The 56563-nt window shown below is 63.8% G+C and carries 53 protein-coding genes and 2 tRNA genes (2 of these 55 running past the window's edge); 34 read left to right on the forward strand and 21 right to left on the reverse strand.

Going from position 1 to position 56563, the window contains the following annotated elements; all coding sequences use genetic code 11:
- Positions 1-59, reverse strand: the 5' portion of a protein-coding gene (locus AVTE2539_RS16705; protein ID WP_284412247.1) for a Bax inhibitor-1/YccA family protein. 634 nt of this gene lie to the left of the window's left edge; 59 of the gene's 693 nt are visible here — the first part of the coding sequence; it begins with the start codon at positions 57-59; the stop codon falls past the left edge of the window.
- A 217-nt stretch (positions 60-276) separates the two neighbouring features.
- Between AVTE2539_RS16705 and AVTE2539_RS16710 the strand changes: the two genes are divergently transcribed.
- Complete coding sequence (locus AVTE2539_RS16710; protein ID WP_272552295.1) at positions 277-684, forward strand: GlcG/HbpS family heme-binding protein; 408 nt, start codon at positions 277-279, stop codon at positions 682-684.
- Positions 685-894: 210 nt separating this feature from the next.
- On the opposite strand, the gene hemP is transcribed toward AVTE2539_RS16710, so the two are convergent.
- The 8 genes from hemP to yedA all read right to left on the reverse strand — a co-directional run bounded on the left by hemP (position 895) and on the right by yedA (position 5130).
- Complete coding sequence (gene hemP / locus AVTE2539_RS16715; RefSeq protein WP_092745014.1) at positions 895-1113, reverse strand: hemin uptake protein HemP; 219 nt, start codon at positions 1111-1113, stop codon at positions 895-897.
- A gap of 90 nt (positions 1114-1203) precedes the next feature.
- A complete protein-coding gene (locus AVTE2539_RS16720; protein WP_272563844.1) occupies positions 1204-1611 on the reverse strand; it encodes an ExbD/TolR family protein in 408 nt (135 codons plus the stop codon).
- A gap of 5 nt (positions 1612-1616) precedes the next feature.
- Positions 1617-2333 (reverse strand): MotA/TolQ/ExbB proton channel family protein, encoded by a 717-nt coding sequence (locus AVTE2539_RS16725; RefSeq protein ID WP_092745016.1) that lies wholly within the window; start codon positions 2331-2333, stop codon positions 1617-1619.
- 15 nt (positions 2334-2348) lie between these two features.
- The gene (locus AVTE2539_RS16730; RefSeq protein ID WP_272563843.1) at positions 2349-3050 is read right to left on the reverse strand and encodes an energy transducer TonB; all 702 of its coding nucleotides are present in this window, start codon (positions 3048-3050) and stop codon (positions 2349-2351) included.
- A 97-nt stretch (positions 3051-3147) separates the two neighbouring features.
- Positions 3148-3420 carry a (2Fe-2S)-binding protein gene (locus AVTE2539_RS16735; protein WP_272552300.1) on the reverse strand — a complete coding sequence of 91 codons (273 nt, stop codon included), beginning with the start codon at positions 3418-3420 and terminating at the stop codon, positions 3148-3150.
- Between the two features lie 38 nt (positions 3421-3458).
- Positions 3459-3599, reverse strand: a complete 141-nt coding sequence (locus tag AVTE2539_RS16740; RefSeq protein WP_284412249.1) for a hypothetical protein — start codon at positions 3597-3599, stop codon at positions 3459-3461.
- 34 nt (positions 3600-3633) lie between these two features.
- Positions 3634-3942: an SWIB/MDM2 domain-containing protein gene (locus tag AVTE2539_RS16745; protein ID WP_272552302.1), complete on the reverse strand. Its 309-nt coding sequence runs from the start codon at positions 3940-3942 to the stop codon at positions 3634-3636.
- Positions 3943-4164: 222 nt separating this feature from the next.
- Entirely contained in the window at positions 4165-5130 is a 966-nt protein-coding gene (yedA, locus tag AVTE2539_RS16750) for a drug/metabolite exporter YedA (protein WP_502868933.1), read from the reverse strand.
- A 51-nt stretch (positions 5131-5181) separates the two neighbouring features.
- Between yedA and AVTE2539_RS16755 the strand changes: the two genes are divergently transcribed.
- Positions 5182-5673 carry an Lrp/AsnC family transcriptional regulator gene (locus AVTE2539_RS16755; RefSeq protein ID WP_272563841.1) on the forward strand — a complete coding sequence of 164 codons (492 nt, stop codon included), beginning with the start codon at positions 5182-5184 and terminating at the stop codon, positions 5671-5673.
- A gap of 21 nt (positions 5674-5694) precedes the next feature.
- Here AVTE2539_RS16755 and AVTE2539_RS16760 read toward each other — a convergent pair whose 3' ends face one another.
- The gene (locus tag AVTE2539_RS16760) at positions 5695-6675 is read right to left on the reverse strand and encodes a DMT family transporter (RefSeq protein ID WP_284412252.1); all 981 of its coding nucleotides are present in this window, start codon (positions 6673-6675) and stop codon (positions 5695-5697) included.
- A 49-nt stretch (positions 6676-6724) separates the two neighbouring features.
- Here AVTE2539_RS16760 and AVTE2539_RS16765 point away from each other — a divergent pair, with 49 nt between their 5' ends.
- From AVTE2539_RS16765 to AVTE2539_RS16835, 15 genes are all read left to right on the forward strand, one after another.
- Positions 6725-7153, forward strand: a complete 429-nt coding sequence (locus AVTE2539_RS16765) for a gamma-glutamylcyclotransferase family protein (protein ID WP_284412254.1) — start codon at positions 6725-6727, stop codon at positions 7151-7153.
- Between the two features lie 248 nt (positions 7154-7401).
- On the forward strand, positions 7402-8721 hold the full coding sequence (gene aceA, locus AVTE2539_RS16770; protein WP_272563838.1) for an isocitrate lyase: 1320 nt from the start codon (positions 7402-7404) through the stop codon (positions 8719-8721).
- 270 nt (positions 8722-8991) lie between these two features.
- Positions 8992-10911: a threonine--tRNA ligase gene (gene thrS, locus AVTE2539_RS16775; RefSeq protein WP_272563837.1), complete on the forward strand. Its 1920-nt coding sequence runs from the start codon at positions 8992-8994 to the stop codon at positions 10909-10911.
- 80 nt (positions 10912-10991) lie between these two features.
- The gene (gene infC / locus AVTE2539_RS16780; protein WP_284400508.1) at positions 10992-11588 is read left to right on the forward strand and encodes a translation initiation factor IF-3; all 597 of its coding nucleotides are present in this window, start codon (positions 10992-10994) and stop codon (positions 11586-11588) included.
- Positions 11589-11776: 188 nt separating this feature from the next.
- Positions 11777-11980 (forward strand): 50S ribosomal protein L35, encoded by a 204-nt coding sequence (gene rpmI / locus AVTE2539_RS16785; protein WP_092745026.1) that lies wholly within the window; start codon positions 11777-11779, stop codon positions 11978-11980.
- Positions 11981-12004: 24 nt separating this feature from the next.
- Positions 12005-12367, forward strand: coding sequence for a 50S ribosomal protein L20 (rplT, locus tag AVTE2539_RS16790; RefSeq protein WP_092745027.1), 363 nt, complete (start codon positions 12005-12007; stop codon positions 12365-12367).
- Positions 12368-12478: 111 nt separating this feature from the next.
- Positions 12479-13531: a phenylalanine--tRNA ligase subunit alpha gene (gene pheS / locus AVTE2539_RS16795; RefSeq protein WP_284412256.1), complete on the forward strand. Its 1053-nt coding sequence runs from the start codon at positions 12479-12481 to the stop codon at positions 13529-13531.
- 74 nt (positions 13532-13605) lie between these two features.
- Positions 13606-16047 (forward strand): phenylalanine--tRNA ligase subunit beta, encoded by a 2442-nt coding sequence (gene pheT / locus AVTE2539_RS16800; RefSeq protein WP_284412258.1) that lies wholly within the window; start codon positions 13606-13608, stop codon positions 16045-16047.
- The gene (locus AVTE2539_RS16805) at positions 16047-16403 is read left to right on the forward strand and encodes an integration host factor subunit alpha (protein WP_284400474.1); all 357 of its coding nucleotides are present in this window, start codon (positions 16047-16049) and stop codon (positions 16401-16403) included. Before pheT ends, AVTE2539_RS16805 begins: the two co-directional genes overlap by 1 nt.
- 98 nt (positions 16404-16501) lie before the next feature.
- Positions 16502-16921, forward strand: a complete 420-nt coding sequence (locus AVTE2539_RS16810; protein WP_284412260.1) for a MerR family transcriptional regulator — start codon at positions 16502-16504, stop codon at positions 16919-16921.
- 29 nt (positions 16922-16950) lie between these two features.
- Positions 16951-17027 (forward strand) — tRNA-Pro (locus AVTE2539_RS16815).
- A 343-nt stretch (positions 17028-17370) separates the two neighbouring features.
- Positions 17371-18543 (forward strand): sedoheptulose 7-phosphate cyclase, encoded by a 1173-nt coding sequence (locus tag AVTE2539_RS16820; protein ID WP_284412262.1) that lies wholly within the window; start codon positions 17371-17373, stop codon positions 18541-18543.
- Positions 18530-18964 carry a GlcG/HbpS family heme-binding protein gene (locus tag AVTE2539_RS16825; protein WP_284412264.1) on the forward strand — a complete coding sequence of 145 codons (435 nt, stop codon included), beginning with the start codon at positions 18530-18532 and terminating at the stop codon, positions 18962-18964. Before AVTE2539_RS16820 ends, AVTE2539_RS16825 begins: the two co-directional genes overlap by 14 nt.
- Positions 18961-19716, forward strand: coding sequence for an SDR family NAD(P)-dependent oxidoreductase (locus AVTE2539_RS16830; protein WP_284412267.1), 756 nt, complete (start codon positions 18961-18963; stop codon positions 19714-19716). The genes AVTE2539_RS16825 and AVTE2539_RS16830 overlap by 4 nt, the downstream gene beginning before the upstream one ends.
- Before the next feature lie 9 nt (positions 19717-19725).
- On the forward strand, positions 19726-20625 hold the full coding sequence (locus AVTE2539_RS16835) for a DMT family transporter (RefSeq protein ID WP_284412269.1): 900 nt from the start codon (positions 19726-19728) through the stop codon (positions 20623-20625).
- Here the strand turns inward: AVTE2539_RS16835 and AVTE2539_RS16840 are convergent.
- Positions 20622-21443 (reverse strand): LysR substrate-binding domain-containing protein, encoded by an 822-nt coding sequence (locus AVTE2539_RS16840; protein WP_284412271.1) that lies wholly within the window; start codon positions 21441-21443, stop codon positions 20622-20624. The two genes, AVTE2539_RS16835 and AVTE2539_RS16840, sit on opposite strands and share 4 nt — an antisense overlap.
- On the opposite strand from AVTE2539_RS16840, the gene AVTE2539_RS16845 reads away from it, so the two are divergent.
- Positions 21427-22410: an ROK family protein gene (locus tag AVTE2539_RS16845; protein WP_284412273.1), complete on the forward strand. Its 984-nt coding sequence runs from the start codon at positions 21427-21429 to the stop codon at positions 22408-22410. The two genes, AVTE2539_RS16840 and AVTE2539_RS16845, sit on opposite strands and share 17 nt — an antisense overlap.
- 1 nt (position 22411) lies before the next feature.
- Positions 22412-23329, forward strand: coding sequence for a carbohydrate kinase family protein (locus AVTE2539_RS16850; protein WP_284412275.1), 918 nt, complete (start codon positions 22412-22414; stop codon positions 23327-23329).
- 94 nt (positions 23330-23423) lie between these two features.
- Here AVTE2539_RS16850 and AVTE2539_RS16855 read toward each other — a convergent pair.
- The 3 genes from AVTE2539_RS16855 to AVTE2539_RS16865 all read right to left on the reverse strand — a co-directional run bounded on the left by AVTE2539_RS16855 (position 23424) and on the right by AVTE2539_RS16865 (position 25001).
- Positions 23424-23513 (reverse strand) — tRNA-Ser (locus AVTE2539_RS16855).
- A 60-nt stretch (positions 23514-23573) separates the two neighbouring features.
- Positions 23574-24494, reverse strand: a complete 921-nt coding sequence (locus tag AVTE2539_RS16860) for an SPFH domain-containing protein (protein ID WP_272563823.1) — start codon at positions 24492-24494, stop codon at positions 23574-23576.
- Positions 24495-24575: 81 nt separating this feature from the next.
- Complete coding sequence (locus AVTE2539_RS16865) at positions 24576-25001, reverse strand: NfeD family protein (protein ID WP_284400507.1); 426 nt, start codon at positions 24999-25001, stop codon at positions 24576-24578.
- A 134-nt stretch (positions 25002-25135) separates the two neighbouring features.
- Here AVTE2539_RS16865 and AVTE2539_RS16870 point away from each other — a divergent pair, with 134 nt between their 5' ends.
- Positions 25136-27517 (forward strand): arginine/lysine/ornithine decarboxylase, encoded by a 2382-nt coding sequence (locus AVTE2539_RS16870; protein ID WP_272563822.1) that lies wholly within the window; start codon positions 25136-25138, stop codon positions 27515-27517.
- Positions 27518-27693: 176 nt separating this feature from the next.
- The gene (locus AVTE2539_RS16875; RefSeq protein ID WP_284412277.1) at positions 27694-28254 is read left to right on the forward strand and encodes a fasciclin domain-containing protein; all 561 of its coding nucleotides are present in this window, start codon (positions 27694-27696) and stop codon (positions 28252-28254) included.
- Between the two features lie 139 nt (positions 28255-28393).
- On the opposite strand, the gene AVTE2539_RS16880 is transcribed toward AVTE2539_RS16875, so the two are convergent.
- Both AVTE2539_RS16880 and fabI read right to left on the reverse strand, forming a co-directional pair.
- Positions 28394-29269, reverse strand: a complete 876-nt coding sequence (locus AVTE2539_RS16880; RefSeq protein ID WP_284412279.1) for a DNA ligase — start codon at positions 29267-29269, stop codon at positions 28394-28396.
- Between the two features lie 76 nt (positions 29270-29345).
- Positions 29346-30143, reverse strand: a complete 798-nt coding sequence (gene fabI, locus AVTE2539_RS16885) for an enoyl-ACP reductase FabI (protein WP_272563819.1) — start codon at positions 30141-30143, stop codon at positions 29346-29348.
- Between the two features lie 125 nt (positions 30144-30268).
- Here fabI and AVTE2539_RS16890 point away from each other — a divergent pair, with 125 nt between their 5' ends.
- From AVTE2539_RS16890 to AVTE2539_RS16905, 4 genes are all read left to right on the forward strand, one after another.
- Positions 30269-32101: an extracellular solute-binding protein gene (locus AVTE2539_RS16890; protein ID WP_284412281.1), complete on the forward strand. Its 1833-nt coding sequence runs from the start codon at positions 30269-30271 to the stop codon at positions 32099-32101.
- Positions 32102-32162: 61 nt separating this feature from the next.
- Complete coding sequence (locus tag AVTE2539_RS16895) at positions 32163-33200, forward strand: microcin C ABC transporter permease YejB (protein WP_284412283.1); 1038 nt, start codon at positions 32163-32165, stop codon at positions 33198-33200.
- Between the two features lie 10 nt (positions 33201-33210).
- Positions 33211-34281 carry an ABC transporter permease gene (locus AVTE2539_RS16900; RefSeq protein WP_284412512.1) on the forward strand — a complete coding sequence of 357 codons (1071 nt, stop codon included), beginning with the start codon at positions 33211-33213 and terminating at the stop codon, positions 34279-34281.
- Positions 34278-35981, forward strand: coding sequence for an ABC transporter ATP-binding protein (locus AVTE2539_RS16905; RefSeq protein ID WP_502868934.1), 1704 nt, complete (start codon positions 34278-34280; stop codon positions 35979-35981). Before AVTE2539_RS16900 ends, AVTE2539_RS16905 begins: the two co-directional genes overlap by 4 nt.
- Positions 35982-36118: 137 nt before the next feature.
- Here the strand turns inward: AVTE2539_RS16905 and AVTE2539_RS16910 are convergent, their stop codons facing one another.
- The 3 genes from AVTE2539_RS16910 to AVTE2539_RS16920 are packed head-to-tail and all read right to left on the reverse strand — an operon-like array spanning position 36119 to position 39918.
- Entirely contained in the window at positions 36119-36502 is a 384-nt protein-coding gene (locus AVTE2539_RS16910; RefSeq protein WP_272563815.1) for a FlxA-like family protein, read from the reverse strand.
- Positions 36503-36558: 56 nt separating this feature from the next.
- The gene (locus AVTE2539_RS16915; protein ID WP_284412285.1) at positions 36559-38817 is read right to left on the reverse strand and encodes a diguanylate cyclase domain-containing protein; all 2259 of its coding nucleotides are present in this window, start codon (positions 38815-38817) and stop codon (positions 36559-36561) included.
- Between the two features lie 42 nt (positions 38818-38859).
- Positions 38860-39918, reverse strand: coding sequence for an AI-2E family transporter (locus tag AVTE2539_RS16920; protein WP_284400427.1), 1059 nt, complete (start codon positions 39916-39918; stop codon positions 38860-38862).
- A gap of 232 nt (positions 39919-40150) precedes the next feature.
- Here AVTE2539_RS16920 and AVTE2539_RS16925 point away from each other — a divergent pair, with 232 nt between their 5' ends.
- The 5 genes from AVTE2539_RS16925 (at position 40151) to AVTE2539_RS16945 (ending at position 47795) form a co-directional block, all read left to right on the forward strand.
- Positions 40151-43030: a 2-oxoglutarate dehydrogenase E1 component gene (locus AVTE2539_RS16925; RefSeq protein WP_284400425.1), complete on the forward strand. Its 2880-nt coding sequence runs from the start codon at positions 40151-40153 to the stop codon at positions 43028-43030.
- A gap of 52 nt (positions 43031-43082) precedes the next feature.
- On the forward strand, positions 43083-44369 hold the full coding sequence (odhB, locus tag AVTE2539_RS16930; RefSeq protein WP_284412287.1) for a 2-oxoglutarate dehydrogenase complex dihydrolipoyllysine-residue succinyltransferase: 1287 nt from the start codon (positions 43083-43085) through the stop codon (positions 44367-44369).
- Positions 44370-44455: 86 nt separating this feature from the next.
- Positions 44456-45883, forward strand: coding sequence for a dihydrolipoyl dehydrogenase (lpdA, locus tag AVTE2539_RS16935; protein ID WP_284412288.1), 1428 nt, complete (start codon positions 44456-44458; stop codon positions 45881-45883).
- Between the two features lie 86 nt (positions 45884-45969).
- Positions 45970-47067: a cell division protein ZapE gene (gene zapE / locus AVTE2539_RS16940; protein ID WP_284412290.1), complete on the forward strand. Its 1098-nt coding sequence runs from the start codon at positions 45970-45972 to the stop codon at positions 47065-47067.
- 14 nt (positions 47068-47081) lie between these two features.
- Entirely contained in the window at positions 47082-47795 is a 714-nt protein-coding gene (locus AVTE2539_RS16945) for a hypothetical protein (protein WP_284412292.1), read from the forward strand.
- Between the two features lie 88 nt (positions 47796-47883).
- Here AVTE2539_RS16945 and AVTE2539_RS16950 read toward each other — a convergent pair whose 3' ends face one another.
- The gene (locus AVTE2539_RS16950) at positions 47884-48672 is read right to left on the reverse strand and encodes a PP2C family protein-serine/threonine phosphatase (protein ID WP_272563807.1); all 789 of its coding nucleotides are present in this window, start codon (positions 48670-48672) and stop codon (positions 47884-47886) included.
- A 196-nt stretch (positions 48673-48868) separates the two neighbouring features.
- On the opposite strand from AVTE2539_RS16950, the gene yoaA reads away from it, so the two are divergent.
- On the forward strand, positions 48869-50959 hold the full coding sequence (yoaA, locus tag AVTE2539_RS16955) for a DNA repair helicase YoaA (RefSeq protein WP_284412294.1): 2091 nt from the start codon (positions 48869-48871) through the stop codon (positions 50957-50959).
- Here the strand turns inward: yoaA and AVTE2539_RS16960 are convergent.
- Positions 50922-51719, reverse strand: a complete 798-nt coding sequence (locus AVTE2539_RS16960) for an outer membrane protein assembly factor BamD (protein WP_272563805.1) — start codon at positions 51717-51719, stop codon at positions 50922-50924. The genes yoaA and AVTE2539_RS16960 overlap by 38 nt on opposite strands.
- Positions 51720-51907: 188 nt before the next feature.
- On the opposite strand from AVTE2539_RS16960, the gene dnaE reads away from it, so the two are divergent.
- The 3 genes from dnaE to clpA all read left to right on the forward strand — a co-directional run.
- The gene (gene dnaE, locus AVTE2539_RS16965; RefSeq protein ID WP_284412296.1) at positions 51908-55456 is read left to right on the forward strand and encodes a DNA polymerase III subunit alpha; all 3549 of its coding nucleotides are present in this window, start codon (positions 51908-51910) and stop codon (positions 55454-55456) included.
- A gap of 82 nt (positions 55457-55538) precedes the next feature.
- Positions 55539-55907: an ATP-dependent Clp protease adapter ClpS gene (clpS, locus tag AVTE2539_RS16970; RefSeq protein WP_272563803.1), complete on the forward strand. Its 369-nt coding sequence runs from the start codon at positions 55539-55541 to the stop codon at positions 55905-55907.
- 57 nt (positions 55908-55964) lie between these two features.
- Positions 55965-56563, forward strand: the start of a protein-coding gene (clpA, locus tag AVTE2539_RS16975; protein WP_272563802.1) for an ATP-dependent Clp protease ATP-binding subunit ClpA. The gene runs 1753 nt beyond the window's last position; the window shows 599 of its 2352 coding nt (coding positions 1-599); it begins with the start codon at positions 55965-55967; its stop codon lies beyond the right edge, outside the window.

Genomic DNA, 56563 nt, shown 5'->3' on the forward strand with positions numbered 1-56563 from the left:
CGCTGCTCCTGCGAGATCCCATATCCCGCTGAGCCCAGGGTGGTGACTTGGTCGTTCATCTTCTATCTCTCCTTTGAGGCCTGCACAGCGCAGACGTACAAATTCTAGGTGGTGCCGATCCCGGTGCTTTCAAATACCCTCTCTCGATCCCGTACTTTAAGGATGCAGTCTTTTGCCTTGGGCCCGCAGAGCGCCGCCATGGGGAGCCGGTATGCTCGTGGACTTCGTTGGGCCATCGGCCCTGCCTTCCCTGATTTGAACTGGACTGCTACCGCCATGAAAACCAAACCCGAACTCGAAGCCGCCGACGTCAAGAAGATCGCTGCGGCGGCCGAGGCCGAAGCCCTCAAGAACCAATGGGCGGTCACGATTGCCATCGTGGACGATGGTGGGCATCTGCTGTCCCTTCAGCGCCTGGATGGGGCCGCTCCGGTGTCATCCCACATCGCTCCCGGGAAGGCCCGCACGGCCGCGCTGGGGCGCCGTGAAAGCAAGGTCTACGAAGACATCGTCAACGGGGGCCGTACCGCGTTCCTGAGCGCTCCATTCATCGACGGCCTGCTGGAAGGCGGCGTGCCCATCATGAAGGACGGTCAGTGCCTGGGCGCAGTGGGAGTGAGCGGCGTGAAATCGACGGAAGACGCGCAGATCGCCAAGGCGGGAATCGCCGCATTGGGCCTTTGAATCGCCGGTGGTCGGGATGCCGAGCCAATGCCGTGTCGGGCATTACGCGCGGCAGACGCTGGATCCGCATGGCACATGAAAAAACCGGCCTGCAGGGCCGGTTTTGTTTTGGGTGGGGTGAAAAAAAGCCTGGCTACGCGGGCAACCCGTTGGCTGGCAAATACGACCCTTCAGGCACTGAGGTGCCCTGGAGTCGCCCCACGATGAAACCTATTTGGTCAGAATCAGTTTGCCCAGTTTGGTGGCCTGCAGGCGGTAGACCGAACCGTTGTGGCAGATGGCCACGGTCTTCTGGCCTTTGAGCAGTTCCCGGCTATCGACAGCGGGTGCGGAGCTTGCCAGGTGCGCGGCGCCGGACGGCTCGCGCTCCTGAAAGACGGCGGAGCCAAAAAAAGACGAAGAAGGCAGGGCGTTGAGACTGGCGTGCATGAGAAATCCTCTGTGCTTTGCGATTGAGTTAATGATAACCATTCTCAATTGTTCGTCAAGTGAAGCGCCTACCTATCTTGTAAATATTTATCACTGAGGCTCGGTCACGAACCCGATCTTGCGCACGCCGGCCCGTTGGGCGGCAGACATGGCCTGGGCCACGCGCTCATAGCGGACTTCCTTGTCGCCACGGATGTGCAGATCGGGTTGCGGATCCTTCACTGCTTCGGCCTTGAGACGCGGTTCGAGCTCGTCGTCGCCGATCGTCAGTTCATTCCAGTGGTATTTGCCATCGGCGGTGACACTGAGGCGGATGGTTTCGGGCTTGACGTCTTCGCGCTGATTGGAGGCACGTGGCAAGTCCACCGGCACGGCGTGCTTCATCACCGGCACCGTGATGATGAAGATGATGAGCAGCACCAGCATGACGTCCACCAGCGGCGTCATGTTGATTTCGTTCATCACCTCGTCGGAGTCGTCCTGGGTTCCGAAAGACATGGTTTTCAGCCCTTCTTGATCGGCAGCACCTTGGCTTGTTCGCCAGGGGCGCTGACGCGTGCGCCCGTCACGAAGTAGGCGTGCAGGTCATGCGCGAAGCTGTTCAGGTTGTTCAGGATGGACTTGTTGCCCCGCACCAGCGCGTTGTAGCCCAGCACGGCAGGAATCGCCACGGCCAAGCCGAGGGCCGTCATGATCAGTGCCTCGCCGATCGGGCCGGCCACCTTGTCGATGGTCGATTGGCCCGAAGTGCCGATCGCCACCAGCGCGTGGTAGATGCCCCAGACGGTGCCGAACAGGCCGATGAACGGGGCGGTCGAGCCGACCGAGGCCAGCACGGCCAGGCCCGATTGCACGCGGGCCGTGAACTCGTCGATGCAGTTGCGCAAGCTGCGCGTGACCCAGTCGCTCACATCCAGGCTGTCATGCAGATGCGCCTTGGTATTGCGGTGGTGTGCCGTGGCTTCGCGCCCTTCCAGGGCCAGATGGCGGAAGGGGTTGGCAGGGTCGTCGCCGAGCTTGCTCAGGCCGGCGGCGAAGTCTTCGCTGTGCCAGAAATCACGTGCGCCACGCGCATGTTTCTTGAAGCGGAAGATGTCCATTGCCTTGATCAGGATGACGATCCAGGAGGCCAGAGACATGCCGAGCAGCAGCACGGCAACAGCGCGGGTGACAAAGTCACCCTGGATCCAAACGTTGGCAATGCCGAAATGCGATTCCATGAAAACTCCTGAAAATTATTCGAGAACAAAATTGACGGGGACCAGGTTCCACATGGTCTCGGGCTCGCCGTTGCGTTTGCCCGGCACGAAGCGCCAGCGCATCACGGCGTCCTGGGCCTGGCGGTCCAGCCGGTCGAAGCCGCTGGACTTGTTGATTTCCACCTTCTGCGGAAGCCCGTCCGTGCCGATGAGCACGCGCAGAACGACCTTGCCTTGCTCGCCCAGCCGCTTGCTGATGGCCGGGTAGGTCGGCCTGGGATTGTTCAGGTAAGCCGCATCGCTGGAAGGCAATTCGATCTTGGGAGGCGCCGGCGGCGCTGGAGGAGCGGGCGGCGGCGCAGGGGGCGCCATCGGTGCTGCGATGGGCGGTGCAGGCGGTTGGGGTTCTGTGATCCCGGTGGGCGCATTGGGCGCGGGCGTGCGGTCGGGAATGGCCACCGGCATGGGCGCCGGACGGGGGGCGGGCGCTTTGGGGGCCGGTTTCGGCGGAGGCGGTGGCGCTGGCTTGGGGGGCGGTGGAACGGGCGGGGCAGGGGGCGCTGGCGGCGTGATGAACTCGCTCAGCACTTCGGCAGGCACGATGACCTCTGCGGCCTTGCGCAGCAGGCCCGACTGCAGTGCCCACAATCCGGCCACATGCAACAGCACGACGGAACCTGCGATCACGGCGTTGCGGCTCACACCCCGTGAGGAGCCATATCGATCAAATTGGGACATAAAAATGATAGCTGCCAACGCCCACAGGACAAGCGCCAGAGGCCTAGAAGGCCAAGTTACTTACGGAAGATCCACCACACGGAGCCGATGACGAGAATCAGGCTGCCTGCGAGGGTTGAGAGCAGTTCCATGCTTTGCTTTCCAAGATGGAGTTGGCAAGCTGGATCGTCTGCGAGGCGATCTCTTTGTGCAGCGCGGCGACCGGATGCGAAACGCTGCATTGGGCCACGACATCCCGTGCGCAGCTTTCGCAACGGCCGCATTGGGTGGCCACGCCCAGCTCGAACTGGATCTCGTCGAAACTCATGCCAGCATGTGCATGGCGTGCAATTTCGCGGTCAGAAACCCGGCGGCAGACACAAACGATCATGGTGCAGGCAGTGTTGGCTGGCTGTTGACAATGGGGCATTATAAATGCGAATTCATCGCATTTGCAATCCTTTGGTTTCTTGCTTGTTCAAAAGCAGTGGATTGACACACCAGCAGCACATGGGTTCCCGGTGGCCCAGGCGAAAAAAAGCCGGCAGTGGTGCCGGCTTCGTTTTTCATTCGCCGCCTGCTGAACGTGCAGACGATGGAAGGCTTACTTTACGTGCTTGCCGATCAGGCCAGCCATTTCGAACATGGAAACCTGGGGCTTGCCGAACACTTCCTTGAGCTTGGCGTCGGCATTGATCATGCGCTTGTTGCTGGCGTCTTGCAGGTCGTTGGCCTTGATGTAGACCCACAGCTTGCTGATGATCTCGGTACGGGGCAAGGGCGTGGAGCCCACGACGGCAGCCAGGGCAGGGCTGGGCGTAAGGGCTTTCATGAAAGCGGCGTTCGGGGTGCGCTTCTTCGCGGGGGCTGCGGCCTTGGCTTCGGAGGCCGGCGCTTTCTTTGCAGTTGCCATGTTGGGTTTTCCTTGTTGGAAGTGAAATATCGTCACCAGCGAAAACCTGCTTCTCCACTGGCCCGCAGATGCTACTGGGAAAAAAACGCGTTTCCAAGCGAGGCATGGCTTTTTTTGCCTCCATTTGTTGCTTGGGTACCGCGCAAGCGCCACGGTGCTGGCGCCCGTCATGGCCACTGCGGTGGGATGCGCATGCTCTCCGGTGGCGCATCGGCCGCGATCTCATCGCGATCGACGCGAGACGAAAATGGCCACGACCGCGGACAGGATCAATGCGCAGGCGACCCATTCGCCGGCGGTCAGATGCTCGCCAGCGATGGCGCTTCCGAGCAGCAAGGCGATGAGCGGGTTGACGAAGGCATAACTCGATGCCAGTGCCGGCGTTGCATGGCGCAACAGATAAAGGTAGGCGCTGAATCCCACCAGCGAGCCCAGCGTCACTAGGTAGAGCCATGCCAGCACGGCTTCGGGTCGCGGCGGCCACGCAGGCTGCTCGCCCAGCGCCAGGGACACGGCCATCAGCACGGCGCCTCCGCACAGCATCTCGCTGGCGAAGCCACTGGCTCCGTCGGCCAGTGGGAAGCGCGTGGTGGACAGCACAGATCCAAGAGACCACGACAAGGTCGCCGCGAGGATGCAGACCATGCTGATAGGGGATGCAGAAAAGCTGGCGCCTTGCATCAGTACCAAAACACCCAGGGCGCCCAGCAGCATGCCCATCGTCTCGCCGCGTGTCGGCCGCCTTCCCCATAAGAGCCCCCATGCGGCGATCATCATCGGCACTACGGCCACGCAAGCCGCGATGAGGCCGGAGCCGACGTGCACGCTGGCGGTGGCCGTCAGCCCCATCCCGCCGCCCAACATCAGCGCACCGACGATGAGCGCATGGAGCCATTGCCGCTTCGTCGGGAACTTCGGTGGGTTGCCGCTTTGGGGCTTGCGCCATGCCACCCATGCCATCAGCAGTGCACCTGCAGCGAGAAAGCGGGTTCCCATCTGGAAGAACGGTGGAAAGCTTTTGAGAGCCACCTGGATGGCGAGATAGGTCGAGCCCCAGATGAGATAGCAGGCCAAAAGGGCCAGGAGCAGCACCGTGGGGAGGCCGCGTGCAGCGGGGCTGGCGGGGGACGTGGAAAGTGAAGTCATGCCGTAAATGTTATGCAGGCAGAGCGTGCTCTTCCATGGCATTTGCAAGGCTGAAGCTATGAATCGCCTTTGTTTCAATGGTTAAATAATGCCATGACCGAAGTTTCTCAATTGGATGCCCATGACGGCAGAATTTTGGCCGAATTGCAGCAGGATGCGCGCATTTCTATGGCAGAACTGGGCCGGCGGGTGCACCTCAGTCAGCCCGCGGTGACCGAGCGGGTTCGCAAACTGGAAGCTTCGGGCGTGATCCGGGGCTATGGCGTTCGTCTGGATTACGCCCGCCTGGGCTATGGCATTCGCGCCATCATCCGCGTGGGCCGGGCGGAATATGCCCGGGTGGTTCGACTGATCGAAGAAACGCCCGAGGTCTTGAATGCCTACAACGTCACGGGGGAAGACAGCTGGGTCCTGGAAATCGCAGTGATCGATGTCAGCCATCTGGATGCCGTGGTGACGGGGTTCTGCCTGCTGGCGGAAACCTCCACGTGCATCGTGCTCAACGCCCCTCGCGAGCATGCGCAGGTGTTGCCGGCGCGGCGCGATAGCATCAAGCCCCCCATCCGCAAAGTGACGGGGCGTTAGCCCCTGGAGCAGAAGGCGGAATCAATGCCGATGCGATTGCGAGTGCATCGCTTCGGCATCCGCCTCTTGGGGCTGGCGGCGCGCACCGTTTTTTTCGGGAAGCGTGGCCAGGACGACGCTGGCGATCGCAATTCCAAATGCGAGCAGTTGAACCGCGGCAAGGCGCTCTCCGAGCACCAGTACCCCCACCAACGCCGCGCTGATGGGCAACATCACGGTAAAGACGCCGCCTTGTGCGGCAGGCACCGCCTTGAGCCCCGTCATCCACAGCCACACGGTCCACATGCTCGCGGCCAGTGCGTAAAAGACGAGCAACGTCCAAAGACCGGGTGTGAGGCTGGCAAAGTCAAAATGCCATGCTGCGTACAGTCCCATGGGGGTGGCCAGTGCGAATCCCCACAGGTTGATCAACGAAGTGATTCGGCGCGGCCCCAGCGTGCCCGTCAGTTTCTTGCCGATGACCGAATAGGCCGCCTCGCACAGAACGGCGCCCAGCAAGAGCAATTGCCCAAGCCAAACCAGATTAGGAGCATTTTCGCCCTCATGCCGTGAATTTAATTGGGTGTGATGCTCTGAATTTGATAGCGAAAAGAGCGCGATGCCGACGACGGCGCACCCGACCGCGATCCAGGTCCGTGCAGAAACCTTTTCCTTCAGGAAGAACCAGCTCATGACTGCCACTGCGGCAGGTATTCCGGCCATCGTCACCCCTGCCGATACGGCGCTGGTGAGACTCACACCCGAGATCATGCAAAGGGTGAAGAGGAAGTTGCCGAGAAAAGACTCGAGAAACAGCAGGCGCCGCACCTGCGGTGTCATGGGGCCTTCATCCGCCGGTTTTTTGAGCCAGTGGAGCATTCCCAATCCCCCAATGCCGAACCGCATCCAGGCCAGCAGGAAGACCGGCAGCGCGGCCGCCAGTGGCTTGGACAAGGCGACATAGCTGCCCACGAGCGACATGCTCAATGCAAGGCAGAGATAGGCGATGGGGCGGCTTGGCATGTTCGCGTGTTGGCTAGACTTTGCGGGTAGTACCCTGGAGCGCGCCATCATGCCCGACGAAACCCTTCATCCTTTTTCACGCTACGTTTTTGTCTATGGCACCTTGCGCCGTGGCGGCAGCAATGACATCACCCGCTTGACGCCCCGCGCGGCCTTTCTGGGGGAGGCCACCGTCTGCGGAACGCTTTATGACCTCGGTGCCTATCCCGGCATTGCGCTGCATTTGGTGGACGTAGCGGAGCAGGGCGATTTTTCGGTGCACGGCGAGGTCTATGCGATTTCGCCCGAGCTGGAGATCCGGCTGGACGAAATCGAGGGGCTGCTGCCTGAGCCCAATGGTGAGTACGAGAAGCGGGAGATCTCAGTGTCCGTGGGGGGGCAGCAGCTGCAATGCCTGGTGTATGAAATCAATTCCGAATACTTGCAGAACGCAACCCGGATCGTGCATGGCGACTGGATGAGCGGTCGCCGCCCCTAATTTTTGCATCGCAGAATTTGCTTTTCATATTGCAAAATTAAATCATGCTGCGCTGCGGAAAAATTTCTTGATATGAGAAATTAAATTTCACAATAAGAAATTATCTGAGTAACTTATTGATTTAAAACAATAAATTTTATCTCTTATATAAGACATAAGAGATTGATCAAGTCTTGTACAAGACTTAAAGTGATCTCCAAGGGCGGCCTCTTGCAGCCCGGCTCATCAACCAACCCACGGAGTGACTTATGCCGCAATCCTTCAATGAACAGCTCAGCCGCGAACAGCAAATTGCCGCCCTCGAAAAAGACTGGGCACAGAACCCACGTTGGAAGGGCATCAAGCGCGGTTACAGCGCTGCGGATGTCGTGCGTCTTCGGGGCTCCTTCCAGGTGGAATACACGCTGGCACGGCGTGGCGCCGAAAAACTGTGGGGGTTGGTCAACAACGAGCCTTATGTGAACTGCCTGGGCGCACTCACGGGAGGCCAGGCCATGCAGCAAGTCAAGGCCGGCATCAAGGCCATTTATCTGTCGGGCTGGCAGGTTGCGGCAGACAACAACGAATATGCGGCGATGTACCCCGACCAGTCGCTGTATCCCGTCGATTCGGTGCCGAAAGTGGTGGAGCGAATCAACAACGCTTTTACCCGCGCCGATGAAATTCAATGGTCCAAAGGGGCCAATCCTGGCGACGCCGGTTTTGTCGACTACTACGCGCCCATCGTGGCCGACGCGGAGGCAGGCTTCGGTGGCGTGCTGAACGCCTACGAATTGATGAAGGCCATGATCCGCGCGGGGGCCGGCGGTGTGCATTTCGAAGATCAGTTGGCGTCTGTGAAGAAGTGTGGCCACATGGGCGGCAAGGTGCTGGTTCCCACCCAGGAGGCGGTGCAGAAGTTGATCGCTGCACGCATGGCTGCAGACGTCTACGGCGTGCCGACCCTGGTGATCGCGAGGACCGATGCGGAGGCCGCCGACCTGATCACCAGCGATTACGACGCCAATGACAAGCCGTTCCTGACGGGTGAGCGCACGGCCGAAGGTTTCTACAAGACCAAGAAGGGCTTGGACCAAGCCATCAGCCGCGCCGTTGCGTATGCGGATTACGCGGATCTGGTGTGGTGCGAGACAGGCACGCCGGACCTGGAGTTCGCGAAGAAGTTTGCGGATGCCGTGCATGCCAAGCACCCCGGCAAGCTGCTGGCGTACAACTGCTCGCCATCATTCAACTGGAAGAAGAACCTCGACGATGCCACCATCGCAAAGTTCCAGCGCGAGTTGGGCGCCATGGGCTACAAGTACCAGTTCATCACGCTGGCCGGCATCCACAGCATGTGGTTCAACATGTTCGACTTGGCGCAGGATTATGTGAAGCGCGGCATGTCGGCCTATGTCGAGAAGGTGCAAGAGCCTGAATTTGCAGCGCGAGATCGGGGCTACACCTTCGTCTCGCACCAGCAAGAAGTGGGCACCGGTTATTTCGACGATGTGACCACGGTGATCCAGGGCGGTAAATCCAGCGTGACGGCACTTACGGGTTCGACCGAAGAAGAGCAGTTCCACTGACCTTGCGTTGTCGATGGGCCTGGGGCTTCAAGGCCCCAGGCTTTTTCCATTGGGGGCGGGTTAGAATCCCGCGACCATCACATCAGCACAAGAGCGAGAAAGGCACATCTGGTTATGACACCGCGAACTACAACGGAGATGTTGACCGGCCTTTAAGGCTGCCTGTTCGCGCCTGCACAGATTTGCACTCTTCTTCCAAAAGCGCGGACTTCGTTCCGCGCTTTTTGCTTTGTGGCACCGCGCGCCACCCCCCTCGACAAGGATTCTTCAATGATTCAGATCACGCTCCCCGACAATTCCCAACGCGAATATCCTGGCCCGGTGACGGTGGCAGAGGTGGCCCAGTCCATCGGTCCAGGGCTGGCCAAGATGACGGTGGCAGGCAAAGTGGATGGGCGCCTGGTGGATGCCAGCGATGTGATCGACCACGATGCCCGCCTGCAAATCATCACGCCGCGCGATGAGGAAGGCGTGGAGATCATCCGCCACTCCTGCGCTCACTTGGTCGGCCACGCCGTGAAGCAACTTTATCCGACGGCCCGGATGGTCATCGGCCCCGTCATCGACGAAGGCTTTTACTACGACATCGCCTATGAGCGGCCTTTCACGCCCGACGACATCGCTGCCATCGAGCAGCGCATGAAGGAGCTGATTGCGCAGGACTACGACGTGATCAAGAAGATGACCCCGCGGGACGAGGTGATCGAGGTGTTCAAGGCGCGTGGGGAAGACTACAAGCTGCGCCTTGTGGAGGACATGCCCGAAGAGAAAGCAATGGGCCTGTACTACCACCAAGAGTACGTGGATATGTGCCGTGGCCCCCACGTACCCAACACGCGATTCCTGAAAGTCTTCAAGCTGACCCGGGTGTCCGGTGCGTACTGGCGTGGCGATGCCAAGAACGAGCAATTGCAACGCGTCTACGGTACCGCGTGGGCCGACAAGAAAGACTTGGACGCGTACGTCAAGCGCATCGAGGAGGCCGAAAAGCGCGATCACCGTCGTCTCGGCAGAGAGCTGGACCTGTTCCACATCGACGAGCACTCGCCCGGTACCGTTTTCTGGCACCCCAAAGGGTGGACGATCTGGCAGGGCGTCGAACAGTACATGCGTCAGGTGTATCGCGACAACGGCTACCAAGAGGTGAAAGGCCCGCAAATCCTGGACAAGCACCTGTGGGAAAAAACGGGGCACTGGGACAAGTACCGCGAGAACATGTTCACGACGGAGAGCGAAAAGCACGACTACGCGCTCAAGCCGATGAACTGCCCCGGGCACATCCTGATCTTCAACCAAGGCGTGAAGAGCTATCGCGATCTGCCTTTGCGCTTCGGCGAGTTCGGTCAGTGCCATCGCAATGAGCCGACGGGTGGCCTGCATGGAATCATGCGGGTGCGCGCGTTCACCCAGGATGACGGACACATCTTCTGCACCGAAGAGCAGATCCAGCAGGAGTGCATCAACTTCACGACGCTGCTGCAAAAGGTCTATAAAGACTTCGGCTTCACCGACATCATCTACAAAGTCGCCACCCGGCCCGAAAAGCGCATCGGCTCTGAAGAAAGCTGGGACAAGGCAGAGAATGCATTGATTGAAAGTCTGAAAGCCTCTGGCTGCGACTACCAAATCGCCGTCGGCGACGGCGCTTTTTACGGCCCCAAGCTGGAATACACGCTGCGTGATGCCATTGGCCGTCACTGGCAATGCGGCACCATTCAAGTCGATCCTTCCATGCCTGAGCGGCTGGGTGCCGAGTACGTTGGGGAAGATGGTGCCCGCCATCGCCCCATTGTTCTTCACCGTGCCATCGTTGGCAGCCTCGAGCGTTTCATCGGAATTCTGATCGAACAGCACGCAGGCGCGTTGCCGGTCTGGTTGGCGCCAGTGCAGGTGGCGGTGCTGAACATCACGGGTGCACAGGACGATTACTGTCGTGAAATCGCCGCAAAGCTTCAAAAAGCACTGCCGAATCAAGACCTTAGGGTGGCGCTTGACCTGCGTAACGAAAAGATTACGTATAAAATACGAGAGCATTCGTTGCAAAAGCTGCCTTACATCATCGTCGCCGGTGAGAAGGAAAAGGCAGCAGGAGCTGTCGCAGTGCGCGCCCGGGGCAATCGAGACCTCGGTGTGATGTCCCTCGAAGCGTTCGTAGCGCTGATCGCCCAGGACATCGCTTCTAAAGCTTGATTTGATGTCAAACTTGGCTTTAGCCCGCGTGAGCTGTGCGGTACTCGCTACGTTATTCGTAGCATTTTGATTGAAGGAAAATAGCCATCGCTACTGAATTTCGTGATCGTCGCCAGCGCGAAGAGCGCAAGCACCGCCTGAACCGTGAAATCATGGCCCCTGAGGTTCGCCTCTCCGGCCCTGAGAACGAGCCGCTCGGGGTCGTGAGCCTCATGGAAGCCCTCCGCATGGCGGGCGAGCTGGATGTGGACTTGGTGGAGATTGCCGCCACGGCCAACCCTCCCGTGTGTCGCCTGATGGACTATGGCAAGTTCAAGTATCAGGAGCAAAAACGCGCGGCAGAGGCCAAGGCCAAGCAGACGGTCATCGAGATCAAGGAAATCAAATTCCGTCCCGGTACGGATGATGGTGACTACAACATCAAGATGCGCAACATTCGCCGCTTCCTGGCGGAGGGTGACAAATGCAAGATCACCTTGCGCTTTCGCGGTCGGGAAATCACCCATCAGGAATTGGGCTTGGCCTTGCTCAATCGCATTCGCGATGATTTGGGCGACACCATCCTGATCGAGCAGTTTCCCAAGCTCGAAGGTCGGCAAATGATCATGATGATCGCGCCCGGCAAGAAGAAGCCCGCTGGCAAACCTGCAGCGGAAGGCGCCACCACCGCTGCTTGATGTGGCCGGTGAGCTAAGTGTTTAAGTGAATTGACCGGGCCAGCCTCAAGGCTGGCTCGGGCATAGGGGCCGTGAAAGCGGCACCGAACGGCAGGCCAAGGCCTTGCCGTCAAAAAGTGACTCGGGGCCAACAAGGTTGCGGATCGGTTCGCAAACGCCTCGCGAGCACAAACAAAAGGAGCATTCACATGCCCAAAATGAAGACCAAGAGCAGCGCGAAAAAGCGTTTCCGCGTTCGTCCCGGTGGCACCGTCAAGCGCGGTCAAGCCTTCAAGCGTCACATCTTGACGAAGAAGACCACCAAGAATAAGCGCCATCTGCGTGGTGCAGTTTCTGTGCATGAGACCAATATGGGCTCCATTGCGCAAATGCTGCCTGGTGCTGGCCTTTAACAACGACGAACAAGGAGTACTCACATGCCTCGCGTCAAACGTGGTGTAACGGCCCGTGCCCGTCACAAGAAAGTTCTGGCCCTTGCTAAGGGTTTCCGTGGTCGCCGCGGTAATGTTTTCCGTATCGCCAAACAGGCGGTAATGAAGGCTGGGCAGTATGCCTACCGTGACCGCCGCACCAAGAAGCGCGTGTTCCGCCAACTGTGGATCGCCCGTATCAACGCCGCTTCGCGCGAATTGGGCCTGACCTACAGCCAATTCACGAACGGCCTGAAGAAGGCTGCCATTGAGATCGACCGCAAGATGCTGGCCGACCTCGCGGTGCACGACAAGGCTGCTTTCGGCAGCATCGTGGAGCAAGTCAAGGCCAAGCTGGCTGCTGCTTGAGTTCACGACTGGTAGCTATCTTATTGATAGCTGCTTGCGCAATAAACGCAAGGGCTAGGGCTTGAAAAGGCACTAGCCCTTGTTCATTTCCAAGAGACGATGAGAGCTGGTATGAACGAGTTGGACTCCCTGGTCGAAAGCGCGCGGAACCTGTTCGCGCAAGCCGTCACCCCTGCCGATCTGGAAAATGCCAAGGCGCAGTTCCTGGGCAAGTCGGGGCGAGTGACCGAGCTCATGAAGGGCATGGCCCAGCTGTCCGTTGAGGAAAAGAAATCCCGCGGTGCCGCCATCAATGTCGCCAAGCAGGCCATTGAAGCATCCCTGAACGCAAGCCGAAAAGCGTTGGCGGATGCCGAGCTGGAAGCACAACTGCAGGCGGAATCGTTGGATGTCACCTTGCCTGGACGCCAACGGGGGCAAGGTGGATTGCATCCCGTGTCCTTGACCCTGGAGCGCATCGAGGGCATTTTCGGCTCGATGGGTTTTGACGTGGCCGAGGGGCCCGAGATTGAATCCGACTGGTTCAATTTCACGGCGTTGAATACGCCTGAAGACCACCCGGCGCGCTCCATGCACGACACGTTCTATGTCGAGGGCGGCACGGCCACCGCTCCGAACCTGTTGCGCACGCATACCAGCCCCATGCAGATCCGCCATGCCGTTCAGCATGTCAAAAAACACCGCGCTTTGATCGACTTGGGCCAGGCCATGCCGGAGATCCGCGTCATTGCCCCGGGCCGTACGTACCGCGTGGACAGCGATGCCACGCACTCACCCATGTTCCATCAGTGCGAAGGCCTGTGGATCGGCGAGAACGTGAGCTTCAAGGATCTGAAGGTCGTCTTCACCGACTTCTGCCGTACTTTCTTTGAAAGCGATGATTTGGTCTTGCGCTTTCGGCCCAGCTTTTTCCCTTTCACCGAGCCCAGTGCCGAAATAGACATCCAGTTCCAGACGGGCCCTTTGGCCGGACGCTGGCTCGAAGTGGCGGGCTCCGGGCAGGTGCATCCGAACGTCGTGCGGAACATGGGCCTCGATCCAGAAAAATACATCGGCTTTGCGTTCGGCATGGGTCCTGACCGGCTGACGATGCTGCGCTATGGGGTCAATGATTTGCGCCTCTTCTTTGATGGCGACATTCGTTTTCTTTCGCAGTTCCAGTAAACCGCACGCTGCGTTCCATACAGGCGGCCCACCTAACGAGGGCTGCTGCGCTTAAGAATCACTGAAGACTGAATATGCAATTTCCAGAATCCTGGCTGCGCGAGTTCTGCAATCCTCCACTTTCGACCACAGAATTGGCCGAGACACTGACCATGGCAGGGCTCGAAGTGGAAGAGCTGCAGCCTGTGGCGCCTCCTTTCACGAAGATCGTGGTGGGAGAAATCAAGGAGGCGGTGCAGCATCCAAATGCTGATCGCCTGCGCGTTTGCCAGGTCGATACGGGGCAGGGTGCTTTGCTCAACATCGTGTGTGGTGCGCCCAATGCACGCGTCGGTATCAAAGTGCCTTGCGCGCTTGTCGGTGCGGAGTTGCCTCCCGGGGAGGATGGCAAACCGTTCTTGATCAAGGTGGGCAAGCTTCGCGGTGTGGAAAGCCAGGGCATGCTGTGCTCCGCCAGGGAGTTGAAGCTCTCGGAAGACCATGGAGGCCTTTTGGAATTGGCGGCCGATGCTCCGCTCGGGCAGGACATTCGGACGCATCTGAACCTGGACGACACGCTGTTCACCCTCAAGCTCACGCCCAATCTGGCACATGCCTTGAGCGTTTACGGCATCGCGCGTGAAGTCTCTGCCCTGACTGGAGCGCCGCTGAAGCCGCTGCAGTTTTCGGCGGTACCGGTGGGTCATGGCGACGTTTTGCCAGTCAAGATCAGCGCCTCGGATCTGTGTGGGCGATTCTCGGGACGTATCGTTCGCAACATCAACACGCAGGCTGCGACGCCGCAGTGGATGCTAGATCGGCTTGCACGTTGCGGGCAGCGAAGCGTTTCCCCGCTGGTCGATATTTCCAACTATGTGATGTTCGAGCTGGGTCGCCCCTCGCACATTTTCGATCTGGACAAAATTCACGGCCCCCTGGATGTGCGTTGGGCGCGTGCGGGCGAAGAGCTCAAATTGCTGAATGGCAACACCGTCGCCCTCGACGAAAAGGTGGGCGTCATTGCGGATGCAAGCCAGGTCGAATCGCTGGCGGGCATCATGGGGGGCGATGCGACGGCCGTGTCGAACGACACCCGCCATATCTACATCGAAGCGGCTTTCTGGTGGCCCAAGGCCGTGGCTGGCCGCTCGCGCCGCTATAACTTCTCGACCGATGCCGGACATCGTTTCGAACGTGGCGTGGATCCGAGCCAGACGGTGGAACACATTGAGCGCATCACGCAGTTGGTGATCGACATCTGCGGCACGCCTGAAACCGTTTGCGGTCCGATAGACGACCAGTGTCCGAACCTACCTGAAGCCAAGCCCGTCACGCTCCGCGTTGCCAGAGCCGTCAAGGTGATCGGCATGCCATTGACGCAAGAGCAGTGTGCCGATGCGCTGAAGCGCCTGGGACTGCCAGTGACCTCTGGCGAGGGCACATTGACGGTGCTGCCGCCTGCTTATCGGTTCGATCTCGCGATCGAGGAAGATCTCATCGAAGAAGTGGCTCGCATGGTGGGCTATCAGCAATTGCCTACCACGCCGCCGTTGGCGCCCATTACGCCCAAGCTGCGTGCCGAAGAGCGTCGGGGGCCTTTTGCCGTGCGTCGTGCACTGGCGGGACTTGGATACCAGGAAACCATCAACTTCAGCTTCGTGGAGGAGCATTGGGAGCACGAGCTGGCGGGCAATCCACAGCCCATCCGTTTGTTGAACCCCATTGCCAGCCAGATGAGCGTGATGCGCTCGTCGCTGTTGGGCTCCTTGCTGCAGGTCTTGAAGTTCAACCTGGATCGCAAGGCGTCGCGCGTGCGGGTTTTCGAGTTGGGCCGGGTCTTTCTGCGCGATGCGTCCGTTGCGGGGTCTGATACCACGGTAGAAGGTTTTCATCAGCCCATGCGCGTGGCTGGTCTCGCGTACGGCGCAGCCGACCTTCTTCAGTGGGGCCGCAGAGAGCAGGGCGTGGATTTCTTCGATGCCAAAGGCGATGTCGAGGCGCTGCTTGCTCCCCTGAAGCCCGTTTTCGAGCCTGCAACGCACCCGGCCATGCACCCTGGCCGGTGTGCCCGCGTGCTGTTGGATGGCCAGGCCATTGGGTTCATCGGGGAGTTGCACCCTCGGTGGCGCCAGTCCTGGGAGCTTCCCCAAGCCCCAGTCATGTTCGAACTGGAACTCGATACGGTCATGCAGCGGCAGGTCCCTCGTTTTCATGCAGTGGCCAAGCACCAGGCTGTGGAGCGGGATCTGGCCGTGGTGGTTGCCGAGCGGATCACGCACGCCGATGTGATGGCAGCCATTCAGGCTGCCGTGCCTCCTACACGGCTTCGCGCGGCGGTGCTGTTTGATGTTTTCAGGCCCAAGCCTTTGCGTGATGGCGAAGCCGCTGTTGGTGGTCTTGCCAGCGGTGAAAAGAGCTTGGCCGTGCGCCTGACGCTGGGGGCTGATGGCGCCACGCTGACGGATGCTGAAATCGAAGCGACGATTCAGTCGGTGGTCGAACAACTGTCGAGCCGTACCGGTGCGAGGTTGCGGTGATGACGATGCTGAACGGGAGCGCTGACGTGATGGAATTTGCGGTAGAAAGCCTGGAAACCCCTGCGTTGACGAAGGCGCAGCTGGCGGACCTTCTGTTCGATCACATTGGTCTGAATAAACGCGAATCGAAAGACATGATCGATGCTTTTTTCGATCTGATTGCGCAGCGCTTGGTGGACGGTCAAGACGTGAAGCTTTCGGGCTTCGGTAACTTTCAGATCCGTACCAAAGCCCCGAGGCCGGGGCGAAATCCCCGCACGGGCGAGGCGATTCCGATTCAGGCCCGCCGTGTCGTGACTTTCCATGCCAGCAGCAAGCTCAAGGAGCAGATCCAGAACGCGGGCGCTGCTAGCTGAAGCGCTGTCTCTTTCCCGCCTGCCACTGAACGGAAGTGGCTGGCGCCTTTGTTCCGGCTGCAGTACGCTGCTTGTTTATTCGCTAGAAACCGCGTCCCATGGGCACACCGCTTCCTCCCATCCCGGCCAAACGGTATTTCACCATTGGAGAGGTGGCCGCGCTCTGTGGCGTCAAACCGCACGTACTGCGCTATTGGGAGCAGGAGTTCACGCAGCTTCGGCCCATGAAGCGCAGGGGAAACCGCCGCTACTACCAGCACCACGAGGTGCTCATGATCCGTCGCATCCGGGATCTGCTGTACGAGCAAGGCTTCACGATCAGCGGCGCGCGCAATCGCCTTCAGGAGGTCGACTCCCTGCCGCCGGAGATGGACGCCAACGCCTCTTTCGCTTTGCAGGCAGTACATGGGACCGACCTGTCGAGCCCGACAACAGCGTTGCCCTCGATTGCCCTCATGGATGCTCAGGTCCTGCGGCGGGAATTATTTGAAATTCGTGCGCTGCTTTCCTTGAACTGAGTTTTTTGTGCATATAATCTAAGTCTTGTCGGCGTGTAGCGCAGCCTGGTAGCGCACTTGCATGGGGTGCAAGGGGTCGCGAGTTCGAATCCCGCCACGCCGACCATTTATAAAAAAATCAACGGGCTATCGCCAAAAGCGATAGCCCGTTTTTTCTTTGTCTTGTCGCATTCTCTTGCCCTCTGGTCTTTGCGGTTCCCACAGTGCAGGGTCGACTTCTCCATTGTTCCCTGCACCGGCTTGATCGTTGCTCGGCCAGTGGCATCAAGGCGATCTACGACTCCGTGCTTGCCAAGGGCGCTCCAAGATAAGCCTGGACCCGGCTTTGAGCCGCTTGCCTGCGCTTACGAGGGATTCATCAACCAAGCCGTAGAAAGCTCGCGAAACGTTCAGCAATGCCGGCATCGCTTCGCAATACGCTTGGCCCCCTATAAAAAGGGAGGGCATGGATGAACGATCGGGTGATATGGCCGGCAAGCATGGGAGCGCTGACCCGTTTTGAGGCACATGGCTGGAGGGTGCATGCGACCCAGGAGGTTTCATATGAAGTGCGCCAGATCGATGGCATCTTCAGTCTCGACTCCCCCGAATTGATCGCCTGCGGCAGGGCCCAGCCTTGTTTGCGCCAAGCCATCGTGATCGATGCACGCGTGGACCAGCTCTACGGCGAAGAAATGCGTGCGTACTATGCCCACCATGGGGTCGAGGTTTCCATCTTGAGCCTTTCCGTTTCGGAAGAAACAAAAGACCTGGATGCGGCGATGACGATCGCTCGCCACCTCGAATCGGCAGGGGTGTTGCGCCGTTCGGAGCCGGTGGTGGCCATCGGAGGTGGCGTGTTGCTCGACCTCGTCGGTTTCGCGGCGGGGCTCTATCGGCGGGGGATTCCTTACGTCAAGGTTCCCACCAACGCCATGGCGTTGTGGGATGCCGCGGTGGGCATCAAGACGGCCGTGAATGCGCTGGATCGTCGCAACCGCCTGGGCTCCTACCACGCGCCCACCGTTGCCCTGCTGGATCGCAGCTTCTTGTCGACGGTGGAGTCCCGCGAACTCTCCAACGGGATGGGAGAGTTGCTCAAACTCGCGGTGATCAAGAGCCCTCGGTTGTTCGACCTGCTGGAGCGGCACTCCGAGATGCTGCTGCTGACCCGCTTCCAGGACGGGATCGTCGCTCCGGAGGTCATCGGTCTGGCGGTGGAGGGCATGCTGGAAGAGTTGGCCCCCAACCTGTGGGAGCTCACGCTGGACCGATGCGTCGATTTCGGACACTCGTTTGCTCCGCTGGTCGAGATGAAGGCGCTGCCCGAATTGCTGCATGGCGAGGCAGTCGCTTTGGATGTGCTGTTTTCTTGCCGCCTGGCGCGTGCAAGAGGGCTCCTTGCAGACCAGGATGTGCGTCGGGTCGTGCGTGTCATGAAATCCATGCAATTGCCTTTGCGGCATCGCTTTTTCGAGCAGCCCGGCCTGCTGCAGGAGGCGCTGGCCGACACGATGCGTCATCGCGATGGCCGGCAGCGACTGCCACTGCCCGACGGGATCGGCGCATGCCGCTTTGTGAATGATGTGGACGCCGATGCCATCCGCATTGCTGCCGAGGAGATGGCGCATGCAGATGCCTGAAACCGGTCTTTCGCGGCTGAGCGCCAGCCAGGCGCAGCAATTGGTGCAAAGCGCGCTGATCACAGGCCTGGACGAAGGCCTGGCCGTTTCGGCGGCGGCGGTGGACAGTTCCGGACACCTTCTGGCGTTTGCCCGTGCGGACGATGCCTTTCTGGGATCGATCGATGCGTCGATTGCGAAGGCGCGGACAGCGGTTTATTTCCGCAGGGACACCGCCGCAATGCAGCAGGCGCTGGAACAGGGCAAGACCGCCTATCTTGCCCTGACCGACGTCCTGCCCCTGGAAGGCGGCGTTCCGCTGCTGGTAGGAGGAACCTTGGTGGGCGGACTCGGAATCAGCGGTGCCGCCTCTGCGCAGGATGGGGTGCTGGCCCGGGCCATCGCATCGTTGCTGAACTCGTTGTCAGGTCGGACCCCATGAACGCTTTCAAGGACAGGGTGGTGCTGGTCACTGGCGGAGGGACGGGCATCGGGAGGGCGACGGCGCTTGCTTTCGCCAAGCAAGGCGCCCACGTGGCCATCGCCGGCCGCACGGTGTCTTCCTGCGCTGAGACTGCCAAGATGATTCTGGACGCCGGCGGCATCGGCTTCGCTGTGGCCTGCGATGTCGGCAGCGAGAACGACGTGATGAACCTGATGGACGATGTCGAGCGCCGCCTTGGCGTGGTGGACATCGCATTCCTCAATGCGGGCGTTGGAACAGCCTCTGCCGTCGTTGACCAAGACATCGACGCGTTTGAAGCGGTCATGCGCACCAATTGCACAGGGCTCATGCTGTGCATGAAACATCTGCTCAGACCGATGTACGAGCGGCGTTCGGGCTGCATCGTCAACAACCTGTCCGTGCACGCCCATCGCACGATCCTGGAAGGAACGGGCGCGTACACCGCTTCCAAGCATGCAGCGCTTGCGCTGACGAAGGCGGCCGCAGTCGAGGCGGCGCCTTATGGCGTGCGCGTGAATGCCGTGTCCCCCGGGCCGATTTCAACGGAGATGCTGGCCCGCTCCAGTGCTGTCTCCGGCGGCCTGGAGGGATGGGCCGAGCGGCTGCCCATGAAGCGCGTGGGTGAGCCGAATGACGTGGCGCAAGCCGTGCTTTGGCTCAGCTGTCCCCAGGCGTCTTTTTTGACGGGCGCGGTGGTGCCCGTGGACGGCGGTTTCCTCGCACTTTGATGCCCGAACATGACATGGATTGCTTTGGGCCTGCTGGCCGGGTTGGTGCTGGGAACCTACGACTTTTTGACCAAACTCGCCCTCAAGGAAAAAACGGTCTTGGAGGTGGTGCTGTGGTCGTCCGTTCTCGGGGCGCTGATCTGGACCCCGTTCTTTTTCCTGCCGGCCGCTTGGGCAGGCACGCTGCAACCCATGGGGTTGTATCCTGCCGCGTTGACCCGGGCCGAGCAGTTGGCCTTGCTGCCCAAATCCGCAATGATGGTCGTCACGTGGATTCTTTCGTACTACTCGGTCAAGTCCTTGCCGTTGTCGATCTCCGCGGGCGTGCGCGCTTCGGGGCCGCTCTGGACGGCGTTGGGTGCCATCGTTTTTCTGTCCGAGCAACTCAACTGGTGGCAATGGATGGGGCTCGCAGTCTCCATGGGGTCCTACTACCTGTTCTCCTTGATCGGGCAAAAAGAGGGCATCCGGTTTCAGCGCAACGGGTGGGTACTGTGCATGCTCGCGGCCACGTTGCTGTCTTCGGCCAACGCGCTTTACGACAAGCACATTCTGGCAACCCTGCAATTGGACTTGGCCGCCGTCCAGGCGTATTCGGCCATTCAGCGGGGCGGCATGGCGCTGCTGCTATTGCCCTGGGTTATCGGGGCCATGGAATGCCGAAGCCTGTTGTCCCGAAATTGGGCCGTCCCTGCGATTGCTGCCGCGTACATATTGGCCGAGTTCATTTATCTCACGGCCGTGCAGACCGAGGGCGCTCTGATCTCGGTGATATCGGTGCTTCGGCGAACCAATCTCGTCATGGTGTTCGCGTTGAGCGCCCTGTTCTTCGCCGAGCGATTCATTCGGCAAAAAATGCTGGCAATTTCAGGCGTGTTGGTCGGCATCGTGCTGACCATCGTTCATTAGCCATCTTGCACCAATGCGCGGATCCAATGGATCACCGTGCTGCCGTGGCGAGAGATCAAGGCCCGCTCCGATGCGAGCAGGAAATAAGCCTGCTCCGACGGAATGGCGATGTCGGAGACCCGCACCAGACTGCCGGTTTGAAGAAGGCCTTTTACCAGAGAGCGCCGACCCAGTGCGATCCCTTGCAGGTTGAGGGCTGCATCCAGCATGAAGCCCGTGTCGGAATAGGTCAGCGTGCGCTGCGCCGGCGAGATCTGTATGCCGGCCTTCTTCAGCCAGGGTTCCCAGGGCTGCCTGCTATGGGACAGGAACACCGCGCGTTTGAACAGGTCCTGGACACTGGGCGCATCGCAACGTTTCAGATAGGCCGGTGCAGCCACTGGAAACCACTCGTCCTCCAGCAGCGGTTCGCAATGGTGGGCCTGGGGCCGTGCTTTGGCGAACCGGATGGCAATGTCTGCCTCTCCCTGATCGACGTCCACCTTGCATGTCGTCGGCGACACCTCGATGGAGACGGCCGGATGCAGGCGCTGGAATTCGGTGAGCGCTGGAACCAGCCGAAAGCGTGCAAAAGAAGGCAACACGCTGATTCGGATCACGCTGCGCTCCTGCGTGAAGCCGGAAAAGGCCTCTTCCAGCGTGTCCAATGCGTCTTTCATCTGCTGGTGCAAATGCTCGCCTTCGGGGGTCATCGCGACCGAACGGGTCGTCCGTGTGAACAGGCTATTGCCCAGCAGTCGTTCCAGTTCACGAATCCGGTGGCTGACGGAACTGTGGGAAATATTCAGCTCGTCTGCCGCTTTGTTGAAGCTGCGCATGCGTGCCACAGCGTCGAACGCAAGAATCAAATGGATGGGGGGTATCTTTCGCATGGACGCGGATAAGGAAAATTCGAAGGAAAGATTCCATATCGGGATCGATCTGGGCGGGACGAAAATCGAAGGCATCGTACTCGACCATCAATATCGAGAATGCCGGCGAATCCGAATGGAGACCCGGGCCAGCGACGGCTATCTTCCAGTTTTGCAGCGCATTATCGAAATGCATTCCCAACTGGCTGCTGTGGTTTTGGGTGAAGAAGCGACATTGGGAATCTGCACCCCGGGATCCATTTCGAAAACCACCGGTTTGCTGAAAAATTGCAATGCAACCGAGTTGAACGGCCATCCTCTGCAGGCGGATCTGCGCCAGCGGCTGGGCCGCCCATTCGCCATGGAAAACGATGCCAACTGCTTTGCGATGGCCGAAGCCCTCCAAGGCGCAGGGAGCGGGCACGGCTGCGTGCTCGGGCTCGTGCTCGGCACAGGGGTGGGGGCGGGCATCGTGGTCGATGGGCGCGTGTGGAGCGGGCGCCATGGCATCGCCGGAGAATGGGGCCATATGTCGATCGATCCGGACGGGCCTGCCTGCTATTGCGGCCGCCAAGGATGCGTCGAGCGCTATCTGAGCGGAACTGCGCTGGAGGCCGACTACCGGCAGTTCACCGGCCGGTCTGCCGATGCAGCCCGCATCGTTGAAATGGCGCGCCATGGCGATGGCGCAGCCGTCGAATTGCTGGACCGATTTCTCAGCCAATTTGCCGGCGCGGTCGCCAACGTGGTCGCCATTCTGGACCCGGATGTGATCGTCATCGGCGGGGGGCTTGCCAGCATGGATGAGCTGTATGAAGAGGGGTCTCTTCGGCTGCAGCGCATGGTCTTCAACGATGACTTCCACACCCCCGTGCTGCGCAACAGGCTGGGCAATTCGGCGGGTGTGATCGGCGCTGCCATGGTCGGGGTTTGAAGTGCGTGTCCTGACGATTGGTGGTGCCACGCTCGACATCGTGGTTGCAGGGGTGGACGCGATGCGTGGCACCGGAGCCAAACACGATGTGGCCAGCGTGCAATGGTCCAGCGGGGGCGGCGCGGTGAATGCGGCGCTGGGATTCGCGGCCTTTCACGCACAGGTCACGGCCTGCTGCGCTGTCGGCGCGGATGTGGAAGGGCGATGGCTGCGCGACACGTTGGACCGGCAATGCATCGCGGTGGAACGCGTGCAGACCATTCCCGGATGCCCTACGGGAAAGGCCGTGATCCACCTGGACCCGCAGGGCGATGCCACCGTGTTCGCGCAGCGCGGTGCCAGTACCCGGCTGTCGTTGGCGGATGCCTCTGCAATGCTGATGCAAGCCGAGCTTGTCTATGTGTCCGCGTTGGCCGATGCCGCCACCGACGAGTTGAACCACGCGTTGGCGGGCTTGCCGTCCCGGCCTTTCCAACTGGTGATCAATCCGGGCGCACGTTCACTGCGCCAATCGCCCGACTCCTTGGAACGGTTGCTGCAAGCGGCAGACCTGATCTGCCTGAACGCGATCGAAGCGCAGTGGCTGGCCGCCCACAGAGGTGTGACCTGCACCCCGGAGATGGATGCCCACGAGGCCGTGGCGCTTGCCGCTGCATTGGCATGCCGCCAGGGGCAAGGGGTGCTGGTCACCCTCGGCGCTGGCGGTGCGGCGTTCTTCGATGGGCTGCAGGGCCACCACCACCCTGCAGAGCGCACCACCATCGTGTCCACACTGGGTGCAGGGGACGCCTATGCGTCGGCGTTTGCCTTCCACTGGTTTTCGGGACATGGGGCCCGCGCCTCGCTGGAGGCGGCCAACCGCCGTGCGGTGGAAGTGCTTGGCGTCGCGGCTGCGAATCTCGTCACCTTGGTCATGTAGGGCAACGAGGCGTCAACGCTGCGTTGCGGCACGCAATAAAAAAAGCCACCCGTGAGTGGCTTTTTTGTTCCCGACTTGGAATCAGGACTGTCTTTGGCGGAGAGGGCGGGATTCGAACCCGCGGTGGGGATTAGCCCACACACGCTTTCCAGGCGTGCGACTTAAACCGCTCATCCACCTCTCCGAAGCCCGCGATTGTAGCAGTGGTTTTGGCCTGTTTTTGGAAAAACCGTTGAAGCGCCGTTCAAGGTGCGCGTTGGGTCGTTTGAACCATCTTCATGGCGGAGCCGATCAGGGCAGACACTTCGCTCATGTTGCTGGGCACGATCAGCGTGGTGGTCGCATCCGCGGCCACCTTGCCGTACGCGTCCACGGCGCGCTCGGCCACCTTCAGCTGCACGGCCTGTTCGCCGCCCGGCTGCCGGATGGCCGCGGCGACTCGTTCGATGGCCTGGGCGGTGGCTTCGGCCACGGCCGTGATGGAGGCGGCCTCGCCCTGGGCGTTGTTGATCTGCGCCTGCTTTTCGCCCTCCGACCGTGCGATGAACGCTTCGCGCTCGCCGGTGGCGATGTTGATCTGCTCCTGGCGGCGGCCTTCCGAAGCGGCGATCAGGGCGCGCTTTTCGCGCTCGGCCGTGATCTGCGCCTGCATGGAGCGCAGGATTTCGGCCGGCGGCGTGAGATCCTTGATTTCGTAGCGCAGCACCTTCACGCCCCAATTCAACGCGGCCTCGTCGATCGCCTGGACCACCTGGGCGTTGATGATGTCGCGCTCTTCGAAGGTCTTGTCGAGTTCGAGCTTGCCGATCACGCTGCGCAGCGACGTTTGGGCCAGTTGGGTCACGGCCATGATGTAGTTGCTGGAGCCGTAGCTGGCGCGCATGGGGTCGGTCACCTGGAAGTAGAGGATGCCGTCCACCTGCAGCTGGGTGTTGTCGCGCGTGATGCAGACCTGGCTGGGCACGTCGAGCGGAATTTCCTTGAGGCTGTGTTTGTAGGCCACGCGGTCGACGAATGGCACGAGGAAGTTCAGCCCCGGCGTGAGGGTGCCGGCATATTTGCCCAGCCGCTCCTTGACCCAGGCGTTCTGTTGGGGAACCACCTTCACCGAGCGAGCGATGAAGATGCCGGCGATGACGACGATGACGAGGGCAATGATTTCCATGGGGTCCTTTGCGATGGTGAAGATTCGGGTGGGTGCGTTGCGTTGCGTTGTGGCGGTGCGTGAGGGGGCAGGGGGCCGGCCTCAGAGCTTGTCGACCAGCAGCCGGTTGCCGATGACTTCCGCAACGCGGTGCATGCCGGAGGAGGGTGCATTGCCGGGGCGCAGGACCACCGTCCATTGGGCGCCGCGGTAACGCACCTGCGCGGTGCCGTCGGAGTTCCAGATCTCCACGTTCACGGACTCGCCCACATCCATGTTCACATCGCGGTTGCTCGATGCGGGCTGGGCGCCCGGGTTCTTTTTACGGAACACATAGCAGCCCACCACGCCCGCGGAACCGACCGCGGCCGCCGCCAGCAACTGCGCCGCGACCGAGCCGCCCGCGTGGGCCGCGAGGGCGCCGGCGGCCAGGCCGATGGCCAGCATGAGCAGGTAGAACGTGCCCGTGAACAGCTCCACGGCAACGGCCCCTCCCGCCATCAGCCACCAGAGGGTGGATTGCTCTATCACTGCGCGCTCCTCGTTGTGTTTAGTGCACCACATTCTGGGTCAAAAGACCGGACCGTCAAAGGCGTGACAACGTTATTCCTTACACTTCGCGCCTGTTTCGTTTTTTGGGCCCGCTCGCTCGGAGGCTGCGCATGAAATTCCGCTTTCCCATCGTCATCATCGACGAGGACTATCGTTCCGAGAACACGTCGGGCCTGGGCATCCGCGCGCTGGCGCAGGCCATCGAGTCGGAGGGCTTCGAGGTGCTGGGCGTCACGAGCTACGGCGACCTGTCGCAGTTCGCGCAGCAGCAAAGCCGCGCGAGCGCGTTCATCCTGTCGATCGACGACGAGGAGTTCACCCTCGGCTCGGGCCTGGACCCCATCGTGCTGAGCCTGCGCACCTTCATCGCCGAGGTGCGCCGCAAGAACTCCGACGTGCCGATCTACGTGCACGGCGAGACCAAGACCAGCCGCCACCTGCCCAACGACATCCTGCGGGAACTGCACGGCTTCATCCACATGTTCGAGGACACGCCGGAGTTCGTGGCCCGCCACATCATCCGCGAAGCCAAGAGCTACCTGGAGAGCGTGCAGCCGCCGTTCTTCAAGGCGCTGCTGGACTATGCCGAAGACGGCTCGTACAGCTGGCACTGCCCCGGCCACTCCGGCGGCGTGGCGTTCCTCAAGAGCCCCGTGGGACAGATGTTCCACCAGTTCTTCGGCGAGAACATGCTGCGCGCCGACGTGTGCAATGCGGTCGAGGAACTGGGCCAGCTGCTGGACCACAACGGCGCCATCGGCGAGAGCGAGCGCAATGCCGCGCGCATCTTCAATGCGGACCACTGCTTCTTCGTGACCAATGGCACCAGCACGTCCAACAAGATGGTGTGGCACCACACGGTGGCGCCCGGCGATGTGGTGGTGGTGGACCGCAACTGCCACAAGTCCATCCTGCACAGCATCATCATGACGGGCGCCATTCCGGTGTTCATGAAGCCCACGCGCAACCACTTCGGCATCATCGGCCCGATCCCCCAGTCGGAGTTCGAGCCCGAGGCGATCCAGGCCAAGATCCGCGCCAATCCGCTGCTCAAGGGTGTGGATGCCAAGGCCGTCAAGCCGCGCGTTCTCACCCTCACGCAATCCACCTACGACGGCGTGCTCTACAACACCGAAACCATCAAGGGCATGCTCGACGGCTACGTGGACAACCTGCATTTCGACGAGGCCTGGTTGCCGCACGCGGCGTTCCACCCGTTCTACGGCAGCTACCACGCGATGGGCAAGAAGCGCGCGCGGCCCAAGCACTCGGTGGTGTATGCCACGCAGTCCATCCACAAGCTGCTGGCCGGCATCAGCCAGGCCAGCCATGTGCTGGTGCAGGACTCGCAGACGGTCAAGCTCGACCGGCCGCTGTTCAACGAGGCGTACCTGATGCACACCTCGACCTCGCCGCAGTACAGCATCATCGCCAGCTGCGACGTGGCCGCCGCGATGATGGAGCCGCCCGGCGGCACGGCGCTGGTGGAGGAAAGCCTCCTCGAAGCCCTGGACTTCCGCCGCGCGATGCGCAAGGTGGAAGAGGAGTTCGGCAAGGACGACTGGTGGTTCAAGGTGTGGGGTCCGGACAAGCTCGTGGACGAGGGCCTGGGCCGCGCCGAGGACTGGGTCATCCGCAGCGACGGCAAGGGCAAGAAGAACCACGCCAGCAAGTGGCACGGCTTCGGCCAGTTGGCCGACGGCTTCAACATGCTGGACCCGATCAAGTCCACCATCGTCACGCCGGGCCTGAACCTGGACGGCAAGTTCGACGAGAACGGCATTCCCGCATCCATCGTGACCAAGTACCTGGCCGAGCACGGCGTGGTGGTGGAGAAGACGGGGCTCTACAGCTTCTTCATCATGTTCACCATCGGCATCACCAAGGGCCGCTGGAACACGCTGCTGACGGCGCTGCAGCAGTTCAAGGACGACTACGAGAAGAACCAGCCGATGTGGCGCATCCTTCCGGAGTTCTGCCAGCAGCACAAGCGCTACGAGCGCATGGGCCTGCGCGATCTGTGCCAGCACGTGCACCAGCTCTATGCCAAGTACGACATCGCGCGCCTGACCACCGAGATGTATTTGTCGGACCTGACGCCGTCGATGAAGCCCAGCGACGCCTATGCGCACATCGCGCACCGCAAGACCGAGCGCGTGGAGATCGATGCGCTGGAAGGCCGCATCACGACCAGCTTAATCACGCCGTACCCGCCCGGCATTCCGCTGCTCATTCCGGGCGAGGTCTTCAACAAGAAGATCGTGGACTACCTCAAGTTCTCGCGCGAGTTCTCCAAGCTGTGCCCGGGCTTCGAGACCGACATCCACGGCCTGGTGGAGATCGAGGACGACAACGGCAACGTGCGCTACTACGCCGATTGCGTGGCCGCCGCGCCGCAGCCGCCCTCCGCGCGCAAGAGCCGCAAGAACGCGCCCGCCGCCGAGGACATCGTGCAGGTGGGCAGCGACGGACCGTTCGGCCGCAAGGTCTGATCGCTGCGCGAGGCCGTGGGCCTTGACCTCGAAAGCCCGGCGGTGCGAAAGCGCCTCCGGGCTTTTTGTATGGGAATGTCACGGGTCTGAATCCAGGCGGCGTCCTGCCCCGTATCAGTGTTCAGCCGCGCGAATCTTCGGGCGGCATTCCACCCACTGACTCAACGGAGATATCCATGACCTTTCGCCTGAATGCCCGCCTGACCGCCGCCAGCCTCACGCTCGCCCTGTCTGCCGCCGCGATGCCCGCCTTCGCGCAAGTGACCGTCGGTGGCGCGCCGATGTATCCGACCAAGGACATCATCGACAACGCGGTGAACTCCAAGGACCACACCACGCTGGTCGCCGCCGTGAAGGCCGCGGGCCTGGTGGACACGCTCAAGGGCCCCGGTCCGTTCACGGTGTTCGCGCCCACCAACGCCGCCTTCGCGGCACTGCCTGCCGGCACGGTGGACACGCTGCTGAAGCCGGAGAACAAGGCCACGCTGACCAAGGTGCTGACCTACCACGTGGTGGCGGGCAAGGTCGATGCGGCCGCGCTGTCCAAGATGATTGCCGACGGCAAGGGCTCGGCCAGCTTGAAGACCGTGGCCGGCGGCACGCTGACGGCCAAGGCCAGCGGCTCCTCGATTGCGCTGACGGATGAAAAGGGCGGCATGTCCAACGTGACCATCGCCGACGTGTACCAGTCCAACGGCGTGATCCACGTCGTGGACAAGGTGCTGCTGCCCAAGTAAGCCGTGCCGGGCGGTCCGCATCGCTGGTACTCGATGGCCGCCAGCCGATGCGGGCCTTGCCTCAATGCATCCAGGAAAGCCGCAAGGGCACCCCGGAGGGGCCTTGCGGCTTTTTCGTGGCAGCCCGGCCCCGGTCCCGCTAGGGCGCAGCGGCGTGCATGTCTTCGCGCACGCGAAGGAAGCTGGCGAAGCGCGGCAGGCCGCCCTCGTGCGTGCCGCGAAAGCGGTAGGTCACCCAGCTTCCCAGGGGCGGCGGATGCGCCCGGTCCGCATCGGTGAAGCCGGCGCCCAGCCGAAAGCGCTGGCCGCCGGGCATCTCCACCAGCAAGGCGCCCATGCGGCCGCGATGCCGGCCTTTGCCGGGCACATAGCCCACGACCCGCGCCTCGGTGTCTTCATGGGTCTTGAGCTTGATGAGATCGTCGCTGCGGCCGGCCTGGTAGAGCGACGCCCCACGGTGCAGCATCAGCCCTTCGCCTCCATCGCGCACCGTGCGGTGCAGCAGGGCCTGCAACCGGGCATCGGTGGCGATGCGCTGCTGGGGCACGGCCTGCACCCAGGGATGGCCGATGCGCGCCACGGCGGCCTGCAATGCCGGCAGGCGCTCGTCGAACGGGCCGCCCTGCGCGGGCAGGTCGAACACCATGAACTGCAGGTGGCGCCAGGCCGCATCGTCGGGCCGCTGCTGCCGCACGGTGGACTGCGCCTGGGCGAAGCGGCCCCGGCCGGCCCACAGCTCGCCATCCATCGGCATCGCAGGCCAGCCCTGCGTGAACCAGGCGGGCGCATTTACCCGCTCGCCACCGCGCGTGCGCAACTGGTGGCCGTCCCAGTAGCCGCGCACCCCGTCGTACTTTTCGCTCACCCAGTAGTCCGCCAGCGGCATCCCGGCGCGGTAGACGTTGGCCAGCAGCAGAGGCGGCGGCGAGGCGGGCGATACCGGCGCTGGGGGTTGCGCCCAGGCCGGCAGCGCGCCGCAGACCAGCAGGACGGTGATGGCGATGCGGCGAAGCATGGGGACTATTTTGCTATTATTTTAATAGCGGTATGCCCTAGTGGAATATGCGCTGGCGGTCGATGCGGCTTGAATCTCAGGACAGCTCGGCGCTTTCCCGGCTGATGCCACCCGTCTGGCTGAAGCCGCCGTCCACGTACATGATCTCGGCCGTCACGCCGCTGGCCAGGTCCGACAGCAGGAAGGCGGCGGCATTGCCCACGTCTTCGATCGTCACGTTGCGGCGCAGGGGCGAGGCGCCGGCGACCACACCCAGCAGCTTGCCGAAGTCCTTGATGCCGCTGGCCGCCAGGGTCTTGATGGGGCCGGCGCTGATGCCGTTGGCGCGCATGCCGCGCGGGCCCAGCGATTCGGCCAGGTAGCGCACGCTGGCCTCCAGGCTGGCCTTGGCCAGGCCCATGGTGTTGTAGTTGGGCACCGTGCGCAGCGCGCCCAGGTAGCTCAGGGTGACCACGGACGATTTTTCGTTGAGGTAGGGCAGGGCGGCCTTGGCCATGGCGGGAAAGCTGTAGGCGCTGATGTCGTGCGCGATGCGGAACGATTCGCGCGACAGCCCTTCGAGAAAATCGCCGGCGATCGCCTCGCGCGGCGCGAAGCCGATGCTGTGCACGAAGCCGTCGAACTTCGGCCAGGCCTGCGACAGGTCGGCGAACATGCGGTCGATCTGCTCGTCGCTGCCCACGTCGCAATCGAAGATGAGCTTGGAGTCGAACTCGGCGGCGAAGTCGGTGATGCGGTCCTTGAAGCGCTCGCCGACGTAACTGAAGGCAAGTTCTGCGCCTTGCGCATGGCAGGCGCGGGCGATGCCGTAGGCGATCGAGCGGTTGGACAACACGCCGGTGATAAGCAGCTTCTTGCCGGTCAGAAAACCCATGTTTCTTCTCCTGTGGAATGCGGGGGATTGGGGGCGTGGCGGCGGCGCGTGCGCCTCTGATGGCCCACCGGGGCATGTGACATGCGACCCGTCGGGGCGCCGCCAGCGTAGTGCAGAATTGTCGCATGCGTCTTTGGCCGATCTTGTTGCTGTGGGGGAGTGCGATGCCCGTGTGGGCGGGACACGCCTATGCGCTGTGGGGCGAGCCCCGGATGCCTGCGGGCTTCGACCACTTCGGGTACGTCAACCCCGACGCGCCCAAGGGCGGCGAGCTGCGGCTGGTGAGCAACCTGCGCGTCTCGACCTTCGACAAATACAACCCGTTCACCATCAAGGGCAATTCGCCGGCCTACCTGTCGGACCTGATGTTCGATACGTTGCTCACCGGCTCGCTGGACGAGACCGCCACCGGCTACGGCCTGCTGGCGCAGGACGTGGAGGTGGCCGCCGATGGCCTCTCGGTGGTGTTCCGCCTGCGGCCCGAAGCGCGCTTTCACAACGGCAAGCCGGTGTTGGCGCAGGACGTGAAGTTCAGCTACGACACGCTGATGGGCCCCTACACCTCGCCGGCCTACAAGACGGCGCTGTTCGACGTGGCGGGCATCGACGTGATCGACGACCGCACGGTGCGCTACCGCTTCAAGCACCCCAACCGCGAACTGCCGCTCACGGTGGGCGGGCTGCCGGTCTTCAGCCGCGACTGGGGCGTGGAGAACGGCAAGGCCAAGCGCTTCGATCAGGTGGTGATGGACATCCCGATCGGCAGCGGTCCTTACAAGATCGGTCCGGTGCGCTTCGGCAAGGACATCACCTACGTGCGTGACCCCGGCTACTGGGCGCGCGATCTCAACGTGCGCAAGGGCACCGCCAATTTCGACCGCATCCTGGTGAAGATCTACCGCGACAACACCGCGCGGCTGGAGGCGCTCAAGGCGGGCGAGTTCGACCTCATGCGCTTTTTCAGTGCGGGTGACTGGGCACGCCGCGTCACGGGGCGCAAGTTCGATACCGGCGAGCTGGTCAAGGGCAACTTCGAGCACAAGCTGCCTTCGGGCTTCCAGAGCTACGTGCTCAACACGCGCCGGCCGCTGCTGCAGGATGCCCGCGTGCGCGAGGCGCTGGGGCTGGCCTACGACTTCGAGTGGATGAGCCGCCAGCTGTTCTACGGCGCCTACCAGCGCATCAATGGCCTGTTCGGCAACACCCTGTGCGAGACCCGTGGCACGCCCACGCCCGGGGAACTGGCGCTGATGGAGCCCTGGCGCCAGAGCCTTTCCGCCAGCGCCTTCGGCCCCATGACCACGCCTCCGCGCACCGAGGGCGGCACCACGCTGCGCGACAACCTGCGCCGTGCCCAGGCCCTTTTGAGAGAGGCGGGCTGGGAGGTGAAGGACGGCGCGTTGCGCAACGCGCAGGGCCAGGCCATGGTGCTGGAGTACCTGGACAGCAGCGAGGGCGGCGTGCGGTCGCTGTCGTCGTGGATCCGCAACCTGCAAAAGCTCGGCATCACGCTGAACTTCCGGGCGGTGGATTTCGCGCTCTACCAGCAGCGCCTGAGCAAGTTCGACTTCGACATCACCACCATCGCGTACCAGGGCACCAACAACCCGGGGCAGGAACTGGCCGACATGTTCGGCTCGCAGGCGGCGGACACGGAAGACTCGGGCAACTTCCCCGGCGTGAAGAGCAAGGCCGTGGACGCGATGATCCGCAGCATCGTGTCGGCCAAGACGCTGGACGAGCTGCTGCCCGCCTGCCATGCTCTGGAGCGCGTCATCGCGCACGGGCACTACCTGATTCCCCAGTACACCGCGCCTTCGCACCGCATGGTCTACAACGCCTGGCGCCTGGAGCGGCCGGCCACGCTGCCGCCGTATTCCACGGGCGAGGCCTGGGCCATCGACACCTGGTGGGCGCGCATGCCGCCCCAGACGGCGCCGGACCCCGCGCGGCGCTGATCCGTTCGACCCCCGGCCCACCGTCCAGACCCGCCCAATTTCCCGACCCACCACCGCCGCCATGTTCGCCTACATCCTCAAGCGCGTGCTGCTCATGCTGCCCACCCTGCTGGGCGTGCTGCTGCTGACCTTCGTGGTGATCCAGTTCGTGCCCGGCGGCCCCGTCGAGCAGTACCTGGCCGAGTCCAAGGCCGGGATGGGCCGTGGCGGCGGCGGGGCCGAGGGCGGCGGCCTGGCCTACCGGGGCGCGCAGGGGGTGGACCCGAAGCGGCTGGAGCAGATCAAGGCGCTCTACGGCTTCGACAAGCCGGCGCACGAGCGATTTTTCCAGATGCTCGGGCAGTTCGCGCGCTTCGACCTGGGCCGCAGCTTCTTTCAGAACAAGGACGTGTGGCAGCTCGTGAAGGAAAAGCTGCCCGTGTCGATCAGCCTGGGCCTGTGGACCTTCTTCATCAGTTACCTCGTGGCCGTGCCGCTCGGCGTGGCCAAGGCGGTGCGGGCGGGCTCGCGCTTCGACTTCATCACCACGCTCATCGTGCTGGTGGGCTACGCCATCCCGGGCTTCGTACTCGGCGTGGCGCTGCTGGTGATCTTCGGCGGGCAGCTGCAGTGGTTCCCGCTGCGGGGGCTCACCTCGGCGAACTGGGACGAGATGACCTGGGGCGCGCGCATCGTGGACTACCTGTGGCACATCACGCTGCCGGTCACGGCCATGGTGCTGGGCAGCTTCGCGGTGACGGCCATGCTGACCAAGAACGCCTTCCTCGAAGAGATCCGCAAGCAATACGTGCTCACGGCCCGCGCCAAGGGGCTGTCGGAGCGGCAGGTGCTGTGGAAGCACGTGTTCCGCAATGCCCTCATTCCCATCATCACGGGCTTTCCGGCGGCGTTCATCGGCGCCTTCTTCGCCGGCTCGCTGCTGATCGAGACGCTGTTCTCGCTCGACGGCCTGGGCCTGCTGAGCTACGAAAGCGTGATCCGGCGCGACTACCCCGTGGTGCTGGGCACGCTGTATCTCTTCACGCTGATCGGACTGGTGACCAAGCTGGTGAGCGATCTTTGCTACGTATGGGTGGATCCGCGTGTCAAGTTTGACTAACCCCCCCGAGCTGGCCGGTGGCCGCCCCCCGAGCGGCGCCGCGCCCGTGGCCCCGTCGCTCTCGCCCAGCCGCCGTGCGTGGCGCCGCTTCAAGCGCAATCGGCTGGGCTACTGGAGTCTGATCCTGTTCAGCGCGCTGGTGGCCCTGAGCCTGGTGGCGGAGCTGATCAGCAACGACCGTCCCCTGATCGTGCGCTACGAAGGGCAGACCTACCTGCCCATGCTGCACGACTACCCCGAGAAGACCTTCGGCGGCGATTTCGACACCCCCACCGACTACCTGGACCCGTTCATCCGCGAGCGGCTGAAGCAAGGCAGCAACTGGGCGCTGTACACGCTGAACCCCTACGGTCCGGACACGCTGAACTATTTCGCGAAGTCGGCCAACCCGTCCGGCCCCACGGCGCAGAACTGGCTGGGCACGGACGACCGGGGCCGCGACCTGCTCGCGCAACTGATCTACGGCTTTCGCGTGAGCGTGCTGTTCGGCATCGCGCTCACGGTAGTGGGCGTGCTGCTGGGCGTCATCACCGGGGCGATCCAGGGCTTTTTCGGCGGCAAGACCGACCTGGCGTTCCAGCGCTTCATCGAGATCTGGGGTTCGATGCCCGAGCTGTACCTGCTCATCATCTTCAGCGCCGTGTTCGCCCCCAGCGTGGGGCTGCTGCTGGTGCTGCTGTCGCTGTTCGGCTGGATGGGCCTGTCGGACTACGTGCGCGCGGAGTTCCTGCGCAACCGGCAGCTCGACTACGTGAAGGCCGCCCGCGCGCTGGGCGTGCCCAACGGGCAGATCATCTGGCGCCACATCCTGCCCAACAGCATGACGCCGGTGGTGACCTTTCTGCCGTTTCGCATGAGCGCGGCCATCCTGGCGCTCGCCTCGCTGGACTTCCTGGGTCTGGGCGTGCCGCCCGGCACGCCGTCGCTGGGCGAGCTGCTCAACCAGGGCAAGAACAACATCGACGCCTGGTGGATTTCGCTGTTCACGTTCGCGGCGCTGGTGGTCACGCTGCTGCTGCTCACCTTCATGGGCGACGCGCTGCGCGATGCGCTCGACCCCCGCAAGGCAGACCATTCATGAGCGACGCACGCATGCGCGGCACCGCGCCGATTCCAGACTCTGCTGCTTCATCGTCTTCGGCCGGCACTTCGCCTGCCGCCTCGTCGGCGCCGCTCCTGCAGGTACAAGACCTGCACGTGCGCTTCGGCGACAAAGAGGTGGTGTGCGGGGTCGGCTTCGACATCGCAGCGGGCGAGAAGCTCGCGCTGGTGGGCGAATCGGGCTCGGGCAAGACCATCACCGCGCTGTCGATCCTGCGGCTGGCGGGCGATGCGCACATCACCGGCCGGGCGTTGATGGACGGGCAGGACCTGCTGGCCCTGTCCGAGCGCGAGATGCGCGGTGTGCGCGGCGGCGACATCGCCATGGTGTTCCAGGAGCCCATGACGGCGCTCAACCCGCTCATGGCGGTGGGGGACCAGGTGGCCGAGGTGCTGCAGCTCAAACAGGCGCTCTCGCGTGCCCAGGCCCGCCAGGCGGCCGTCGAACTGCTGGCCAGCACCGGCATTCCCGAGCCGGCCCGGCGTGCGGACGCGTTCCCGCACCAGCTGTCGGGCGGGCAGCGCCAGCGCGCGATGATCGCCATGGCACTGGCCAGCCGCCCGCGCTTGCTGCTGGCCGACGAGCCCACCACCGCGCTGGACGTGACGCTGCGCGGCCAGATCCTCGACCTGCTGTCCGACCTGCAGCGCCAGACCGGCATGGCCGTGCTGCTCATCACCCACGACCTGCACCTGGTGCGCAAGTTCGCGGACCGCGTGGCGGTCATGGAGCACGGCGTGCTGGTGGAGTCCGGCGCCGTGTCGGACGTGTTCCGCGCGCCGCAGCATGCGTACACGCAGCGGCTCATCGGCAGCGTGCCGCGCCGCGACGTGCTGGAGCCGGAGCCCTCGGCCACGGCGGTGCCCGCCGCGCAGGCGCACGCGCTGCGCGTGGCCTATGCCACGCCGCTGCCCGGCATCCGCGGCTGGTTCCGCCGCGGGGAGTTCGTGGCGGTGAAGGGGGCCGACTTTTCCATCGCGCCGGCCCGCACGCTCGGGGTGGTGGGCGAATCGGGTTCGGGCAAGTCCACGCTGGCGCAGGCGCTGCTGGGGCTGCTGCCGTACCAGGGCGACCTGCGGATCGCAGGGCTGGGCTGGCAACTGCCGGCCCAGCGCAACACCCCGGCCAATCAGGCCTTGCGCCGGCAGGTGCAGGTGGTGTTCCAGGACCCGTTTTCGTCGCTGTCGCCGCGCCTGACGGTCGAGGAGATCGTGGGCGAGGGACTGCAGGTGCACGAGCCCGGCCTGTCGCCCGCCGACCGCCGCGCGCGCGTGGAGTCGGCGCTGCAGGACGTGGGACTGACCGACGCGCAGTTCCCGGGCCTGCTGGCGCGCTATCCGCACGAGTTTTCCGGAGGGCAGCGCCAGCGGCTGGCGATTGCCCGTGCGCTCATCCTGAGCCCCCGGCTGCTGGTGCTGGACGAGCCCACCAGCGCGCTCGACGTCACCATCCAGCAGCAGGTGCTGGCGTTGCTGCAGCGCCTGCAGAAGGAGCGTTCGCTCAGCTACCTGCTCATCACGCACGACGTGGCGGTCATCCGTGCGATGGCGCACGACGTGATCGTGATGAAGGATGGCGAGGTGCTGGAGTCGGGCCCGGTGCAGACGGTGCTGGATGCACCCCGGCATCCCTATACCCAGCGGCTGGTGTCCGCGGCCGGGCTGGATGGAGAGGGTTGAGCCGATTTTGGGTGTTTTCGGCCCTATGCCGGGGTATTGATTGTCTTGATTGCTATCAATTAAATAGCAAATCGCTGGCTTGAGGCGTTGGGTCGCGCCGCGCGTTCGTGCGGTCGGCTGGGCGCCGTGCGCGGCGATCAGGCGAAGGTATCGACCTGCGTGCCCAGCGTGGTGGAGGCGGCGGGCGGGGTCTTCTTCTGGTCGGCCGACTGCTGCTGTTCCATGGCCTTTTCCATGGCCTTTTGTTGCTGTTCCTGTTGCTGGGCTTGCTGGATGGCTGCGATCTGCTGCTGCACGAGCTGGATCTGGTTCTGCAGCGCCTGCAACTTCTGCTGCTTGGCTTTGGCGTCGTTGGGGTCGGACGCCTGGCTGGCTTCTGCCGACGCCTGCTTGAGATCGGCCGTGAGGTCCTTGAGCTGCTTTTGAAGCGCCGCGATGTCGCCGCTCGATTGGCCCGAAGAGCGGCTCCCCGAAACGCTGGTGGAGGAGGTGCTGGAGGCGGAGGAGATGGACAGGGACATGAAGCAGTATCGGCCGGTCGGGGGTGGAACTGTAGGCCTTGCCGGCTTTTATTCCGTCATTTCTTGTCCGCCGGCACGATGGTGGGCTCCTGGTCGGGCCCGGCATACAGCCGGAAATGCCCCCGCCCCGCGCGCTTGGCCGCATACATCGCCATGTCCGCGCTGCGCGACAGCTCCTCGAAATTGCGGCCATGCTGCGGAAACAGCGCGATGCCGCCGCTCAGGCCGATCTTCCGGACCTCGCCCTGCAGATCGAACGGCGGTTCGCACGCGGCCATGATCTTTTGCGACACCAGGCAGGCCTGGTCGGCGTTGTCCAGCTTGGGCAGCAGCACGATGAACTCGTCGCCCCCCTGGCGGCACACCGTGTCGGAATGCCGCACCGCGCCCTTGAAGCGGCGGGCGACCTGCACCAGCAGCAGGTCGCCGGCATCGTGGCCGAGCGTGTCGTTCACCTGCTTGAACCCGTCCAGGTCGATGTACATCAGTGCCAGGCTGCGGTCGTCCCGCAGGGCGTGCGCGATGGCCTGCTGGGCCCGGTCCTGCAGCAGCACGCGGTTGGGCAGGTCGGTCAGCACGTCGTACTGCGCAAGGTGGGCCATGCGGCGCGACATCTCCATGGCCTCGGTCACGTCGCGCAGCACCATCACCGTACCGGTGACGTGCCCGTGCCGGTCGGTGATGGGGCTGACCGATTTCTCGATGTCGATGCGCCGTCCGTCGCGGCACTGGAGCACCACGCCGCGTTTCGAGGGCTGGGCCCGGCCCTCTGCCAGCGCCTGGCGGGTGGGGCTCAAGCCGCTGTCGCTGCCCGTCTGCTGCAGCGGCACGACGTCGTCGATGTCCGATCCGGCGGCATGAAAGGCCTGCCAGCCGGTCATTTTTTCGGCCACCGGGTTGATGTAGGTGACGCAGCCCTCGGCATCGGTGCAGATGACCGCATCGCCGATGGACTGCAGCGTCAGTCGGATCAGCTCCTTTTCCTCGAACAGCAGGTCTTCCATGCGCTTGCGGTCGGTCAGGTCATCGATCTGCACGAAGATGCCCTGCACCTCGTCGCCTTCCTTGTCCGGGATGTACGACACCAGCGTGTGGCGCACCTCGCCGGAGGGCAGGGGCATGGTCCGCTCGAAGACCTGCTTGTGGCCCTTGAGCGCCTGCCGGATGTGCGTCAACGCGTGTTCGTAGGTTCCCCGGTCGAGCACGTCCAGCAGCTTCACGTTGGGCATGCGGTCGCGCGAGACGCCCAGCCAGTCCATGTACGCCTGGTTGGCGAAGCGGTTGTGCTGGTCCTTGTCCCAATAGCTCACCATTGAAGGCAGGTTGTCCAGGATGGTGCGCGTGTCGTGTTCGGCCTGCTTGAGCTGCGCCGCGATGGCCTGGCGGCGCTGCAGCTCCCGCGCGAAGAGGGCGGACAGGCCCAGGCAGGCGGCCATCAGCAGCACCGCGAACGCGCCCAGCACCTTGGCGCTGGCGCGCCACTTGGCCAGGATGGTGTCCGCCGACTGCCCGACGCTCACCGCCAGCGGGTAGTTGCCGATGCGGCGGAAGGTGTGCAGCCGCTCGGTGCGGTCCTGCGGGTCCTGCGCCGTGTAGCTGCCGCTGTCGACCGTCTGCAGCCGCGTGAGCAGGCCGGAGTCGTCCATCGGCTGGCCGACATCCTTTTCGGCATAGGGAAAGCGCGCGACGGTGGTGCCGTCGCGGGTGCTCCACAGCTCGACCCGGCTCATCGGCCCGACATCGATGGAGGCGAACAGCTCCTTGAAATAATCGATTCGCACAGTGCCCACCACGACGCCGCCGAAGCTGCCGTCGCCGCGGAAATACGCGCGGCTGATGGGCAGGCTGTACGAGCCCGACACCCGGCCCCGGATGGGGTTGCCGATGTACAGCCCCTCGCGCTGGCTGGTCTGGTGCACCTGGAAATAATCCCGGTCGGCCAGGTTGAGGTTCAGGCGCTCCAGGCTGGTGGATCGCATCACCACGTTGCCCTTGTCGTCCAACACCGCGACCGCACCCAGGCCGGGCGTGTGCAGGGAATGGTCGAACAGGAACGTGTTGCGCATCTGCGGGCTCAGGCTCGGCAGGCCGGGGTCCGACAGGCTCTTGGCCACCCCGACCAGCGAGTAGTCGAAGCCGTTCAGGGTGCGCTGGATGTTCTGCTCGATGGTGCGTGCCAGGCTGCTGTTGGTGTGCAGCGCGTACGACCAGGCGTCATCGCGGATCGTGAGGATCGCCCGCACGAAGAGCGCACCGATGCCTGCCGACAGCACGAGGGCCAGCAGGACGAGGCGACGGGGCGAAATCTGGGGCATGGCGCATGGCGGCCGGCACGGAGGCCGGCGGGTGCTGCGCTGTTACTTTATCGGGGAATCGGCGGGTTGCGAGAACAGGTCCCAGGTGGCGATGAAGAGCGCTGCGATCACCGGGCCGATCACGAAACCGGTCAGCCCGAACAGGGCCATGCCGCCCAGCGTGGAGATGAGGACGATGTAGTCCGGCATCTTCGTGTCCTTGCCCACCAGCACCGGGCGCAGGGCGTTGTCCACCAGCCCGATCACGCAGACGCAAAAAGCCACCAGCACCGACCCTTGCCAGATGGCGCCGGTCGCGAAGAAGTAGATGGCCACCGGGCCCCAGATCAGGCCGGCACCGATGGCCGGCAGCAGCGACAGGAAGGCCATCAGCACGCCCCAGAGGATGGGGCCCTGGATGCCCAGGATCCAGAAGATCCCCCCGCCCAGCGCACCCTGCACGGCGGCCACCACGATGTTGCCCTTGACGGTGGCGCGGATCACCGTGGTGAACTTGCTGGCCAGCTGGCGCTTGTGCTCTTCGTCGAGGGGCACGGCCTGGCGGATGCGGTTGACCAGCGAACTGCCGTCACGCACCAGGAAGAACAGCAGGTACAGCATGATGCCGAAGCTCACGATGAACTGCAGCGTGTTCTGGCCCACGTCCAGCGCCTTGGTGGCCAGGAACTGGCCAGCCTGAACGGACACGGACGAGAGCTTGGCCTCCACCTCGGCGGCCGAGGTGAGGTTGAAGCGGTCCAGCAGGCCCAGCAGCCAGGAGGGCAGGGCACTCAGCACCTGCTGTACGTAGGCGCCGAAGTTGAGCTGCCCCGATTTCATGCGTTCGTAGATGAGTCCGGCCTCCTGGACCAGCGAAATGCTGATGAAGGTCATGGGCAGGATCACGATCACCAGGCACAGTCCCAGGGTGCACAGGGCCGCCAGGTTGCGCCGCCCGCGCATGCGCCGCAGCAGCCGCCGGTGCAGCGGCGTGAACAGGATCGCCAGGATGACGCCCCAGAAAACCGCTCCGTGGAACGGCCACAGGATGGCGAAGAACGCGACAGTGACCGCGATGAGAAGAAGCAACAGCGTGCGGCTCTGAAGGGTGGGTGAGTTCATAGAGGCGGGGTACGGATAATGACGAAATGTAAGCGACCGCAGTGACACGGCGGCGAAGGAACACGCGCTTACGCCGTGTAGGGCTCGCTCCTGGGCGTTCGGTGGCACAATGGCGCCCGCACCCCCGGCCCTTCCCCAGCCACAGTCGCATCCGCCAATCGGTTCAGCCGTGTCGCGGAAGGTTTTACCCACCAGCTAATGCTTCCCTCAGGGAAGCGGAGGTCAGCGGAATATGAGCGATACGACATCCGTATACCAAGCCTACCAAGGCAACACCTATCTTTTCGGCGGCAATGCGCCCTATGTCGAAGAGATGTACGAGAACTATCTCGTCAACCCCGGCAGCGTGCCCGACACTTGGCGCGAATACTTCGATGCCCTGCAGCACGTGCCTGCCGTCGACGGATCGAACGCCAAGGACGTGCCCCACCTGCCCGTGGTCAATGCCTTCGCCGAGCGCGCCAAGCAAGGCGGCACGAAGGTCGTCGGTGCCACTGGCGCCGACTCCGAAATGGGCCGCAAGCGCACCGCTGTTCAGCAACTGATCTCGGCCTACCGCAATGTCGGCCAGCGCTGGGCCGATCTGGACCCCCTGAAGCGCACCGAGCGCCCTGAAATTCCCGAACTCGAAGCCTCCTTCTACGGCTTCAGCGACGCCGACCAGGAAACGGTGTTCAACACGAGCAACACCTTCTTCGGCAAGGAAGCCATGCCGTTGCGCGAGCTGACCAACGCGCTGCGCGAAACGTACTGCGGCTCGATCGGGGTCGAGTACATGTATGCCACCGACCAGAACCAGAAGCGCTGGTGGCAGGAAAAGCTCGAGACCATCCGCAGCAAGCCCAGCTTCGGTCCCGACAAGAAAAAGCACATCCTGGACCGCCTCACGGCCGCCGAAGGCCTGGAGCGTTTCCTGCACACGAAGTACGTCGGCCAAAAGCGCTTCTCGCTCGAAGGCGGCGAAAGCTTCATCGCCGCCATGGATGAGCTCATCCAGGCCGCCGGCACCAAGGGCGTTCAGGAAATCGTGATCGGCATGGCCCACCGCGGCCGCCTGAACGTGCTGGTGAACACGCTGGGCAAGATGCCCAAGGACCTGTTCGCCGAGTTCGACCACACCGCTCCGGAAGACCTGCCGGCAGGCGACGTGAAGTACCACCAGGGCTTCAGCTCCGACGTCAGCACCCCTGGCGGCCCGGTGCACCTGTCGCTGGCCTTCAACCCGTCCCACCTGGAAATCGTGAACCCCGTCGTGGAAGGTTCGGTGCGCGCCCGCATGGACCGCCGCGCCGACCCGCATGGCAAGCAGGTGCTGCCCGTGCTGGTGCACGGCGACGCGGCCTTCGCCGGCCAGGGCGTCATCCAGGAAACGCTGGCGCTGGCCCAGACCCGTGGCTATTCCACGGGCGGCACGGTGCACATCGTCATCAACAACCAGATCGGCTTCACCACCTCCGATCCGCGCGACAGCCGCTCCACGCTGTATTGCACGGACGTGGTCAAGATGATCGAGTCGCCCGTGCTGCACGTGAACGGCGACGATCCAGAAGCGGTCGTGTTCGCCACGCAGCTCGCCCTCGAATTCCGCATGGAGTTCCAGAAGGACGTGGTGGTGGACATCATCTGCTTCCGCAAGCTGGGCCACAACGAGCAGGACACGCCCGCGCTCACCCAGCCGCTGATGTACAAGAAGATCGGTGCGCACCCCGGCACCCGCAAGCTGTACGCCGACAAGCTGGCCACGCAGGGCCTGGGCGAGACCCTGGGCGACGACATGTCCAAGGCCTACCGCGCCGCCATGGATGCGGGCAAGCACACGGTCGATCCGGTGCTGACCAACTTCAAGAGCAAGTACGCGGTGGACTGGAGCCCCTTCCTGGGCAAGAAGTGGACCGATGCCGGCGACACCGCCATCCCGCTGGCCGAGTGGAAGCGCCTGTCCGAAAAGATCACCACCATTCCTGAAGGCGTGACGCCGCACCAACTGGTCAAGAAAGTGTACGACGACCGCGCCGCCATGGGCCGTGGCGACATTCCGGTGGACTGGGGCATGGGTGAGCACATGGCCTTTGCCTCGCTGGTGGCCAGCGGCTTCCCCGTGCGCCTGTCCGGCGAGGACTGCGGCCGCGGTACGTTCACGCACCGCCACTCGGTCATCCATGACCAAAAGCGCGAGAAGTGGGACACGGGCACCTACGTGCCGCTGCAGAACGTCAGCGAGAACCAGGCACCGTTCGTCGTGATCGACTCCATCCTGTCCGAAGAGGCGGTGCTGGGCTTCGAATACGGCTATGCCTCCAACGACCCCAACACGCTCGTGATCTGGGAAGCGCAGTTCGGCGACTTCGCCAACGGCGCGCAGGTCGTGATCGACCAGTTCATCGCCTCCGGCGAAGTGAAGTGGGGCCGCGTGAACGGCATCACGCTGATGCTGCCGCACGGCTACGAAGGCCAGGGCCCCGAGCACAGCTCGGCCCGCCTGGAGCGCTTCATGCAGCTGTCGGCCGACGCCAACATGCAGGTGGTGCAGCCCACCACCGCCAGCCAGATCTTCCACGTGCTGCGCCGCCAGATGGTTCGCCACCTGCGCAAGCCGCTGATCATCATGACGCCGAAGTCGCTGCTGCGTAACAAGGACGCGACCTCGCCGCTGTCCGAGTTCACCAAGGGCAGCTTCCAGACGGTGATCCCGGAGCAGAACGAAGCCATCGAGAAGAAGGCCGAGAAGGTCAAGCGCGTGATCGCCTGCTCGGGCAAGGTGTACTACGATCTGGTCAAGAAGCGCGAAGAGAAGGAAGCCGACGACGTCGTCATCCTGCGCGTGGAACAGCTCTATCCTTTCCCGCACAAGGCCTTCGCCGCTGAGCTGAAGAAATACCCGAACGCCACCGACATCGTGTGGTGCCAGGACGAGCCGCAGAACCAGGGCGCCTGGTTCTTCGTGCAGCACTACATCCACGAGAACATGCTCGAAGGCCAGAAGCTGGGTTACTCCGGCCGTGCCGCCTCGGCATCGCCCGCGGTGGGCTATTCGCACCTGCACCAGGAGCAGCAAAAGGCCCTGGTGGACGGCGCGTTCGCCAAGCTCAAGGGGTTTGTCCTGACCAAGTAAGGCCGGAAACCCGAACACACAAAAAGCAGAAACAAACCCCGAAAGAATTCCCATGGCTATCGTTGAAGTCAAAGTCCCCCAACTGTCCGAATCCGTGGCGGAAGCCACGATGCTCACGTGGAAGAAGAAGGCCGGCGAGGCTGTCGCCGTCGATGAAATCCTGATCGAAATCGAGACCGACAAGGTCGTGCTCGAAGTGCCCGCTCCCTCGGCCGGCGTGCTGGCGGAAATCGTGCAAGGCGACGGCGCCACCGTGGTGGCCGACCAGCTCATCGCCAAGATCGACACCGAAGGCAAGGCCGGCGCAGCCGCCGCTCCTGCTGCGGCAGCCACTGCCGCCGCCGCGCCCGCAGCTGCGGCACCCGCACCAGCCGCTGCAGCCCCCGCTGCCGCGGGCGGCTCCAAGGGCGACGTGGCCATGCCCGCCGCCGCCAAGCTGCTGGCTGACAACAACCTGTCCGTTTCGGCCGTGGCCGGCACGGGCAAGGATGGCCGCGTGACCAAGGGCGACGTGCTGGGTGCCGTGGCATCGGGCACGGGCAAGGCCGCCGCGGCCGCACCGAGCGCGATCCCCACGGGCGTGCCCACCAAGGCGCTGCCGCAGGTGGCTGCGCCCACCGCCAAGGAAGACCTGAGCGGCCGCCCCGAGCAGCGCGTGCCCATGAGCCGCCTGCGCGCCCGCGTGGCCGAGCGCCTGCTGCAGTCGCAATCGACCAACGCCATCCTGACCACGTTCAACGAAGTGAACATGGCCCCGGTGATGGACATGCGCAAGAAGTTCCAGGACGCCTTCACCAAGGAACACGGCGTGAAGATCGGCTTCATGAGCTTCTTCGTGAAGGCGGCCGTGCATGCCCTGAAGAAGTACCCGGTGCTGAACGCCTCGGTCGACGGCAACGACATCGTCTACCACGGCTACTTCGACATCGGCATCGCCGTGGGCTCGCCCCGCGGCCTGGTGGTGCCCATCCTGCGCAATGCCGACCAGATGACGTTCGCCGACATCGAAAAGAAGATCGCCGAGTTCGGCCAGAAGGCCAAGGACGGCAAGCTGGGCATCGAAGAGATGACCGGCGGCACGTTCTCGATCTCCAATGGCGGCACGTTCGGCTCCATGCTGTCCACCCCCATCATCAACCCGCCGCAGTCGGCCATCCTGGGCGTGCACGCCACCAAGGACCGTGCCGTGGTGGAAAACGGCCAGATCGTCATCCGCCCGATGAACTACCTGGCCATGTCGTACGACCACCGCATCATCGACGGCCGTGAAGCCGTGCTGGGCCTGGTGGCCATGAAAGAAGCGCTGGAAGATCCTTCCCGCCTGCTGTTCGACATCTGATCCCCCTGGATGGACCCGCCCGCGTGGCCCGGCCGTTGGCCGCGCCCGCCGGTGGGTCTTTCTTCAACTGATTGAGTGAGATTGACATGAGCAAACAATTCGACGTGATCGTGATCGGTGGCGGCCCCGGCGGCTACATCGCTGCCATCCGTGCCGCGCAACTGGGCTTCAACGTGGCCTGCATCGACGAGTGGAAGAACGGCAAGGGTGGCCCTGCACCGGGCGGCACCTGCACCAACGTGGGTTGCATCCCCTCCAAGGCGCTGCTGCAGTCGTCCGAGCATTTCGACCAGGCCAACCACCACTTCGCCGACCATGGCATCGAGGTCAAGGACGTGCGCATGGACGTGGCCAAGATGATCGCCCGCAAGGACAGCGTGGTGAAGCAGAACAACGACGGCATCCTGTACCTGTTCAAGAAGAACAAAATTACGTTCTTCCACGGCCGTGGCTCGTTCGTGAAGGCCGCCGAAGGTGGCTATGAAATCCACGTGGCCGGCGCTGCCGAAGAGTCCATCACCGGCAAGCAGATCATCCTGGCCACGGGCTCCAATGCCCGCGCGCTGCCCGGCGTGCCGTTCGACGAAGAGCACATCCTCTCCAACGACGGTGCCCTGCGCATCGGCGAGACGCCCAAGAAGCTGGGCCTGATCGGCGCCGGCGTGATCGGCCTGGAAATGGGTTCGGTCTGGCGCCGCCTGGGCGCCGAAGTGACGGTGCTGGAAGGGCTGCCCACGTTCCTGGGTGCGGTGGACGAGCAGATCGCCAAGGAAGCCAAGAAGGCGTTCGACAAGCAGAACCTCAAGATCGAGCTGGGCGTGAAGATCGGCGAGATCAAGACCGGCAAGAAGAGCGTGAGCGTGGCCTACACCAACGCCAAGGGCGAAGCCCAGACGCTGGAAGTGGACAAGCTCATCGTGTCCATCGGCCGCGTGCCCAACACCATCGGTCTCAACGGCGAAGCCGTGGGTCTGCAGCTGGACGAGCGCGGCGCGATCGTGGTCGATGCCGATTGCAAGACCAACCTGCCGGGCGTTTGGGCAGTGGGCGACGTGGTGCGTGGCCCGATGCTGGCGCACAAGGCCGAGGAAGAGGGCGTGGCCGTCGCCGAGCGCATTGCGGGCCAGCATGGCCATGTGAACTTCAACACCATCCCCTGGGTGATCTACACCAATCCCGAGATCGCATGGGTGGGCCGCACCGAGCAGCAGCTCAAGGCGGACGGCGTGAAGTACAAGGCCGGCACGTTCCCATTCCTGGCCAACGGCCGCGCCCGCGCGCTGGGCGACACGACCGGCATGGTCAAGTTCCTGGCCGACGCGGCCACGGATGAGATCCTGGGCGTGCACATCGTCGGCCCCATGGCCAGCGAACTGATCGCCGAAGCCGTGGTCGCCATGGAGTTCAAGGCCAGCGCCGAAGACATCGCGCGCATCTGCCACGCCCATCCGAGCTTGAGCGAAGCCACCAAGGAAGCGGCCCTGGCCGTGGACAAGCGCACGCTAAACTTCTGATCCCGGGACTTTGGGTAAAAATGGCTGCCTGCGCTTGAAACACTAGCGCAGGCAGCTATATTTTTTATAGCGTTTGGAGTGTGCGTGTGAATGTGAAGCAGGCGTATGAGGCGGAGCTGGCCAGCAAGGGCTATCAAAGCGATCCGGCCCAGCTGCGCGCCGTCGAGGCGTTGCAGCGGTGTGCCGACGATTGGGCGCTGTACAAGGAGCGCCGCTCCAACGCCTTGAAGAAGCTCATCAACCGGCCCGAGGTGCCGCGTGGCGTGTACATGTACGGCGGCGTGGGGCGGGGCAAGAGCTTTCTCATGGACTGCTTTTTCAACGCCGTGCCCATCCGCCGCAAGGTGCGGCTGCATTTCCACGAGTTCATGCGCGAAGTGCACCGCGAACTGGCGGGCCTGCAGGGCACCGTCAATCCGCTGGATGTGCTGGGCGAGCGCATCTCCAAGCGCTACAAGCTCATCTGCTTCGACGAGTTCCATGTGGCGGACATCACCGACGCGATGATCCTGCACCGCCTGCTGGCGGCGCTGTTCGACAACGGCGTGGGTTTCGTCACCACCTCCAATTTCGAGCCCGACGGGCTGTACCCCGGCGGGCTGCACCGCGACCGCATCCTGCCGGCCATCGAGCTGCTGAACCAGCGGATGGAAGTGGTCAATGTGGACAACGGCACCGACTACCGCCGCCGCACGCTGGAGATGGTGCGGCTGTACCACACGCCGCTCGGGCCCCAGGCCGATGTGGAGATGTCCGAGGCGTTCGACCAGCTGGCCGAAGTGCGCGACGAAGACCCGGTGCTGCACATCGAGGCGCGCGAGATCCGTGCGCGCCGCAAGGCCGGCGGCGTCGTCTGGTTCGATTTCAGCGTGCTGTGCGGCGGGCCCCGCTCGCAGAACGACTACCTGGAAATCGCCACGCAGTTCCACACCGTGCTGCTGTCGGATGTGCCCCACATGCCCGTGTCGATGGCGTCGCCGGCCCGGCGCTTCACGTGGCTGGTGGACGTGCTGTACGACCGGCGCGTCAAGCTCATCCTGTCCGCCGCCGTGCCGCCCGAAGCGCTGTACACCGAGGGCCCTCTGGCCCATGAATTTCCGCGCACCGTCTCCCGGCTCAATGAAATGCAGTCCAAGGAGTTCCTGGACCTGGAGCGGCGCGTGGTGGACACCGGACTGACGTAACCTCTTTTCTCACCATGCCATCCTTCCAACGCCTTTCCCTTGCCACCGCACTGGCGCTCGCCTCGACGCTGGCTGCGGCCCAGTCCCCGCTGGCTGCATCGCGCGCCGCTGCCGATGCCGCGCAGGCCGAGCGCCGCGCCGAGCGCGACCAGATCCAGCGCGACCGCCGCGCACTGGAGGCGCGGCGCATCAAGGAAGAGGCCGTCTGCTATCAGCGCTTTTCCGTCGAAGACTGCCTGATCGGCGTGCGGGCGCAGGTGCGGGACCAGGAAAGCGCCCTGCGGCAGCGCGAAGTGGCCTTGAACGACGCCGATCGCCGCGAAAAGGCGGCCTTGCGCGTGCAGTCGATCGAGCAAAAGCAGCAGGAGCAGCGCGAGAAGCTCGAAGCCGGCGAACGCCCGGCGCCCATGCAGGCCGCATCCCGCGCCCAGGCGCAAGCGCAGGGCCGTGCGGAGCGCGAGCACGACGCGCAGCAGCGCGCCGCACAGCAGCACTCGCGGGAGCAGTCGCACGACGCCGCCAAGGCCGAGCGCGCGGCGGCGCAACCCGGCCAGATTTCCGAGGCGCGCGCCCGCTACGAGGCCAAGCAGAAGGCCGCCCAGGAGCGGCGCGAAAAGCACGAGAAGGCGAGGGCCGATGCCGAAGCCCAGGGCCGCAAGCCGGCAGCGGCGCTGCCGCCGCCACCGCCACCGCCACCGCCGGTTCCATCGGCCAGCGCTGCCCCCTGAAGTCGGCGGCGAACCGCGTCTCGCACCAGGCACGTTGCCCCGCCATGGTGGGCCCGGCCCTTGGAGCGGGGGGCGCCGGGCGCTCGGCTCAGCGGACGAGCCGGGCCGGCTTCTTCTCTTCGGCCAGCGCCTCGATCTTCACGATGGCGAGCGAGAGGTTGTCCCCGCCGCCACGGGCCCGTGACCGCGCTTTCTCGATGAGGAATTCCGTGGCTTCGCGCGGGGACAGCGAGTCCACCACCGAGGCCAGTTCCGTGGGCGAAAAATAGTGCCAGACACCGTCGCTGCACGCCAGGAGCACGTCGCCCGGCAGCAGTTGAGGAATCATGTGCTGGGCCACCGGCGGATCGCTCTCGGTGCCCAGGCAGCCCACCAGGATGTTGGAGTGCGGATGGGTGTTGGCCTCGGCCTCGGTGATTTCGCCGCGGTCGACCAGGGCCTGCACATACGAGTGGTCGCTGGTGCGATGGGCCAGCCGCGCGCCCTGGAAGTGGTAGATGCGCGAATCGCCGGCATGCGCCCAATGGCAGTCGCCCCGGGGATTGATGATGAAGGCCGCCACCGTGCTGTGGGGCTCCTGCTCGGCCGAGATGGCGGTGAGGCGGATCACGATGTGCGCCTCTTCCACCATGTGCTTGAGCATCGTCGCGGTGTCGTCGGTGTCCGGCGAATACCGCTCGAACCATTGCCGGGCCGTGAGCATCACCTGGTCGGACGCCTTGCGCCCCCCGCTGCGCCCCCCCATGCCGTCTGCCACGACCCCGAGCACGCAGCCGTTGTAGCGGGGGTGGGCGATCAACGCGACCTGGTCCTGCTGGTATTCACGATCGCCTTTGTGGATGCCGGTTGACGCAGTGAGGCGAAACGGTTTGGTCATGGCAGAAATGGTGGAAGGCGCGGGCCGGCCGAAGGGCCGGGCGAAGCACGTATTATCGGGCGCCCTTTGGCGGTTTTGCCATGCGACGCCTCTCCTTCCTCCTTTCCTTGCACCGCCTTTTTTCCTGTCCGTCTCCTCCCGGTCCCACCATGCGGTCCGGTGCGGTCGCCCGCGAACGCAGGCGGGGATGAACGGCATGGACCTGCCTCGCATCGAATCGCTCGTCCATGGCGTGCAGGCCGCGTTCGAAGAGGGCGGCGTGCTGTCGCTGGCCCAGGCGCATTTCTCGCCCCGCGCCGGCCAGACCGAGATGGCGCTGGCGGTGGCCGAGACCATCGAGCAGGGCGGCGCTCTGGTGGTGGAGGCGGGAACGGGCGTCGGAAAGACGTTTTCCTATCTGGTGCCGGCGTTGCTCAGTGGCGAGCGGGTGCTGGTGTCCACCGCCACCAAGGCGCTGCAGGACCAGCTGTTCGCACGCGACCTGCCCCGCCTCGTTCAGGCGCTGGCTTTGCCGGTGCGCACCGCGTTGCTCAAGGGGCGGGCCAGCTACCTTTGCCTGCACCGCATGGAGTTGGCGCGCCAGGACGGCGCCGCGCACGATGCGGCCGTGGCGCGGGTGCTGGCCCGGGTGGAAACCTGGTCGCAGGGCACGGTGAGCGGCGACCTGGCCGAGCTGCCGGGGCTGGATGAGCGGTCTCCGGTGATTCCGCTGGTCACCTCCACCCGCGAGAACTGCCTGGGTTCGCCGTGCCCGCGCTTTCGGGCCTGCCATGTCCACCGTGCCCGGCGCGAGGCGCTGGCTGCCGATGTGGTGGTGATCAACCACCACCTCTTTTTCGCGGACCAGGCCGTTCGCGATTCCGGCATGGCCGAACTGCTGCCTTCCGTGCGCGTCGTCGTCTTCGACGAAGCGCACCAACTGAACGAAACCGGCGTGCAATTCATGGGCCGGCAAGCCTCCACCGCGCAGTTGCTGGACTTTTCGCGCGACGTGATGGCGGCGGGCTTGCAATTCGCCCGCGGGCTGGCCGATTGGCTGGGTGTGGCCGCCGCGCTGGACCGCGCCGGCCGCGACCTGCGCTTGGCCGCAGGCCGTGCCCCGGCGGGTTCGCGGTTGCGCTGGACCGGCGAGGTGCCCGACGGCGTGGACCTCGGCGAATGGCATGCGGCCATGCACCAGGTGGTCGGTGCCTGCCGCACCGCCCTGGCGGCGCTGGACACCGTGAGCGAGATCGCCCCGGACTTCGTGCGCCTGCATGGCCGTGCGGTGCAGCTCATGGAGCGCATGGACGGCTTTTCCCAGCCTTGTGGCGCGGATGCGGTCCGATGGGTGGATGTGGCGGGCGCGTTGCGGCTCGTGGAAGCGCCGCTCGACATCGCGGGCCCGATGCGGTCCCTGTGGCAACTGCCCGCTGGCGAGCCCGAGCCTGAGGCCGAGGCCTCGGCCTGGGACGAGCCGGATGCGGCCGCGGTGCTGTCGCAGGGCAAGCCCCGTGCATGGATCTTCACCTCGGCCACCCTGGGGGACGATGCGAGCCTGCGCTGGTTCACCGAGCCCTGCGGTTTGCAGGACGCGCGCATCCTGCGGGTGGAGAGCCCGTTCGACTATGCATCGCAGGCGGCCTTCCATGTGCCCCTGGAACTGCCCAAGCCTTCCGACCCCTCCCACAGCGCGGCATTGGCGGCCTGGGTGGGCGGCGCGGTGATGGTGCTCGGAGGGCGCACCCTGGTGCTCACCACCACGCTCAAGGCCCTGCGGACCATCGGCGATGCGCTGCAGGCCCGGTTCGCTGCGGATTCCGGCATCGAGGTGCTGGTGCAGGGACAGTGGCCCAAGCGGCGTTTGATGGAGCGGTTCCGCGAAGGCGCGTCCGAGGGGCGGGCAGGGTGCGTGCTGGTCGCGTCCGCCACGTTCTGGGAAGGGTTCGACGTGCCGGGCGAGGCCCTGCAACTGGTGGTGATCGACAAACTGCCGTTTCCGCCACCGGGCGATCCGCTGGTGGAGGCGCGCTCCCAGCGGCTGGAACAGGCCAAACGCAGCGCTTTCCGGTACTTTTCGCTGCTGGAGGCCGCGATCGCCCTCAAGCAGGGCGCGGGGCGGTTGATTCGCAGCGAAACCGATCGGGGCGTGCTGGTGGTGGCTGACACCCGCCTGGTCGAGATGGGCTACGGCAAGCGCCTGCTGTCAGCCTTGCCACCCATGCGGCGCCTTCACACGGCGCAGGAATTCGATGCGGCGCTGCGCGCGCTCACCACACCTTCCACCACGGCTCCGACTTGGCCTTGAGGCCATCGCGGTTCAATTCGCTCTGCGGGTAGGAACTCGCCATCACACGTTGCGCATCGTCGCGCAACTGGGTCATGCCCAGCGCATCGTAGGACTTCACCAGGATGTACAGGGCCTCTTCCAGCGCAGGCACTTCCTTGTAGTCGGCCAGGGCGATCTGCGCCCGGCTGATGGCGGCCACATAGGCGCCGCGCTCGTAGTAGTAGCGGGCCACGTGCACTTCGTACTGCGCCAGGGAATTGACGATGTAGGTCATGCGCTGGCGCGAGTCCTGGGCATAGCGCGATTCCGGGAACCGCGTGGTCAGCTCGCGGAAGGACTCGAACGAATCCTTGGCCGCCTTCTGGTCGCGTTCGGACAGGTCCTGCCGCGACAGCCAGGAGAACAGCCCCAGGTTGTCGTTGAAGTTGACGAGGCCCTTCAGGTACAGCGCGTAGTCGTAGGCGGGGCTGGCGGGGTGCAGCTTCATGAAGCGGTCCAGCGTGGCGATGGCCTGGGCTTTTTCGCCGGCCTTGTACTGGGCGTAGGCCTTTTCCAGTTGGGCCTGCTGCGCCAGCGGCGTGCCGGCCGCGCGGCCTTCGAGCTTTTCCAGCAGGGGCACGGCCTTGTCGTAGCCGCCGCTGTTGAGTTCGTCGCGGGCTTCGGAGTAGATGCGATTGGGGCTCCAGCCGGCGGTCTTGTCTTCGGGGGTGCTGGAGCAGCCCGCCATCAGGCCGGCGGCCAGCAGGGCAGACAACAGGGGCAGGGGAAAACGCGGCATGGAGGCAGCTTTCAGGCAAAAGAAGGGCATCGGTTCCCGCTTCCGATCAGGGGCCGGGACGGCCACAGGGGGCTGGCCGCGGCGATCGGGCAGGAGCCGGATTGTACCGGCGTGCCAGCCGGCGGCCTGAACGAAACGCCGGGGCTCTGGCGCGGGGCAGGGAAGCGGGCGTTCCTACAATACCCGCCATGTTTGTCCATTTGCGCCTGCACACCGAATTTTCCGTCGTCGACGGCACCAACCGCATCGATGAAGTGGCCAAGGCGGCCGCCAAGGACGGCCAGCCCGCTCTGGCGATCACCGACCTCGGCAATCTTTTCGGCGCCATCAAGTTCTACAAAGAAGCGCGGGGCAAGGGCGTCAAGCCCGTGCTGGGCGCCGAAGTGTTCGTCGAGCCCGAGGAGCCGGGCAATCCACCTTCCCGCATGATCCTGCTGGTGCAGGGCAAGCAGGGGTACCTGAACCTGTCGGAACTGCTCGCGCGCGCCTGGACGCGCAACGTGGTGAAGAACCAGCCCCTGTGCACCTGGGCCTGGCTGGAGGAACTGGGCGAAGGCCTCATCGCGCTGGCGGGTGCCCAGGCCGGTCCCGTGGGACAGGCCATCGTGAAGGGCGACGACGCGGGAGCCGCGCGCCTGGCACTGCGGCTGGCCGGGTTGTTCCCGCATCGCTTCTACCTGGAGATACAGCGCGCCGGCCGGCCCGACGACGAAGCCCACGTGGTGTCGGCCGTGCAACTGGCCGCCCGGCTGAACCTCCCCGTCGTCGCGACCCATCCCGTGCAGTTCGCCACGGCCGACGATTACGAGGCCCATGAAGCGCGTGTGTGCATCTCCGAGGGCGAAATCCTGGGCAACCAGCGGCGCGTGCGCAAGTTCACGCGCGAGCAGTACTTCAAATCGAGCGCGCAGATGGAGGCGCTGTTCGCCGACGTGCCGTCCGCGATCGCCAACACGCTGGAGATCGCCAAGCGCTGCAACCTGACCCTGGTGCTGGGCAAGCCGCAACTGCCGGACTTTCCCACCCCGGGTGGCATGCCCATCGACGAGTACTTCCGGGTGGCTTCGCTGGCGGGGCTGGAAGAGCGCCTGGCGCACCTGTACCCCAAGGAGGCCGAGCGCGACAAGGAGCGCCCGCGCTACCTGGAGCGGCTGGAGTTCGAGATCAACACCATCCTGAAGATGGGGTTCCCGGGCTACTTCCTGATCGTGGGGGACTTCATCCAGTGGGCCAAGAACAACGGCTGCCCGGTAGGGCCGGGCCGGGGCTCCGGTGCGGGCTCGCTGGTGGCCTATGCGCTCAAGATCACCGACCTGGACCCACTGCAGTACAACCTGCTGTTTGAGCGGTTCCTGAACCCCGAGCGGGTGTCGATGCCCGACTTCGACATCGATTTCTGCCAGTCCAACCGCGATCGCGTGATCGACTATGTGAAGGACAAGTACGGCAAGGATGCCGTGAGCCAGATCGCCACGTTCGGCACCATGGCCGCCAAGGCCGCCATCCGCGACGTGGGCCGGGTCATGGACATGAGCTACACGTTTTGCGACGGCATTTCCAAGCTCGTGCCGGGCAAGCCCGGCATGTCGTACACGCTGCAGTACCCGCCCAACCCCAAGAAGGAAGGCGACAAGAACAACTACGCACTCGAACTGGAGCCGCTGCTGGCCGAGCGCGTGCAGAAGGAAGAAGACGTCAAGACCATCATCGAGATGGCGCAAAAGCTCGAGGGCATGACCCGCAACATCGGCATGCACGCCGGGGGCGTGCTCATCGCCCCAGGCAAGCTCACCGATTTTTGCCCGCTCTACCAGCAGCCGGGCAGCGATTCCGCCGTGAGCCAGTACGACAAGGACGATGTGGAAGCCATCGGCCTGGTGAAGTTCGACTTCTTGGGCCTGGCCACGCTGACCATCCTGGAGATCGCCAAGGAGTTCATCGTCAAGCGCCACAAGGGCCAGGAGAACTTCACGTTCGAGAACATTCCGCTGGACGATGCGCGCACCTACCAGCTGTTCTCCGATGGCAAGACCGAAGCCGTGTTCCAGTTTGAAAGCCGCGGCATGCAGGGCATGCTCAAGGAGGCACGCCCCAGCCGGCTGGAAGACCTGATCGCTCTGAACGCGCTGTACCGGCCGGGTCCGATGGACCTGATCCCCAGTTTCGTGAACCGCAAGCACGGCAAGGAGGTGGTGGAGTACCCCCATCCGCTGGTCGAGAAGGTGCTGTCGGAAACCTACGGGATCATGGTGTACCAGGAGCAGGTGATGCAGACCGCCCAGGTGCTGGGCGGCTACTCGCTCGGCGGCGCCGACATGCTGCGCCGGGCGATGGGCAAGAAGAAGGCCGAGGAGATGGCCGAGCACCGCGAGATCTTCCGCGCGGGTGCGGCCAAACAGAACATCAGCCAGGAAAAGGCCGACGAGGTGTTCGACCTGATGGAGAAGTTCGCGGGGTACGGCTTCAACAAGTCGCACGCGGCCGCTTACTCGCTGCTGGCCTACCAGACCGGCTGGCTCAAGGTGCACTACACGGCCGAATTCTTCTGCGCCAACATGACGGTGGAAATGGACGACACCGACAAGCTCAAGGTGCTGTTCGAAGACGCCATGAAGAAGTTCGGGCTGACGTTCGAGCCGCCGGACGTGAACCGGGGCATGTACCGGTTCGAGCCGGTCACGGACAAGGTCGTCCGCTACGGACTGGGCGCCATCAAGGGCACCGGCCAGCAGGCGATCGAGGCCATCATCGCGGCCCGGGACGGGCGCGGGGCGGGACCGCGCGGCGACACCAAGGGCCCTTTCACCAGCCTGTTCGACTTCTGCGTGCGCGTGGACCGCACGCGCCTGAACAAGCGCACGCTGGAGGCGCTCATCAAGGCGGGCGCCTTCGATGCCATGAACATGAACCGGGCCTCGCTCGTTGCCTCGATCGACCGGGCGTTCGACTTCGCGAACGCGACGCTGGCCAACGCCAACCAGGGCGGCCTGTTCGACATGATGGGCGAGGACGCCCACGGCTCCAGCACGCAGGAGCCCGAACTCGTCGAGATGGTGCCCTGGGGCGTGAAGGAACGCCTCACCCAGGAAAAGACGGCCGTGGGCTTCTACTTGTCGGGCCATCTGTTCGACGAGGTGGCCAGCGAAGTGCGCCGTTTCGTGCGCACGCAGATCGAGGAACTGCTCGACAGCCGAGAAACCCAGATCCTGGCCGGCATCATCAGCGATTTCCGGGTCATCAACGGGCAGCGGGGCCGGCTGGCCTTGTTCAAGCTGGACGACAAGTCCGCCACCATCGAAGCCTCGGCTGACGAGAACGTGGTCAATGCCCACCGGGACATGCTGAAGGACGACGAATTCGTGGTCATGAGCGGCCGCCTGCAGCTCGACCATTTCAGCGGCGGGCTGCGGGTCAAGGTGCAGCAGGTGTGGGACCTGGCGGCGGCGCGGGCCAAGTTCGGGCGCTACCTGCAGGTTGCCATTGGCGATACCGCGCCGGACGTGCAGCGCCTGGTGCGTGAATTCCCACCCCGCCGGCAGGAAACCGAGCAGGGCGAGGTGCTGGTGCACGGCCTTCGGGTGCGCATGGGCATCCGCTGCAAGGCCGGCCAGGGCCAGGCCGTGGCGGAGTTGCAACTGGGCGAGGGCAGCCGTTTCTTCCCCTCCGATGCCGCTTTGGCGGCGTGGAGCGCCCAGGCCGGCACCGGTTCGGTCAATGTGGTGTACGACGCGGGCTAGATGAAGCGCGGAGTGAGGCTTGAAACACCGTTGGGTGATCACTACATGGGAGAGGCTGCGTCGACCGCCGTGGCTCGCTAGAATGAAATCCATGGCAACTAAACCACCTTCCCCCACCCCCGCTCCGCCCACCAGGACGCCAGCGCGGGACGATGGCGGTTCGGTCGTGCTCGAACGTCGCACGCAAAAGACCCAGCCGCCGCAAATGTTTCAGGTGGTCATGCTCAATGATGACTTCACGCCGATGGAATTCGTCATCGTCGTGCTGCAGGAATTCTTCAGCAAAGACCGGGAAGCCGCCACGCAGATCATGCTGAAAATCCATTTGGACGGCAAAGGCGTATGTGGGGTGTATTCCCGCGATGTCGCCGCCACCAAAGTGGAGCAGGTCCGCGAGGCGGCCCACAAGGCGGGGCATCCGCTGCAATGCCTCAGCGAGCCTGTTGAATAAACGGCCTTTGGTCCCGATCTACAGTAATCCCTTCCACGCAAGCACAAAGGAGTTCACATGATTGCCCAGGAACTGGAAGTCAGCTTGCACATGGCCTTTGTCGAGGCCCGCCAGCAGCGCCACGAGTTCATTACCGTGGAGCATCTGCTGCTTGCACTGCTAGATAACCCCAGCGCAGCCGAAGTGCTGCGCGCATGTTCGGCCAACATCGATGATCTGCGTTCATCGCTGGCCAATTTCATCAAAGACAACACCCCCCAGGTCGCCGGCACCGACGAGGTGGACACGCAGCCCACGCTGGGTTTCCAGCGCGTGATACAGCGCGCCATCATGCACGTGCAGTCCACGGGCAACGGCAAGAAGGAAGTCACGGGCGCCAACGTGCTCGTGGCGATCTTCGGCGAGAAGGATTCGCACGCCGTGTACTACCTGCACCAGCAGGGCGTCACGCGCCTGGACGTGGTCAATTTCATTGCCCACGGCATCAAGAAGGGCGAGCCGCCGGAACCCGCCAAACCTGAGAACCAGGCCGAAGGCGAAGAGGGCGGTGGCGGTGGCGAGCGCAACGAGAAAGCCTCGCCGCTCGAGCAATACACCCAGAACCTCAACCAGGCGGCCAAGGACGGCAAGATCGACCCGCTGATCGGCCGCCACTA

Source organism: Acidovorax sp. SUPP2539 (assembly GCF_030158975.1).
Lineage (GTDB): Bacteria > Pseudomonadota > Gammaproteobacteria > Burkholderiales > Burkholderiaceae_C > Paracidovorax.

Excerpts from the sequence above, each read along its gene's own strand:
- AVTE2539_RS16890 (WP_284412281.1), top strand. The coding sequence starts at position 30,269 with ATGCGTCTTTGGCCGATCTTGTTGCTGTGGGGGAGTGCGATGCCCGTG.
- AVTE2539_RS16740 (WP_284412249.1), bottom strand. The coding sequence starts at position 3,599 with ATGAAAAACGAAGCCGGCACCACTGCCGGCTTTTTTTCGCCTGGGCCA.
- AVTE2539_RS16805 (WP_284400474.1), top strand. The coding sequence starts at position 16,047 with ATGACGATGCTGAACGGGAGCGCTGACGTGATGGAATTTGCGGTAGAA.
- AVTE2539_RS16825 (WP_284412264.1), top strand. The coding sequence starts at position 18,530 with ATGCAGATGCCTGAAACCGGTCTTTCGCGGCTGAGCGCCAGCCAGGCG.
- aceA (WP_272563838.1), top strand. The coding sequence starts at position 7,402 with ATGCCGCAATCCTTCAATGAACAGCTCAGCCGCGAACAGCAAATTGCC.
- clpS (WP_272563803.1), top strand. The coding sequence starts at position 55,539 with ATGAAATCCATGGCAACTAAACCACCTTCCCCCACCCCCGCTCCGCCC.
- pheS (WP_284412256.1), top strand. The coding sequence starts at position 12,479 with ATGAACGAGTTGGACTCCCTGGTCGAAAGCGCGCGGAACCTGTTCGCG.
- AVTE2539_RS16730 (WP_272563843.1), bottom strand. The coding sequence starts at position 3,050 with ATGTCCCAATTTGATCGATATGGCTCCTCACGGGGTGTGAGCCGCAAC.
- dnaE (WP_284412296.1), top strand. The coding sequence starts at position 51,908 with ATGTTTGTCCATTTGCGCCTGCACACCGAATTTTCCGTCGTCGACGGC.
- lpdA (WP_284412288.1), top strand. The coding sequence starts at position 44,456 with ATGAGCAAACAATTCGACGTGATCGTGATCGGTGGCGGCCCCGGCGGC.
- AVTE2539_RS16720 (WP_272563844.1), bottom strand. The coding sequence starts at position 1,611 with ATGTCTTTCGGAACCCAGGACGACTCCGACGAGGTGATGAACGAAATC.
- AVTE2539_RS16945 (WP_284412292.1), top strand. The coding sequence starts at position 47,082 with ATGCCATCCTTCCAACGCCTTTCCCTTGCCACCGCACTGGCGCTCGCC.
- pheT (WP_284412258.1), top strand. The coding sequence starts at position 13,606 with ATGCAATTTCCAGAATCCTGGCTGCGCGAGTTCTGCAATCCTCCACTT.
- AVTE2539_RS16860 (WP_272563823.1), bottom strand. The coding sequence starts at position 24,494 with ATGGAAATCATTGCCCTCGTCATCGTCGTCATCGCCGGCATCTTCATC.
- AVTE2539_RS16830 (WP_284412267.1), top strand. The coding sequence starts at position 18,961 with ATGAACGCTTTCAAGGACAGGGTGGTGCTGGTCACTGGCGGAGGGACG.
- AVTE2539_RS16905 (WP_502868934.1), top strand. The coding sequence starts at position 34,278 with ATGAGCGACGCACGCATGCGCGGCACCGCGCCGATTCCAGACTCTGCT.
- thrS (WP_272563837.1), top strand. The coding sequence starts at position 8,992 with ATGATTCAGATCACGCTCCCCGACAATTCCCAACGCGAATATCCTGGC.
- AVTE2539_RS16960 (WP_272563805.1), bottom strand. The coding sequence starts at position 51,719 with ATGCCGCGTTTTCCCCTGCCCCTGTTGTCTGCCCTGCTGGCCGCCGGC.
- AVTE2539_RS16840 (WP_284412271.1), bottom strand. The coding sequence starts at position 21,443 with ATGCGCAGCTTCAACAAAGCGGCAGACGAGCTGAATATTTCCCACAGT.
- AVTE2539_RS16745 (WP_272552302.1), bottom strand. The coding sequence starts at position 3,942 with ATGGCAACTGCAAAGAAAGCGCCGGCCTCCGAAGCCAAGGCCGCAGCC.
- AVTE2539_RS16725 (WP_092745016.1), bottom strand. The coding sequence starts at position 2,333 with ATGGAATCGCATTTCGGCATTGCCAACGTTTGGATCCAGGGTGACTTT.
- AVTE2539_RS16820 (WP_284412262.1), top strand. The coding sequence starts at position 17,371 with ATGAACGATCGGGTGATATGGCCGGCAAGCATGGGAGCGCTGACCCGT.
- AVTE2539_RS16920 (WP_284400427.1), bottom strand. The coding sequence starts at position 39,918 with ATGAACTCACCCACCCTTCAGAGCCGCACGCTGTTGCTTCTTCTCATC.
- fabI (WP_272563819.1), bottom strand. The coding sequence starts at position 30,143 with ATGGGTTTTCTGACCGGCAAGAAGCTGCTTATCACCGGCGTGTTGTCC.
- hemP (WP_092745014.1), bottom strand. The coding sequence starts at position 1,113 with ATGCACGCCAGTCTCAACGCCCTGCCTTCTTCGTCTTTTTTTGGCTCC.
- AVTE2539_RS16810 (WP_284412260.1), top strand. The coding sequence starts at position 16,502 with ATGGGCACACCGCTTCCTCCCATCCCGGCCAAACGGTATTTCACCATT.
- AVTE2539_RS16765 (WP_284412254.1), top strand. The coding sequence starts at position 6,725 with ATGCCCGACGAAACCCTTCATCCTTTTTCACGCTACGTTTTTGTCTAT.
- AVTE2539_RS16755 (WP_272563841.1), top strand. The coding sequence starts at position 5,182 with ATGACCGAAGTTTCTCAATTGGATGCCCATGACGGCAGAATTTTGGCC.
- AVTE2539_RS16950 (WP_272563807.1), bottom strand. The coding sequence starts at position 48,672 with ATGACCAAACCGTTTCGCCTCACTGCGTCAACCGGCATCCACAAAGGC.
- AVTE2539_RS16710 (WP_272552295.1), top strand. The coding sequence starts at position 277 with ATGAAAACCAAACCCGAACTCGAAGCCGCCGACGTCAAGAAGATCGCT.
- rpmI (WP_092745026.1), top strand. The coding sequence starts at position 11,777 with ATGCCCAAAATGAAGACCAAGAGCAGCGCGAAAAAGCGTTTCCGCGTT.
- AVTE2539_RS16875 (WP_284412277.1), top strand. The coding sequence starts at position 27,694 with ATGACCTTTCGCCTGAATGCCCGCCTGACCGCCGCCAGCCTCACGCTC.
- AVTE2539_RS16895 (WP_284412283.1), top strand. The coding sequence starts at position 32,163 with ATGTTCGCCTACATCCTCAAGCGCGTGCTGCTCATGCTGCCCACCCTG.
- AVTE2539_RS16880 (WP_284412279.1), bottom strand. The coding sequence starts at position 29,269 with ATGCTTCGCCGCATCGCCATCACCGTCCTGCTGGTCTGCGGCGCGCTG.
- AVTE2539_RS16925 (WP_284400425.1), top strand. The coding sequence starts at position 40,151 with ATGAGCGATACGACATCCGTATACCAAGCCTACCAAGGCAACACCTAT.
- yedA (WP_502868933.1), bottom strand. The coding sequence starts at position 5,130 with ATGCCATGGAAGAGCACGCTCTGCCTGCATAACATTTACGGCATGACT.
- AVTE2539_RS16835 (WP_284412269.1), top strand. The coding sequence starts at position 19,726 with ATGACATGGATTGCTTTGGGCCTGCTGGCCGGGTTGGTGCTGGGAACC.
- AVTE2539_RS16870 (WP_272563822.1), top strand. The coding sequence starts at position 25,136 with ATGAAATTCCGCTTTCCCATCGTCATCATCGACGAGGACTATCGTTCC.
- AVTE2539_RS16760 (WP_284412252.1), bottom strand. The coding sequence starts at position 6,675 with ATGCCAAGCCGCCCCATCGCCTATCTCTGCCTTGCATTGAGCATGTCG.
- AVTE2539_RS16915 (WP_284412285.1), bottom strand. The coding sequence starts at position 38,817 with ATGCCCCAGATTTCGCCCCGTCGCCTCGTCCTGCTGGCCCTCGTGCTG.
- odhB (WP_284412287.1), top strand. The coding sequence starts at position 43,083 with ATGGCTATCGTTGAAGTCAAAGTCCCCCAACTGTCCGAATCCGTGGCG.
- rplT (WP_092745027.1), top strand. The coding sequence starts at position 12,005 with ATGCCTCGCGTCAAACGTGGTGTAACGGCCCGTGCCCGTCACAAGAAA.
- AVTE2539_RS16910 (WP_272563815.1), bottom strand. The coding sequence starts at position 36,502 with ATGTCCCTGTCCATCTCCTCCGCCTCCAGCACCTCCTCCACCAGCGTT.
- yoaA (WP_284412294.1), top strand. The coding sequence starts at position 48,869 with ATGGACCTGCCTCGCATCGAATCGCTCGTCCATGGCGTGCAGGCCGCG.
- AVTE2539_RS16735 (WP_272552300.1), bottom strand. The coding sequence starts at position 3,420 with ATGATCGTTTGTGTCTGCCGCCGGGTTTCTGACCGCGAAATTGCACGC.